Here is a 55268-nt window from a genome sequence, read left to right as displayed (position 1 = left end):
TGATCCGCTCCTCCTACGACGGCGGACGCACCTGGGACAGCGTGGACCGCGGCACGGTCGTCACCACGGACTGGTCCGGCTACTCCGACCTGGTGCGTGTCGACCACGACACGGTGGGCCTGATGTACGAGGGCGGTGCGGTCGACGCCCGCGACGAGATCCGGTTCGCCCGCTTCACCGAGGACTGGCTCACCCCGCGCCGCGGCCCCGACCCGACCACCGCCGACCTCGCCCCGCACGCCCCGCGCGCGGCCGTTCTGGGTGGCGCGGAGGAGACGGACGGCGTGTCGGGCGGTGCGCTGGAGTTCGACGGCGTCGACGACGCCGTACGACTGCCGTACCGGGCCCGGCTGCCACTGGGCACCAAGGACTTCACCGCGTCGCTGTGGTTCCGCTACACCGCCACGACCGGCGAGCAGCCGCTGCTGTGGATGGGCGGCATCGGGACCACCCAGCCCCAGGTCTGGCTGCGCGGCGAGCCGGACAGCGACCGCGTGCGCGGGCTGATCACCGTACGGGACGGCGCGACCGCGGTGCGCACGGCGACCGTGAGCACCACTGGCGCGCACAACGACGGCCGGTGGCACCATCTGGCGCTGCGCCGCGGCGGCGGCCGGTTGACGATCTTCGTAGACGGTATGCAATCATCCGTCGCCGATGTACCGGGTTCGGTCAGCCGCAACTCCCCGTTCGGCGTGCACGTCGGCCAGCGCATGGACAGCCGGGCCTTCTTCACCGGCGCCATCGACGACGTCCATGTCTGGGACCGTGCGCTCAGCGACGACGAACTGGCCGGTTCCCCGGAGCAGGAGCCCACCGAGGACACCGTGCTGTGGCTGCCCCTGAACCACATCGGCAAAGGCCACGGAACGAGCTGAACAATCGCGGAGGCCGACGGTCCCGGCAAGTGTCAGCGGGAACCGGGCCCGGTGCCGGCGGCGGTCCGTGACGCCGCGGCCGGCGCCGTCGGCGTCGCGGGCGTCTCCGGATCGTGCGCCCGGCGCCGGGCGATGACCGCGCACACCATGAGCTGCATCTGATGGAAGAGCATCAGGGGCAGGACCGCCAGCGAGGCGTGCGCGCCGAACAGCACGCTCGCCATCGGCAGCCCGGAGGCGAGGGACTTCTTCGACCCGGCGAACTGGATGGCGATCCGGTCCTCACGGCCGAAGCGCAGCGCGCGGGCGCCGTACCAGGTAAGGGCGAGCATCACGGCGAGCAGTACGGCCTCGACGGCCAGCAGCCCGGCCAGCCGGAGCGCGCTCACCTGGTGCCATATCCCCCGCACCATGCCCTCGCTGAACGCGGTGTAGACGACCAGCAGAATGGAGCCGCGGTCGACCAGCCCGAGGACCTTCTTGTGCCGGCCGATGAAGCCCCCCACCCAGGGCTTCAGCACCTGCCCGGCGAGGAACGGCACGAGCAGCTGCAACACGATCTTCACCAGCGAGTCGGCGGAGAACCCGCCGCCCGCACTGCCGAGCAGACCGGCTGCCAGCAGCGGGGTGAGCACGATCCCGACCAGCGAGGAGAAGGAACCCGCGCAGATCGCCGCGGGCACGTTTCCACGGGCGATCGAGGTGAACGCGATCGACGACTGGATCGTCGACGGAACGAGCGTGAGGAACAGCAGGCCCTGGTAGAGCGGCTGGGTCAACAGCACCGGCACCAGCCCCCGCGCTGCCAGGCCGAGCAGCGGGAAGACGACGAAGGTGCAGGCCAGGACGGTGACGTGGAGCCGCCAGTGCTTCAGTCCGTCCACTGCCTCACGCGTGGACAGCCGGGCGCCGTAGAGGAAGAAGAGGAAGGCGATCGCGGCCGTGGAAGCGCCGGAGGCGACATCCGCGGCCGTGCCCCGCGCCGGCAGCAGCGCGGCGAGACCCACCGTGCCGAGCAGCAGCAGAATGTACGGGTCGATCGGCATCCGACTAGGCCGAGGCAGGCGTTTCACAGTGCTCCATCTACGTTCGTGCGCCGCGCTTGAGAGGTGCCCCGGAGCCGGAGAACCCTCCTCCATGGTCCTCCTCGGCGGATCGATCGGGAATCCCGCACACCACTCTGACTGTCATCACGTTCCGCGATATACCCTCGGCTCGTGTACGACCCCGCGCAGCTGCGCACCTTCCTCGCGGTGGCCCAGACGCTCAGCTTCACGCGGGCCGCCCGGCGGCTCGGGCTGCGCCAGTCCACCGTCAGCCAGCACGTGCGCCGGCTCGAGGACGCCGTCGGGCGCCAGCTGTTCCTGCGGGACACGCATTCCGTGGAACTGACCGAGGGCGGCGAGGCCATGCTCGGCTTCGCCCGCCGGATCCTCGCGGCGCACGAGCAGGCGGCGGCGTTCTTCACCGGCACCCGGGTGCGCGGCCGGCTGCGGTTCGGCGCGTCGGAGGACTTCGTCCTCACCCGGCTGCCGGAGATCCTCGAGGGCTTCCGGTACGACCACCCCGAGGTCGATCTCGAGCTGACGGTGGAGCTGTCGGGCACCCTGCACGAACAGCTGGCCAACGGACAACTGGACCTCGTGCTGGCCAAGCGCCGCCCTCAGGATCCGCGCGGCGCGCTGGTCTGGCACGACGACCTGGTCTGGGTCGGCGCCGAACGGCTCCGCCTGGATCCCGACCGGCCGGTGCCGCTGATCGTGTATCCGCCGCCCGGGATCACCCGGGCGCTGGCGCTGGAGGCCTTGGAACGGCAGGGCCGGCCGTGGCGGATCGTGTGCACCAGCGGCAGCCTCAACGGGCTCATCGCGGCGGCGCGGGCCGGCCTCGGTGTGATGGCGCATTCCCGGGGCCTGGTCCCGCCCGGCCTGTTCCGGGTGCCGGAGCGGGCGGGACTCCCGGAGCTCGGAAGGGTGGACTTCGTCCTGGTGCACGGGCGTGTCCGCGCCTCGGCGCGGGATGCGGCGGACGCGCTCGCGGCGGCGATCCTGGCGGGTGGGGAGCGGCTGCACCGGCGGGGCGGCTGACCATTGCAGACACCATCTGCATACAAAACACAATCTCTGTATACAGAACACCGTGGGATCACCCGTCGCATCCCGCCTGTCAGCCCGGTACCGCGAGTGGCGCAAAATATTCGGTCCGGATGGGGCGTCCGGGTGCTGCGGACGCCGTAATCGCGGCGTACAGATTCGGTGGAGATTACGGCGCCGAAACTTACTGAACCGTAAGGATTCTGTCCGACCCTTCCCCATGTGCGGGCATTTTCCGGTCACCGGCCTGCGCGAACGTGAGCTTTGCTCGATTTCTTCCCCCCTCCCGCCGGGTGTGCGGGTGGGGTAGCTTTCACGGCGCTGGGGCGAGCGTCACGAGAAGCGGGGAGCGGGTTTGCGCGAGTACACCAACCCTCCGTCGGCGTCGGCGCCACCGGTAGGGGGTCTGGCCGACGTCGTCTTCGAGCATGCCCTCGCGGACCCACTGCACGTCGCGCTCGGCCGCAAGGACGAACTCGGCCGGTGGCACGACGTGACCGCCGCCGAGTTCCGTGACGAGGTCCTCGCCCTGGCCAAGGGTCTCCTGGCCCGTGGCGTCCGCTTCGGCGACCGGGTCGCGATCGTCTCCCGGACCCGCTACGAGTGGACCCTCTTCGACTTCGCACTGTGGACGATCGGCGCCCAGGTGGTGCCCGTCTACCCCACCTCCTCGGCCGAGCAGTGTTTCTGGATGCTGTACGACGCCGAGGTGTCCGCGGCGGTGGTGGAGCACGAGGACCACGCGATGACCATCGCCACCGTCATCGACCGGCTGCCGCACCTGCGCCAGCTGTGGCAGCTGGACGCGGGCGCGCTTCAGGAGCTGTACGACGCGGGAGCCCATCTCGACGACGAGACGGTGCACCGGCACCGGCAGGCGGTCACCCCTGATTCGATCGCCACCATCATCTACACCTCCGGCACCACCGGCCGGCCCAAGGGCTGCGTCATCTCGCACGGCAACTTCATGTTCGAGTCGGACACCGTCATCGGCCGCTGGGAGCCGGTGTTCCACTCCAAGAAGGGCGACGAGGCGGCGACACTGCTGTTCCTGCCGCTCGCGCACGTCTTCGGGCGGATGGTCGAGGTGGCCGCGATCCGCGGCAAGGTCCGGTTCGGCCACCAGCCCCAGCTCAACGCCGCCGCGCTGCTGCCCGACCTCCAGGCGTTCAAGCCGACGTTCATCCTCGCGGTGCCGTACATCTTCGAGAAGGTCTTCAATTCCGCCCGCCGCAAGGCGGAGAAGGAGGGCAAGGCCGGCCCGTTCGAGAAGGCCGTCGAGATCGCGGTGAAGTACGCGGACGCGGTCGAGGCGAAGGCCTGGGGCATCGGACCCGGCCCCTCGGCGGGTCTGCGCATGCAGCACCAGCTGTTCGACAAGCTCGTGTATACAAAGGTGCGCGCGGCGATGGGCGGTCGCATACGGAATGCGATGTCCGGCGGTTCGGCGATGGACCGCAGGCTCGGGCTGTTCTTCGCGGGCGCGGGTGTGCAGATCTACGAGGGGTACGGCCTGACGGAGTCGACCGCCGCCGCCACCGCCAACCCGCCCGAGCGCACCCGCTACGGCACGGTCGGTCAGGCCATCCCCGGCGTCACGGTGCACATCGCCGATGACGGCGAGGTCTGGCTGAACGGCGCCAACATCTTCCAGGGCTACCTCAACAACCAGAAGGCCACCGACGCGACCCTGCACGACGGCTGGCTCGCCACCGGCGACCTGGGCAGCCTCGACGAGGACGGCTATCTCACCATCACCGGCCGCAAGAAGGAGATCCTGGTGACCTCCGGCGGCAAGAGTGTGTCGCCCGGTGTGCTGGAGGAGCGCGTCCGCGACCATCCGCTGGTCAACCAGTGCATCGTGGTGGGCAACGACCGGCCGTATGTCGCGGCCCTCGTCACCCTCGACCAGGAGGCCGTCGAGCACTGGTTGCAGATGCGGGTCAAACCGATGATGTCGCCCGCCGAACTGGTACGGGACGCCGACCTGGAGACGGAGGTGCGGCGAGCGGTGGTCGCCGCCAACACCCTCGTCTCGCAGGCCGAGTCGATCCGTACGTTCCGAATTCTCGCCCAGCCCTTCACCGAGGAGCACGGGCTGTTGACGCCTTCGCTGAAGCTCAAACGGAAGGCGATCGAGAACGCCTACGCCAATGAGGTGGACGCGCTCTACCGGGCCTGACGACCTGACGGGCCGTCAATTGATGGTCAGGCGGAATATCTTGTCGGACCCGTCAGCCGCCCCTCCGTTGTTGTCGCAGTTGGTCGTCGACAGCCACAACTGGTCGGCCCCCGGCACTTTGGTGACGGTACGCAGTCGACCGTAGGTGCCGACGTAGTACGCGGTCGGCGTGCCGACGCTCTCGTTGTCGCCGTTGATCGGGATGCGCCACAGCCGTTCGCCGCGCAGGGACGCCATGTAGACGACGTTGCGGACGATGGCGATGCCGCTCGGGGAGGCCTCCGAGACGTTCCAGGTGGCCTTGGGGTTGGTCATTCCGGCGACACTGCAACTGCCTTCGCAGGTCGGCCAGCCGTAGTTGGCGCCGGGCTTGATCAGGTTGAGTTCGTCCTTGGAACTGTTGCCGAACTCCGCCTCCCACAGACGTCCGTTGCGGTCGAAGGCGAGCCCCTGCGGATTGCGGTGACCGTAGGAGTAGACGTAGTTGCCGAACGGGTTGCCGGGGGCCGGCTTGCCGTCGGTCGTCATGCGCAGGATCTTGCCGTTCAGGGAGTTCTTGTCCTGCGCGAGGTCGGGTGTCTGGGCCTCGCCGGTGGAGACGTACAGGTAGCCGTCGGGGCCGAAGGCGAGGCGGCCGCCGTTGTGGTAGCGGTTCTTCTTGATGCCCTGCAACAGGACCGTGTAGCCGCTGAGTTTGGTGCCGTCGTAGGTCATGCGGACGACCCGGTTGCCCTCGGCGGCCGTGTGCATGAAGTAGACGTAGTGGTTGCTGTCCCAGGCGGGGTCGACGGCGACGCCGAGCAGGCCGCCCTCACCGTTGGTGGTGACGGCGTTCGGGACGGTTCCGACCTGGGTCCTCGCCCCGTCCTTGGTCACCTTCCAGACCCGGAAGTCGTCCCGCTCGGTGACCAGCGCGGTCTTTCCGTCGGGCATCCAGTAGGTGCCCCAGGGGATCGTCCAGCCAGTGGAGAGGGTGCTGATGGAGGACGGGACGCCGCCGTCCGTCGCGCACGCCTTGGTGGTGAGGTTCACCGTGTTGCTCTGTGGCGACACGTTGCCGGCCGCGTCGCGGGCGACGACGTTCAGGGTGTACGGGCTGTCGCAGGCCAGGCCGGTGAGTGTGGTCGTCGTACCGCTCGTGACGGTCTTGTAGACGGTGGTGCCGCTGCGCACGTCGTACGCGACGACCGCGCGGTCGTCCGTGGCGGCGCCCCAGCTCAGGTCGGCGCTGTTCGCGGTGACAGCGGAGACGGAGAACGTGCCGGGGGCGGTGGGCGGGGTGGTGTCGGAACTGGGCTTGGTCGTGCAGTCGACGACGGGGCTGGCGGAGGAGGTGTTGCCGGCCGCGTCGCGGGCGATGACGGTCAGGTCGTAGGTGGTGTTCGGTGTGAGGCCGGTCAGGGCCTTGGAAGTGGAACTCCCGGGCGCCTCACCGATCTTGTTGCCGTGTTCGTAAAGGTCGTATGCCGTCACACCCACGTCGTCCGTCGAGGCGCCCCAGGCCAGGGTGAGGCCGTCCTCACCGATGTCCGGGCAACTGGGCCGGCCGGGACGGGTCGGGGCCTGGGTGTCGGCCGCCGCGCCGATGCCGACGCGGTCGAGGTTGGGGCCGCCGTCGGCCGTGGTGGCGGTGGCGCGGATCTTGTTGGAGCCGGCGTTCAGCGGGACGTTCACGGTCTTGGTCGCCCAGGTGTTCCAGTCGGCGGTGGCCGGGAAGGAGACGGCGGAGGCGACGACCGTGCCGTTGACGGAGATGTCCATCGGGCGGTCCGTGGACGTCCCGTTGGCGAACCGGAGCGTCGCCGACGCGTTGCCCGCAGTGGCGGCATCCACCGTGAACTCCACGTAGGAGCCCTTGACGTTGGTGTAGTCGACGAAGCCGGTGCCCGTGTAACCGGTGTGGTTGGTGGCCACGGTGCCCTGGGAGATGACCGCGTCCTCGGCCTGGTAGTCGGTGGCCGCGTGGGCGGGACCGGAGGTCAGGCCGACGAGCGGCACGGCGAGGGCCAGGCAGAGGCCCCACGGCAGTGCTCTGGTGAGATGCATGGTTGTCCTCTCAGCCCGTGTACTGGGTGAAGACCTTGAGGTAGTCGTACGGCTGCTGCGTCACGCCGCTGCAGGAGTCGCCGTCGGTGCCGGAACCGCACGCCCGGTCGCGGTTGACGGACCAGTAGGTGAGGCGCCCGATGTGGTGCTGTTGCGCGTAGGCGAGCATCGTCTTGAAGTCGGCGGTGCGGACGCGCTCACCGGAGTCGTCGGTGCGGCCGTTCATCGACGACAGGCCGATGTGGGAGTAGGCGATGGCGTCGTCGTAGCCGTAGGCGGACTTGACCCGGCTCTTGAGCCCTTCCATGGCCTGTGTGGTGAGGGTGCCCATGTTCGTGGTGCCGCCGCCGAAGTCGAACGGCATGATGCACCAGACGTCGTTCGCCAGACCGGAGTTGGCGGCCCGCTTGATCATGTCGACGCCGGTGGAGTCGGGGCCGCCGGTGGTCGTGCCGAAGGTGATGACGGTCTTCAGACCGGGGTTGCCGGCCTTCACCGTCTTCAGGGCGTCCACCACGCGTTGGCGCACGGTGGCGTTGGACCATTCGGTGTTCTCGATGTCGACGTCGATCGCCCGTAGTTTGTATGCAGTGATCACCTTTTGGTATGCGGCGGCCAACGCCGAGGCGCTGGAGCACTTCTCCCCGAGCTTGGCCCCGCTCCAGCCTCCGACGGAGACCATCACATCACCTCCGGCGGCCCGGATCGCGTTGATCTTCGACTGGTCGGTGCCGCCGGTCAGCGGACGGCTGCCGTCCCACTTGGGGTTGCAGGTGCCGTCGGAGAGGATGAACGCGAGCGTGAACCACTTGACCCCGGTCGCCGCCATCACGGAGGTGGGATCGGGCGGACTGCCCCAGCCGAGGTACTCGTACGGGGCGACGGCCATGCCCGGTGACGCGGCTGCCTGCTTCGCCCGGTCGGCGGGCTTCACCCGGATCAGCCGGGTCTCGCCGGGCCGCAGAGTCGCGCTGTAGGTGTCGGCGATCAGGCCCTTGTGCGAACCGGACCACAGATCGGTGACGTCACCGGAGCCGGTGAAGCCCACCTGGGACCACTTCACGCTCACCGTGGCACTGCCGGACGTATTGGTGTTGAACAGGGCCACGACGTACTGGCCGTCGCTCTCCTGCTTGCTCCAGACCTGCCGGCCCTCGCTGTTCACGATCCTCTTGGCGGCCACGCCGTCCTGGTCGACGCCGATGAGACGGTCGTTGGTGAGCATCGCCTTGTCGACGGGGTCGAGATGGGTGAGGTCGGTGCCGAGCAGCAGCGGCGAGGCCGCCATGGCCCAGAGCGTGAAGTGGGAGCGGCGCTGGTCGGCCGTGAGGCCCACCTGGTCCCCGTTGCCGATCTCGAGGGAGTCCAGGTCGTTCCAGCCGCCAGGTCCGGCGTAAGGCTGCCAGGACGCGGCCGTGTTGAAGCGGGCGGAGACGTGCGACCAGTCGGTCAGCGGATAGCCGCTGCCGTTGGGGTCCGGGCCGCAGTAGCACTCGACGTCACCTTGGGTGCGCCAACTGTTGGCGAGCTTGCGCCAGGTGGGGGCGTCGGAGAGGGAAAGGTTGTTGGAGAGCGCGAAGTTGATGGGGCGTCCGGTGGCGCGCAACGCCTTGTCCCAGGCCTGGACATCGGGGATGTCCTGGCTGCCCACCCCGTCGATCTTCAGGTAGTCCACGCCCCAGGAGGCGAACTGCCGTGCCCAGGAGTTCACGAACTCCTGGGCGCCGGGCTTGCCGTAGTCGATGGCGTACATGTTCTTGCAGTTGTAGTTCTTCTCCGTCTTCGAGGTGTCCGCGATGTCCTTCGCGTGGTACGAAGTGCCCTCGATCGGCGTGTTCTTGGTGACCGCGTTCTTGGCGATGCCGGGCGTGACGTAGAAGCCGAACTTCAGGCCCTTGGAGTGGACGTAGTCGGCCAGGGCCTTGATGCCGCCCGGGAACTTCGCCGTGTCGACGGACCAGCGGCCGTAGGAATCGACGGTGAAACCGTTGTCGTCGCACTTCTGCCAGAAGTCGTCGAGGTTGACGTGGACGAAGCCGTGGTCGTTCAGGCCGCTCGCCACCAGCGCGTCGGCCTGGGCCTTGATCTTGGCCTCGGTCGGCTGGCGCCGCACGAAGCTCCAGCTGCTCCAGCCCATGGCCGGGCGGACCGACTGGCCGTTGTCGGACGCGACCGCCGGGTGCGCCGCGGTGAGCAGCGGGACGGCCGGGGCGATCAGCAGGCCGGCGACGGCGGCCACCAGTGCTCTGATGCGGGTCATGACCGTCCCCCGTTCGCGGGTGTGGCGTATGCGGTGCCGATCCACGCCTCGTCGATCCGCAGCCGCTTGTAGCGGGTGGTGTCGGTCGACGCGGCCCAGGTGGTGTCGACCTCGAGGCGTACGTAGCGGGCGTTGGCGGCGGTCAGGTCGATGCCCTGGATGCCGCGGCGGCTGGGGAGCTGTCCTGTCTTCACGGCGCTGCCCCAGGTGGTGCCGTCGTTGCTGAGGAAGACCTTGTAGTCCTTGATGCGGGCGGACTGCTCGGTGTCGGAGCGGGCGTAGGCGACGGAGTCCTCGCGTTGGTTGAGACCGATGTACTGCACCTTCTTCGCGCTGCCGAGGTCGAAGGTGAGGGCGACGGGCAGGGTCTTGTTGTTGTCCCAGTAGGTGAGGTAGTCGCCGTCGCCGGCGGCCGGGCCCGCGTGACCGCTCGCGGAGGCACTGGCGCTGACGGTGACCCCGGAGAGGATGCCCTGCCGGCCGGCGGTCGTGACCTTGAAGACCGTGTCGTACGGGTCCCAGGCGCCCAGACCGTTCAGCGTCAGCACACCGCCCGACTGTGACCAGGAGACCGCGGCGCCGGTGCGGAGGTTGGTGACGGAGGCGATCCGGTAGCCGTTGTCGCGGATGCGCAGGGTGCTGGTGCTGGGCGGTGTCAGTACGTGGATGTACTGGCGGTCGGGGTCGGTCCTGCTGATGGTGGTGACACCGTGCGCGCCGTCGTTCCAGAAGCCGGGTTTGAGGCCGCCGTACATGTAGCCGCCGCCCTCGGTGCCGTGCAGGGATTCCCAGACGGGGTCGAGGTAGGTGTTCGCAAAGTTGTTGAAGGCGGCCTGGTTGCTGGGGAATGTGCCGTTGACCTGGGCGGTCTCCGCCATCAGTGCCTTGACGGAGGAGCCGGCGTTGGTGATCAGCCGGCCGAGGGTGAGCATCCGGTCCACGGTGGGGTTGGAGCCGTCGTACCACCAGGCGCCGGTCGAGGGGAGTTTGAAGTCGGCCTCGGTCAGGCGGGGTTGCGCGGTGTATACAGCCTGCGGGTAATCGTATGCAGGCGACATCCCCGTCTTCTGCTCATTGCTGATCATATCCATGATCGGCGTGTCTTCGTTGTTGTTGCTGAGCGTGTAGTTCGGGCGCTTCTGGTAGATCTGCTGGTAGAGGTCGTGGCTCTCCCAGTAGGCGTTGTCGTTGTCGATCCAGAAGCCGCCGAGGTCGGGGTAGCGGTCCATGACCTCGAAGAAGTTGTCGTAGCTGAACTGGCCGAAGCCGTCCCGGGTGGTGAGGTCGACGTCCTTGCCCTTGTAGGCGGAGTAGGCGGCCGAGTCGAGCCACTCGTGGCCGCCCTCGTCGTGCCACTGGGGGTCGTCGGTCATGTAGAGGATGACCTTCATGCCCTTGGCCTTCGCGGCGGTGATCAGTTCACCGAGGAAGTCCCGTTTGGTGGAGCAGGAGCCGGGGATCTTCGACGGCCAGGGGCGGGCGTAGCCGAGACGGCTGTGGAATGTCGCCAGTACGAGGTATTGCGTATGCAGTTTCCGGGCTTCGTTCACCCAGTAGTCCGGTGTCCATCCGCCGTTGGTGACGTCGTTCTCCCAGGCGGTGCAACTGGTGTGGGCGGGGGCGGTGCGCAGGCCCCAGTGCAGGAAGAGTCCGCCGACGGAGGCGCGCAGGAAGTCCTGGCGGGGGTTCTGCACGTCGAGGGGGCGTGCGGCGGCCGTGGATCCGCAGTTCTCCGTGGATCCGCTGCCGGAGACGTGGAGCGCCGATCCGGAGGTGGTGTGGCTGTCCGTCAGGCAGTAGCCGGTGACGTTCTGGAAGCCCATGTCGTAGGGTGCGTCGCTGCCGTGCTGGGCGGTGAAGCGGGTGAAGCGCAGGCCGCTCGCCGCGTTGGCGATGACGGCCGGGCGTCCGTCGCCGGCGGCGAACCGCACGGAGCTGTCGGTCCATTGCACATTGTCCACGTTGTGCAGGTACCAGCCGTACGCCGGCCGCGTCCCGATGCTCTTCGGGTTGTAGTCGCCCGCGTCATTGCTCGGCACGCCGGTGGACATGGTGCCGTTCCCGCCGGGCACGGTGATGTCGACGTTGGTGAAGGTGATGCCGCTGATGCGGTGGCCGTTCTCCCCCCACAGGGTGGGGCTGAAGGAGGGACTGTCGCCGGTCGCGGTGATGTTCTCGTAGGTGACGTCGCTGATGGATCCCACGCCCGGACTGTTGCCGCACCGTTTCCGCGTGCCGATCTTCTCCATGATCGGTGAGTGGACGTCGGTCATGGTGATGTCGCGGTAGTGGACGTCGGAGATCTTCGCGCCGTCCATGGAGACCATGCCCAGCCCGGACTTGTCGGCGCCCTCGATGCGGATCTTCTCGAACTGGTAGTCGGAGAAGTCCCCGCAGGTCTCGGAGCCGAACATCAGGGCGTTGCAGCACTTCGCCGACAGGTACGAATCGCTCACCCGGACATGGCCGTTGGGGAGCTTGGCGCCGAGGGCGTAGTCGCTCTTGAAGACCAGGGCGTCGTCGTTGGCCTTGATGTTCGCGTTGGTGACGGTGACGTTGGTCGTGGAGATGATGTTCCAGCCGTCGCGGTCGCTCGCTGTGTCGATGGTCAGCCGGTCGGAGGTGACGTTCGTGCAGCCGTTGATGAGGGCGGCGAAGTGGCCGCCGCGGCGCAGGGTGAGGCCGTCACCGATCCTCAGTCCGTCGCACCGGGTGAGCGAGATGATCTTGTCGGCCTCGCCGGAGCCGGGGTTGCCGGTGATGAGGTTGCCGAGGCCGTCGATGACGCCGTCGCCGACGAAGCCGATGTTGCTCAGCCTGTCGCCGTAGATCATCGCGTCGTGGAAGTGGCTGTGCCCGTAGTCCTGGTAGTCGTCGTACGGGTTGGTCTCGGCCTTGTCGTAGGTGTCCGCGCTCGAACCCTGGATCGTGGCGCCCTTGTCGACCTGGAGCGTCACGTTGCTCTTCATGTGGATGGTGTTCTTGGACTTGTAGGTGCCGGAGGGGAAGCGGACCGTGCCGCCGCCCGCCGAATTCGCGGCCGTGATGGCCTTGTCGATGGCCGGGGAGTCGTTGGCGGATCCGTCGCCCTTGGCGCCGTAGTCGCGCACGTTGAACACGGCGGCCTGCTGCGGGCCGGGCGGGCGGGCCGCGAGGGCCGACGGTTGGGTGAGGCCGAGGACGACGGCGAGCACGAAGAACACGATCGCCGCCGCCCCCTTCCGGTGAGCTGTGGGGGGTCGCATGTGACGGCCCTTCATACGAGTTGGTAGCCGCGGAGGTTGGTCAGGAGCAGGTAGGTGTTCTGCAGGGATCCGGAGGTGTCGCCGAGAGAGCGGTAGATGCCCCACTTGGGGCGCACGCGGTCGGCGAGGAAGGTGTCGACGCCGGTCTTCGACTTGTCGATGACCATTGAGGAGCCGGACTTGAGGATCCAGCGCACCGAGCCGGACGAGCCGTTGCCGACCTTGATCTGGAAGTCGACGTCCGTCCACGTGTCATGCAGCGGCTCGAGGTCCGTGCGGCCGATCAGGATGTCGTCGATCGCCAGCTTCAGTTCGATGGTCTGCACGCCGTTCACGCGGCGCAGCGACTGGACGACGATCGGCGAGGTGCCGCTTCCGGGCTGCTTCATCTGCATGATGTGGGTGAAGGTCGTCGTGGCCTTGAGCGAGCCGGGAATGTACATCGAGTACGTGATCCGCCAGGTCTGGCCCTCGGTCCATTTCAGGTAGCTGCTGCTGCCGGTTCGCAGGCCGGTGACTTCCTGTCGCTGGCGGTCGGTCGACATGTCGCGGTCGACCGTATGCATGTTGAAGCGCCAGTTGTCGCCGGTGGCGAAGATGTGCGGCTGCCCGGCCGGGTGCGAGTCGGCGCGGTCGTCCTCGACGGTCTCGAAGGCGCCGAGTCCGTCGCGGCTCGCCGCCGGTGCCCATTTCTGCTGCCAGGAGGCCGCGTGTGCGGTGCCCGCGGCGGGGAGGCCGACCGCCGCGCCGGCCGCGCCCCCGATGGCGGCGCCGAGCAGCGCCCTTCTGGATGTGCTCATGACATCAATCACCTCTCAGTTGCTCGTTCATGATCAGGAAGGCCCCGAGGCCATGGAAGTCGTTCGTGTCCCGGGTACGGGCGACGTAGTACGCGTAGTCGCCCACGTTCGTGCCGATGGAGATGTCGGCGAGTTCGGTCCGGCCGTCCGCTCCGACGGAGAGCTTCGCCAGCACACCCTCGTAGCCGCGGCGCGCCACGGCCGCGTAGTGCGGATCGATGTATCCGCGCTCGGCACCACGCGAGAGGGCGTAGGTGAACATGCTGGAGCACGACGTCTCGGTCCAGTTGTCCTCGCGGCCGCCCTTGTCGATCACCTGGAACCAGCGTCCGGTCGCCGGGTCCTGGTACTTCTCCAGACCTGCGGCCAAGCGCCGGAAGATGGAGAGGAGTTGAGCGCGACGCGGGTGGTTGGCGGGGATCGCGTCCAGCACGTCAGTGATCGCCATCGAGTACCAGCCGACCGCGCGGCACCAGTGCTCGGGAGCGAGCCCGGACTGCGGGTCCGCCCAGCTCGCGCTCTTCGACTCGTCGTAGGCGTGCTTGAGCAGCCCGTTCCCCACTTGCAGATGGCTGCCGTAGACGTACAGCTGCTCGGCGGCCTCGTCGTCCGTATACGCGCTGTCCCCGAACTCCTTGCCGTACTCGACGAGGAACGGGTTCACCATGTAGACGCCGTCCGCCCACAGCTGGTGCGCACGGGAGGAGTTGTCAGCGTGCCAGAAGCCGCCGTCGCTCGTGCGCGGGTAGGTGTTCAGGCGGTCGCGGATCTTGCGGGCGGCCTTGCGGTACCGGTCCTGGCCCGTCTCGTGGTGCAGGATCACCAGCAGGCGGCCGGCCTGCATGCTGTCCAGGCTGTTGAACGACTGGCTGATCGAGCCGTCGCTCTTCACGAACCGGTCGACGTAGTCCTTGATGTAGGTGAGGTAGCGGGCGTCGTGAGTCCTCAGGTAGGTGAGGTACTGGCCGTAGAGGTACAGGCCGACCGGGTACGACCAGCCGCCGATGGTGCTCGGCGTGTAGCGGGCCATGGTGGAGTCGACGACGGCCGTGGACCAGTCGCGCGCGGCGGCCGGGCGACTCGCGGCCGCCGCCGGGGTCGGGGTGGTCGCGGGCAGTGCGGCCAGGGTGGCGGTGGCGACCGCGACGGCGGTGATCGCCGCCCGCAGGCGTCGGCGTCTCATGTTCCTCCCTCTCGGTGTGTGCTCTTCCTGTATGCGATCTGCTTGTATGCGATCTGCGTATGCACGGTCTTCCGGTGGGCGTTCTCCCTGTACGCGTCCGCGGAGCCGTCCCGCGGCCCGCGCACGACGTCGCGTACGAGGTCGTGGTCGGGGGCGTGCCGGCAGGCCGGGTCGGTGCGGGTGGCGTCACCGGTGAGCGCGTAGGCCTGGCAGCGGCAGCCGCCGTGGTCGACGGCGCGCAGGGCACAGCCGCGGCAGGGCTCACCCATCCAGGACTGGCCCCGGAAGACGTTGAAGATCGTCGACTCCCGCCAGATCCAGTCCAGTCGATGGTCCTTCACGCTGGGCGGGTCGAGGCCGGGCAGCGTGGCCGCCGCCGGGCAGGGCAGGGCGGTGCCGTCGGGGGCGACGGTGAGCGAGACCCTGCCCCAGCCGCCCATGCAGGGTTTCGCCGTGGCGTCCAGCAGGTCCGGGGAGACCCATACCAACTCCGTTGCGTCTCCCAGGCGTTCGCGCCAGCGGGTCACGGTGGCGCGGGCCCGTTCGGCCTGGGCGGGGGTGGGCAGCAGGGCGGTGCGGTGGCGCAGGGCCCAGCCGTGGTACTGGGTGTGGGCGAGTTCGATCCGGTCGGCGCCCCAGGCCACGCCGAGGGCGATCAGGTCGTCGAGGGCGTCGAGGTTGCCGCGGTGCAGCACGATGTTCAGCCCGAAGGGCAGTCCTGCCGAGCGGATCAGCCGGGCGGCGCGCCGTTTGGCGGCGAAGGAGCGGGCCCCGGCGATGCGTTCGGCCGTCGCCGGCTCCGAGTGCTGCACGGAGAGCTGCACGCTGCGCAGTCCCGCGTCGACGAGTCCGGTCAGTCGCCGCTCGCTCAGCCCGACCCCGCTGGTGACGAGCTGGGTGTACAGCCCCGCGGTGTCGGCGGCGGCGACGAGGTCCGCCAGATCCCGTCTGAGCAGCGGCTCGCCGCCGGACAGGTGCGTCTGCACGACGCCCAGGGCGCCGGCCTGCCGGAACACCCCGGCCCACTGCCCGGACGTCAACTCCACTGACCGACCGACCAGTTCGACGGGATTGGAGCAGTACCCGCAGCCCAGCGGGCAGGCATGCGTGAGCTCGGCGAGCAGGGCCCACGGCGGGTCGAGAGTGTCGGGAGTCATCGCAGCCAGCCCTCGTCGCGCAACGCGGTGAGGAACGGCGGGACTTCGGCGGCGACCGGAGCACCGGGGAACCCTAGGCGCAGGTCGGCGACGATCTCGTCGACCGCGCGGTTGCCGTCGCACAGCCGCAGCACGCGGCCGGCGTGGCCGTGCAGGACGACGACGCGTTCGGGCAGCAGCAACAGGTCGGTGTCGCGCACCCGGTCGTGGCGCAGCACCACGCCCCGGGTCAGGAGGGGCCGCCAGGTCATGGCCCGCTCCCGGCCACGGCGTCGAGCAGGGCCCACAGCACCTCGCACTTGAAGGTCAGCGCGGCCACCGCCCTTTCCTGCTGCTCGCGGGTGCGGGCCCAGGCGTGGACCAGGTCGAGGGCCTGGGCGGCGTCGCGGGCTCCCTGGTCGACGCGGGTGCGGAAGTAGGCGAGGCCGTCGGGGTCGATCCACGGGTAGTGGCGTTCGAACGCGGCGATGCGGGTGCGCATCAGGCCCGGTGCGGACAGCTCCGTGAGGGAGGCGGCGACGGCGTCCAGCGGGGGGCGCAGGCGGCAGAAGGTGACGTACCCGTCGACGGCGAGCCGTACGCCGGGCAGTACCCGGGAGGCGTCCCACAGTTCCTCGCGGGTGAGGCCGGCCGCCTCGCCGAGCCTCAGCCAGCGTTCGATGCCGCCCTCGCCGTCGGCCGTACCGTCCTGGTCGCGGATGCGGCGCAGCCAGGCCCGGCGGAGTGCGGGCCGGTCCAGCTCGGCGAGGATCAGCGCGTCCTTGACGGGGATGTGGCGCTGGTAGTGGAAGCGGTTGGCGATCCAGCGGCGCAGTTCGGCGGGGCTCAGCTCGCCCTGGTGCATGCGCTGGTGGAAGGGATGGCGGTCGTGGTAGCGCTCCGCGGTGACGGCCCGCAGCCGCTCGGTGAACTCCGCGGGCGTCCAGGGGGCGGCGGTGGCGGCGGCGCGTACGGGTGTCGTGGTCACGGTGTGCGTCGTGCGGTGGTCCGGCGGTCGCCGAGTGCGTAGGCGGTCACTTCGAGAGCGGTCTCCACGATGTGGTAGCCAGGGCTTTGCCAGACCTTTTCATCCGATGTCTGTAGAACCGAGGGTTCCGTCTGGCGGGAGTCCGGCTGGGTTTCGTTCATGGCTGCGTACCTGCTTTCCCGAGGGCGGGGTTCAGGGTGAGGGATTCTTCGAGCGCAGGTGGGCCCAAGTACGGGGATGGGCGTTCACATGGGCGCACCGAGTTCATCAACGCGTTCGGCGGCGCGATCCAGATTCCCGGGATGACAGGGCGGGGTCAATGGTCCGGACCGATGAGGTCGGATGCATTTCCGGCCATTCTCCTCCCGCCGCGGTGACTCGCCGGTCAGTTCCGGCGGATTCGGCGGTGAGGAATGCATCGCGGCCCGTGATCGTTGACGATGGGAGTACCACCTGTCGACAACCGAAGGATCAAGAGCTCGTGAGCAGCAAGGTCCCCCCGATCATCCTCAACAATGGCGTCGAGATGCCCCAGCTGGGCTTCGGCGTCTGGCAGGTGCCGGACGACGAGGCCGAGCAGGCCGTCGCCACGGCTCTCGAGGCCGGGTACCGCAGCATCGACACAGCGGCGATCTACGGCAACGAAGAAGGCACCGGCAAGGCCATCGCGGCCTCCGGCCTCCCCCGCGAGGACGTCTTCGTCACCACCAAGCTCTGGAACAGCGACCAGGGGTACGACTCCACCCTCCGTGCGTTCGACACCTCCCTGGCCAAGCTCGGCCTGGAGTACCTCGACCTGTACCTGATCCACTGGCCGCTGCCGGCCCGCGGCACGTACGTGGACTCGTACAAGGCGTTCGAAAAGCTGCTCTCCGACGGGCGGGTCCGCGCCATCGGCGTGTCCAACTTCCTGCCGGAGCACCTCGAGCATCTGCTCGCCGAGACCTCGGTCGTGCCGGCCGTCAACCAGATCGAGCTCCACCCGCACCTCCAGCAGCACACGGCCCGTGAGTACCAAGCCGAGCAAGGCATCGCCGTCGAGGCCTGGTCGCCGCTGGGTTCGGGCAAGGGCCTGCTGGAGGTCCCGGCGATCGTGGCCATCGCCCAGAAGCACAACCGCACCCCGGCCCAGATCGTGCTGCGCTGGCACCTCCAGCTCGGCAACATCGTGATCCCCAAGTCGGTGACGCCGTCCCGGATCAGGGAGAACATCGAGGTGTTCGACTTCAGCCTGGACCCCGAGGACCTCGCGGCGATCAGCGCGCTGAACGAGGACCGGCGCCTGGGTCCCGACCCGGCCACCTTCGACATGGGCTGACAGCCGCCCCTCTACGACCGTCCGCTCCGCCGCACCGCGGGGCGGACGCGCGCCGGGTCCGGTGACGGGGCCTCAGTAGTCCTGCGCGTCCGCGTGGATGACCTCGAGCTCCTCCAGCCCGGTCACGGTCACGTGCGCCTTGGCCGCCCCTTCGTGCCAGGCCGCGGCCTGGATCGGGCGGGAGGCGGCGAGGGACTCGCGGTCGGTGAACAGGGCCCAGACCAGGCCTCGTCCGCGTTCCCGGTCGATGAACAGGGCGGCCCTGGCCAGCCCCGCCATGGCCTCCAGCCGGGGCACGACCGACGCCCGGAACGCGTCGGCCAGCAGATCGGCGTCGGCGGGCTCGAACTCCAGCCTGGTGATGCGCAGTCCGCCGCCCACCCGCGGCTGCCTGATCTCGTGCAGGACCGCCACCTCGGCGTTGTCGACCGCGAGTGTCCCGGCGAACGGACCCAGCAGCGCACCGCGCCGCTCCCGCATCACCTCGTCGCTGTTGCGCCGGGCCTCCTCGGACTCCCACCAGCTCACGGCCAGCAGCTTGCCCAGCACCCGGTCCACGAAGACACCCGCCCCGCGGTATCCCGGGCGCTCTTCCAGCAGGTCCCGGCCCTCCGAGTTCAGTGCCCTGATCGCCGCGTCGATCTTCGCGGGATCGCCGGTCGCGTAGATGCTGCGTACGAACATGGCTCGTCGCCTCCGGGATGCCGCACACGTGTCCGGAATTCCAGACACTGCCAGTCTTCCCCTCGACCCGGACGGCCGCCAATCAGGGCACAGCGTCCGACTTCACACCCCAGGGGTTGACGGGGACATGCGGGCGGGTCCACCTTGTACGGCACCCGAGTAAGGAAACTTTCCTAACAGAAGGGTCCCCCACAGTGCGCCTTCGAACACTGACCCTCGCCGCGGTCTCCGGGGCCGCCCTGCTCGCCGCCGGAGTGCTCCCCGCGAGCGCCTCCGGCAATCCCACCACCCCGACCTCGGCCCAGGAGGGCTCGGTCAGCGCGGCCGACCTGCTCGCCAAGGTGACGTCCTGTTCGCAGATCTCCAACGGCAAGTACAAGACCGACGACGAGACGTCGGCCACGATCCCCGTGTGCGGCAAGAACGGCGCGGTGTTCTGGAAGTCCGACATGGACATCGACTGCGACGGCCAGCGCACCACCAACTGCAACGAGGACCGCGACCCCTGGTACCAGGACGACACCGCCTTCCACCAGTCCGACGGCAAGCCGCTCAAGGCCGAGTCGTTGCCCTATGTCGTCGTCCCCAGTTCCAGCAGCATCTGGAACTACTCCGGCGCCGGCATCAAGGGCGGCGGCGTGGTCGCCGTCATCTACAACAACAAGGTCGAGTACGCGGTCGTCGGTGACACCGGCCCCACGAAGATCATCGGTGAGGCCTCCTACGCCACCGCCAAGGCCCTCGGTATCGACCCGGACCCGGCGACCGGCGGCGCCGACTCCGGCGTGACGTACATCCTGTTCAAGAACTCGAAGGTCTCCCCCATAGAGAGCCACAGCGCGGCGGTGTCTCTCGGGGACCAGCTGGCGAAGCAGTTCCTCGCGAACAACTGAGCCCGGGAGGGGAGACGGGCCCGGCGCCGCGGCCTGGGCGCGGCACCGGGCCTCGCCCGTACGTCAGTTGGGCTGCCCGATCGGCCGCACGACCACGGTGTTGACATCGACGCCGGCGGGCTGCCGCATCGCCCAGACCACGGAGTCGGCGATCTGGTCGGCGGTGAGGAGGTGACCCGGCGGCAGACTGCCGTTGCCGTCCCAGAACGGCGTCTCCACCCGGCCGGGGGCGATCAGCGTGACGCCGACGCCGAACTCCGTGACCTGGCGCCGGGTGTTCTCGGCGAGGCCGGTCACCGCCCACTTGGTCGCGCCGTAGATGTTGCCGGGCGTGTTCACGAACCCGGCGACACTGCCGACGAGGACGATCCGGCCACCGGTCTCCTTCAGGGCGTCGATGGAGGCGCGGATGAGGAGGGCGGGACCGAGAACGTTGGTGAGCACCATCTCCGTCCAGCCGGCCGGGTCGCCGTCGGCGATGGAGTCGTGGGTGGCGTGGCCGGCGTTGGCGACGACCGTGTCCAGTCGGCCATACGTTTTCAGTGTGCGGTCGACCGCCGACTGTATGTCTTCGTACACGCCCGCGTTGCCGGTGAACGTCAGCAGACCGTCCGGGTTGCCGAGACTCTCGGCGAACTCCCGCAGCCTCTTCTCACCGCGCCCGGTGACGGCGACCCGGTGTCCGGCATCCAGCAGTTGCCGGGCGACGGCGGCGCCGATACCGCTGCCGCCGCCGGTGATGAGCGCGACCGGAGAATCTGTCATGGCTACCCCCTGTGTTTCGGACGGACGCAGATGAGTTCATCACTTGGAGAGCGCTCGAAGTCAAGTTCCGGCGCTGGTAAGGGTGTTGGGCTTTGCGGATACGCGGTCGACCGCGGATCACGTACGCGGCGACATCCGCCGTACGTCGTATGCGATCACCGTATGCAATCGCTGTATGCGATCGGTGTATGCGATCGACTAGACGGGCCGTACCGCCGTGTGCACCGTGTGCGCCCCCAGCAGGAACACATCCGGACGCTGGTGCACGCTCGCCGGGTCGGCCGGGTCGAGCAGCCGGTCCAGCGTGGCGCGGTCCTCTGCGTCGAGGCCGTCGGTGACCGCGTCGCGAAGTCGGGATAGGTTCTCCGCGACGTAGGCGCGGGCCCGCTCGGACGCGGGTGCGGGCAGGTCGAGCAGGAAACTGCGGGTCCGGGTGTGCTTCAGACCCGCCGTGGTCAGCAGGGCCGGCCAGTCCTCGGTCTCGGCGACGGAGCCGGGCAGGTCGGCCCGCATACGCGTGAACCACTCCTCCTGCACGACGTCGAGGCGCGCCTGCAGTCCGGGCCGGCCGATGCCGATGTCCCGGGGCAGGAAGCGGGAGGACAGGCCGCCCTCGAGCAGGGCCAGGGTGCCGCCTGGGGCCAGCCGGTCCCCGAAGGCGGTGAGGGCGGCCCGCTGGTCGCCGAGGTGATGCAGGCTGCGGCCGGCCCACAGCAGGTCGGCGGGGTAGTCCAACTCATCAAGGACAGTGGGGAGTTCACCAGCGAGGGTGGCGAAGCGGTCGGCGACGCCCTGCCGGGCCGCCCGGGCGCGGGCCCGTTCCAGAAGGGGCTCGGCGGCATCCACGGCCATGACTCTCGCGCCCGGGAACGCCTCGGCGAACAGGCACGACACGACGCCGGGGCCGCTGCCCGCGTCGACGATCAGCCCCGGTTCGGTCACTTCCCGCGCCAGCCAGGCCATGGCCCGCTCGTAGAGGGGAGTGAACAGTTCCGCCTGGTTCTCCAGCTGCGGACCCATTTCGGCCCAGTCGATGTCCGTGTGCTCGTGGCCGTGGCCGTGCCCCTGGCCGTGCTGATGTCCGTGCTCGTGGTGGTGCGCCATGGTGGTCAGCCTCTCTTCCGGATGCCGCCAGACTGCGCCGACGCACCGCCGCCTGGCCAGCGATGTTGCCATGACGGCAAAATCGGGATGCGGCGCGCACCACGGATCACCCAGCATGGGCCCATGGACGACGAGTCGGTGGAGCGCTTCCTCGAAGACGGGTTCGTGAAGATCGAGGGCGCTTTCCCTGCGCGTGTCGCCGAGGACGGCGCACGGCTGCTGTGGAAGGAGACGGGGTACGACCCGGAGGATCCCAGCACCTGGAAGGACCCGGTGCACTGGGTGCTCGCCATGGCGCAGGGCCCCTTCGCGGCCGCGGCCAACTCGCCGGCGCTGCACGAGGCCTTCGACCTGCTGGTCGGTGAGGGCCGCTGGAATCCCCGCTACCACCTGGGGGCCTTCCCGTTGCGCTTCCCGCACGACGACGAGCCGGACGACGCGGGCTGGCACATCGACGGGGGCTACGTCCCGGAGGGCGAGAGCTGGCCCTATGCCAACCTGCGGTCCCGGGACCGGGCGCTGCTGATGCTGTTCCTGTTCTCCGAGGTGACCGAGGACAACGCGCCGACCCGCATCCGGGTCGGCTCGCACCTGGATGTGCCCCGGCTGCTGGAGCCCTACGGCGAGGAGGGGGTGTCGAGCCTGGAGATCGCGCCGCGTCTGGTCGAGGCCTCCGCGCACCGCCCTCTCGCGTACGCCACCGGTCGCCCCGGCGACGTCTATCTCTGCCATCCGTTCCTCGTCCACGCCGCCCAGCCCCATCACGGTACGAAGCCCCGCTTCATGGCCCAGCCGTCGCTGGACCCGGCGGTGCCGTACGAGCTGGAGCGGGCGGACGGGAACTACTCTGCCGTGGAGTTCGCGATCCGCCGGGGTCTGGCCCAAAAGGGCTGAACCCGGCGGATCACCTGGGTATCACCGTGTGACTACAGCGGCGGGTAGGCGTTCTGCATCAGCTGCTGGAACTCGGCGGAGAACCAGTGCCCGGACAGCGGGGCGTTCGGGAGAGCGCCCGACATGTTGTTGTTGTTGCGGGGGTTGCCCGTGTACGTCGGGTCGCACATGCGGTCGAAGCCCTTGCCCTCGTCGTTGGCGATGGCGCTGCTGGAGCCGTCGGACTCGCCCGGGGGCTTCATCCACACGTAGGCGTCGATCCCGGTGGCCGGGCTGGCCTGGGGGCGTTCGCCGAGGCCGGCGCCGGACTGGTTGCACCAGTTGCCGACGTGGATGCGGCGGTCGTAGCGGCCGCCGTTGACGTAGGTGTCGACGCTGGTCTGCGGGCCGGGGCCGGTCGGGCGGGCGGTGCCGCCCCAGCCGTTGCGGGAGGTGTCGATGAGCATGCCGATGTTGGAGTTGAAGCCGACGGACACCGCTTGGTTGCGGAAGGCCTGGGCGTAGGACAGCTCGTCGACGTAGCGGTTCCAGTCGACCCACTTGGACTGGCGTACGGAGGTGCCGTTCACCGTGTCGTTGATGGTGAAGTTGTTCTCCTTCAGGGCGCTGTAGTTGGCCGTGTTGGTGATGAAGCCCTGTACATCGTCCACAGTCGCCCCGTTGCTGGTCGCCACCTGCTTGAACAGGGTCGCGGTCGGGCCGAAGTTGTCGTCCCAGCCGAGCCAGCCGTGGTGGCCGGCGTCGAGGTAGTTGTAGACGTTGGGGATGGCGCCGAGCTTGGCCAGGGCGTAGCTGACGCCCTTCTGGTAGTTGCCGTTGGCGAGCATGGTGTCGCAGGCGGGGGTGGCGGTGGCCTTGCTGCCGGTGTTGGTGATGAGGTTGGGCAGCGAGTCGAGCTCGATGGTGTTGACGATCCTGAGTGAGGCGTACTTGGGGTCGGCGAGGATCGCGGCGATCGGGTCGATGAACTGTGTCTTGTACTTGTCGATGTCGGTCGGGCCGAGTTCGCCGTTGGAGGCGAGGGCGGAGCAGTCACGGCCGGGCAGGTCGTAGATGACGAGCTGGATGACCTCTTCGTTGCTGCCCTTCTGGGCGAGGGCGGCGTCCAGGTGGGCACGCAGACCCATGTGACCGTTCGCGCCGTTGATCGCAGCGATGCGGTCCAGCCAGACGCCGGTGGGCTGGTTGGAGACGCGGCTGCCGCCCGGTTCGGCGGCTGCGTTGGCCGACCACTCCGGGTTCACGTACACCTTGGCGCCGGCGTACGGGTTGTCGACACGGCTGCCGTTGCCGCCGCCGTTGTTGCCACCGCCCCCGTTGTCTCCCCCACCACCGCCGTCGTCGACGTTGCAGGTCACGCCGTCGAGGGTGAAGGCGGTCGGGACGGCGTTGCTGCCGCTGTAGGTGCCGTTGAAGCCGAAGCTGACCGAACCTCCGGTCGCCAGGGTGCCGTTGTACGTCTCGTTGTTCGCGGTGACGGCGGTGCCGCTCTGGGTGATCTTGGCGTTCCAGCCGCTGGTGACCTTCTGGTTGCCGGCGTAGGACCACTTGACGGACCAGGCGGACTTCGCGGCGCCGTTGTTGGTGACCGTCACGGCGGCGGTGAAGCCGGTGTCCCACTGGTTCTGTACCTTGTAGTCGACGGTGCAGGGGATGGCGGAGATGCCGGCGTCCGTGGACGGGACGGACGCGTACGCCGTCCCCGAGGCGCCGGCGAGCAGCGCCAGGACGGCGAGCATCGCTGATCTGGTACGACTCATGAGTGCGGGTTCCTTCTCCGTTGCGGGAGTTGCGAGTGTCGTGTTGCGGGTGTCGTTGCCATCTGCGGGCGGATCGGACTTACGGGTTGACGGCGCGCAGGTGGTCGCGCAGGCCGATGCCGTAGGTGGTGGGCGTGCCGTCGTAGCCGGAGATCAGGGACGGGCCGGAGGAGCAGTCCCAGGCGTTCCAAGTCCAGCCCAGGTAGGACAGGTTCCGGTCGTCGAACCACTTCATGACCTGGTCGACGAAGCCGTGCGAGCAGGTGCTCTCGCCGATCTCTCCTGCCACCAGCGGCACTTGGGCCGCCACCGGGGCCAGGGTCGAGTTCCAGCAGCTCTCACTGGCGCAGGTGTTGAAGTTGTAGACGTGGTAGGCGGCGGCGAGATTGCCGGTGGGGTCGGTGGGCTTGTACGTCAGCCACTGGCTGAGGTCGTTGGAGTAGGCGAGTCCGCCGGCCAGGATGACGTTCTTGGCGCCGGCAGATCGTATGGAGTCGACGAGGTCCTGCACACCGGCGACCTCGTACGAGATACCGGGACAGGTGCCGCCGTCCTTCCAGCACTGCCACGCCTGGGTGGTGGTGGACGTCGCCCGGTCCGGGTAGGGCTCGTTGAACAGGTCGAACGCCACCGCCAGGTCGTTCTTGAAGGTGCCGGCCACGGAGGACCAGAACGACGGGGTGTACTGCATGTCGGGCATCGGCTTCTGGCAGGTGGCGTGCACGTCGGAGCAGCCGGCCGAGTTGCCGGTGTACTGGCCGTAGGACCAGTGCAGTTCGACGATCGGTGTCATGCCGTGCGCCTCGACGCGTGCCACCAGGTCCTTGACCGCGTTGATGTAGTTGGCGCCCGCGTACTCCGGCTTGACGTTCGAAAGGCCGAGCCAGCACTCCTCGTTCAGCGGGATGCGGACCGCGTTGGCCTTCCAGTCGGCGATCGCCTTGATCGCCGTGTCGTCGACGGGACCGTCCCAGATGCCCCGGCCCTGCACGCACATGAACTCGCCGCCGGAGCGGTTCACGCCGAGCAGCCGGCGTGTCTTTCCGTCGGCGTCGACGAGCTTGTTGCCGGAGACGTGCAGGGCGGGTGCCTTGCCGGTCGCCGGGGGCGGGTCGGTGGGCGGCGGGTCCGTGTCGACGTTGCAGGTGGTCCCGTTGAGCTTGAACGTCGTCGGTACGGCGTTGCTGCCCGACCGGGAACCGAGGAACCCCGCGCTGATGGTGGCGCCGGTGCCGAGCGAACCGTTCCAGCTCTCGTTGGCCGCGGTCACGGTGGTGCCGGACTGGGACCACTTGGCGTTCCAGCCCTGGGTGACCTTCTGGCCGTTGGCGAAGTCGAAGGTGAGGCTCCAACTGCTCAGCGCGGCCTTGTTGTTGGTGATCTTCACGGCGCCCTGGAAGCCGGTGTCCCACTGGCTGGTGACGGAGTACTCCACCGTGCACGCGGGTGTGGCTCCCTGCGCCGTGACCACCGGGACGGTCACGCTCGCGAGGAGTGCGACCGCACCGGTGACGGCTAAAAGTACTGAACGCGGGGGATGTCGCATGAGCGACTCCTTGCAGCTCGGGCGCGTCGTGACGGACGCGTCGACTGAACGGAATCGCTCCCACTGGTGCGAAGGAAGGTAGCGCCAAGTACCGGCGATGGACAGAGGAGCCGCTTGACTTTTCCTCAACCGGATCCGTCGAATCTTTTCGACTCTTCAAGCACCTTGACCCTTCACACCCTCGTCCGCACTATGGGAGCGCTCCCACTGGTTCAAGCCTTGACTTCTTCCGAGCCGCAAGGAGGAACCAGCACATGCATCCCGGACGGAGGCACAGAGCCGCGCGACGGTTGTGGACGGCCGTCGTCGCGGCGCTCGCCCTTCCCCTGTCGATGCTCGCCACGGGAACGGCACCCGCGCACGCGGCGGCACTTCAGTGCAGCGTCGACTACAAGACCAATGACTGGGGCTCCGGCTTCACCGCCGACCTCACCCTCACCAACCGCGGCACGAACGCCATCAACGGCTGGACCCTGACGTACGGTTACGCGGGCAACCAGAAACTCGTCAACGGCTGGAACGGCACCTGGTCCCAGTCCGGCCAGTCGGTCACCGTGCAGAACGCCTCGTACAACGGGACGATCGCCGCCGGCGCCGCGGTGAGCACCGGCGCGCAGTTCACCTACAGCGGCACCAACACCGCTCCCACATCCTTCGCGGTCAACGGCACCACCTGCGCCGGCGCGCACCAGCCGCCCCTCGCCGTGCTGACCAGCCCCGCCGCGGGCGCGGTCTACACACAGGGCGACGCGGTGCCGCTGGCGGCGACCGCGGCGGCCGCCGACAACGCGACGGTCAGCAAGGTGGAGTTCTACGACGACACCACGCTGCTGGGCACGGACACCAGCGCGCCGTACTCGCTCTCGGTCTCAAGCTTGACCGTGGGCAGTCATTCGCTGGTGGCGAAGGCGTACGACAGCCTGGGCGCCTCCGCCGAGTCCACGCCGGTCGGCATCACGGTCGCCTCGGGTCCCGCCGTGGTGGCCTCGCCCACCCAACTGGGCGTCCAGCAGGGCAAGACGGGAACGTTCTCGGTGAAGCTGTCGACGCAGCCGAGCGCCAACGTCACGGTGAGCGTGGCCCGTACGGCCGGCAACACCGGTCTCGGCGTGACCGGCGGATCGTCCCTGACCTTCACGCCGTCCAACTGGAACACCGCGCAGACGGTGACCATCACCGCCGACTCCTCGGGCACGGGCGCGGCCACCTTCACCGCCTCGGCGACCGGCCACACCAAGGCGACGGTGACCGTGACGGAGCTGGCGGGGTCGAAGGCGTACGACGCCCGCTTCCTGGACCTGTACGGGAAGATCACCAACCCGGCGAACGGCTACTTCTCCCCCGAGGGCATCCCCTACCACTCGGTCGAGACGCTGATCGTCGAGGCCCCGGACCAGGGGCACGAGACCACGTCGGAGGCCTACAGCTACCTTCTCTGGCTACAGGCGACGTACGGCAAGGTCACCGGTGACTGGTCGAAGTTCAACGGCGCCTGGGATCTGATGGAGAAGTACATGATCCCGACCCACGCCGACCAGCCGACCAACTCCTTCTACAACGCCTCGAAGCCGGCGACGTACGCGCCCGAGCTGGACACGCCGAACGAGTATCCGGCGAAGCTGGACACGTCGGTGCCGGTCGGATCGGATCCGATCGCCGGTGAACTGAAGACCGCATACGGTACGGACGACATCTACGGTATGCACTGGCTCCAGGACGTCGACAACGTCTACGGCTACGGCGACGAGCCCGGCAAGTGCGAGGCCGGCCCGACGGCCACCGGACCGTCGTACATCAACACCTTCCAGCGCGGCCCACAGGAGTCGGTCTGGGAGACGGTCCCGCAGCCGACCTGCGACGCCTTCAAGTACGGCGGCACCAACGGGTACCTGGACCTGTTCACCGGCGACTCCTCCTACGCCAAGCAGTGGAAGTACACGGACGCCCCGGACGCCGACGCGCGTGCGGTGCAGGCCGCGTACTGGGCGGATGTCTGGGCGAAGGCGCAGGGCAAGGGCAGCGACGTGTCGGCCACCGTCACCAAGGCGGCGAAGATGGGCGACTACCTGCGGTATGCGATGTACGACAAGTACTTCAAGAAAATCGGCAACTGTGTCGGCCCGTCCTCCTGCCCCGCCGGCACCGGCAAGGACGCCTCGGACTACCTGCTGTCCTGGTACTACGCGTGGGGCGGCGCGACGGACACCAGCGCGGGCTGGGCCTGGCGCATCGGCTCCAGCCACGTGCACGGCGGCTACCAGAACCCCCTCGCGGCGTACGCGCTCAGCTCCTACGCCGACCTGAAGCCGAAGTCGGCGACGGGTGCGACGGACTGGAGCAAGTCGCTCCAGCGGCAACTGGAGTTCTACCAGTGGCTGCAGTCCTCCGAGGGCGCCATCGCGGGCGGCGCGACCAACAGCTGGCAGGGCCGGTACGCGACGCCGCCGTCGGGTACGTCGACCTTCTACGGCATGTACTACGACTGGGAGCCCGTCTACCACGACCCGCCGTCCAACCAGTGGTTCGGCTTCCAGGCGTGGTCGATGGAGCGGGTCGCCGAGTACTACCAGCAGACGGGGAACACCACCGCCAAGGCGATCCTCGACAAGTGGGTCAAGTGGGCGCTGTCCAAGACCACGATCAACCCGGACGGCACCTATCTGATCCCGTCGACGCTCCAGTGGTCGGGCCAGCCCGACACCTGGAACGCCTCCTCCCCCGGCTCCAACAGCGGGCTGCACGTCACCGTCGCCGACTACACCAACGACGTCGGCGTGGCGGCCGCGTACGCCAAGACGCTGACGTACTACGCCGCCAAGTCCGGTGACGCGACGGCGAAGTCGACGGCCAAGGCGCTGCTGGACGGCATGTGGAGCAACTACCAGGACAGCATGGGCATCGCCGTCCCGGAGACCCGTACCGACTACAACCGCTTCGACGACAGTGTGTACGTGCCGAGCGGCTGGAGCGGCAAGATGCCGAACGGTGACACGATCAGCTCGTCCTCGACGTTCATCTCGCTGAGGTCCTTCTACAAGAACGACCCGGCCTGGTCGAAGATCTCGAGCTACCTCGCGGGCGGTGCCGCGCCCGTCTTCACGTACCACCGGTTCTGGGCCCAGGCGGACATCGCCATGGCCATGGGTTCGTACGCGGAGCTCCTCGAATAAGTCCCCGCTAACGCTCCGTGTACGCCGGACCGGGCGGTCCCCACCCGCACGGGGGGCCGCCCGGTCGTCACGCCCTCCTCCCCGAAGGAAGGACCCCCACCGTGCGAAGAACGCGTATCCTCACGGCGGTTCTGGCGCTGGCCGCCGGCCTGCTGGCGGGCAGCCCGCCGGCGCTGGCCGCGAGCACACCGAAGGTGACGCTCGCGGCCGACACCTACACCTGGAAGAACGCCCGGATCGACGGCGGCGGCTTCGTCCCGGGCATCGTGTTCAACCGCTCCGAGAAGAACCTGGTCTACGCCCGCACCGACATCGGCGGCGCCTACCGCTGGCAGGAGTCGACGAAGACGTGGACCCCGCTGCTGGACTCGGTCGGCTGGAACGACTGGGGCCACACGGGTGTCGTCAGCCTGGCCTCCGACTCGGTGGACCCGAACAAGGTGTACGCGGCCGTGGGCACGTACACCAACAGCTGGGATCCCGGGAACGGCGCGGTGCTGCGCTCCGGCGACCGGGGCGCGAGCTGGCAGAAGGCCGACCTGCCGTTCAAACTGGGCGGCAACATGCCCGGCCGGGGCATGGGCGAGCGCCTGGCGGTCGACCCCAACAAGGACAGCGTCCTGTACCTGGGCGCGCCCAGCGGCAAGGGACTGTGGCGGTCGACGGACTCCGGGGTGACCTGGTCACAGGTGACGGCCTTCCCCAACCCCGGCAACTACCAGCAGGATCCGAGCGACACTACCGGGTACGCCAGTGACAACCAGGGGATCGTCTGGGTCACCTTCGACGAGTCCACGGGTACGTCGGGGAGCGCGACGAAGACGATCTACGTCGGGGTGGCGGACAAGGACAACGCGGTGTACCGGTCGACGGACGCCGGGGCGACGTGGTCGCGGCTGGCGGGGCAGCCGACGGGATATCTGGCGCACAAAGGCGTACTGGATACGAAGAACGGATACCTGTACATCGCATACAGCGACAAGGGTGGTCCGTACGACGGCGGCAAGGGCCAGCTGTGGCGGTATGCGACGGCGACCGGCACCTGGACCAACGTCAGCCCGGTCGCCGAGGCCGACACCTACTACGGCTTCAGCGGGCTGACGGTCGACCGGCAGCATCCGGGCACGGTGATGGCGACCGCATACAGTTCCTGGTGGCCGGACACCCAGATCTTCCGCTCCACGGACAGCGGCGGCACCTGGACGAAGGCCTGGGACTACACGTCGTACCCCAACCGCTCGAACCGCTACACCATCGATGTGTCGTCGTCCCCGTGGCTGACCTTCGGCGCGAATCCGTCGCCGCCCGAACAGACCCCGAAGCTGGGCTGGATGACGGAGTCGCTGGAGATCGACCCCTTCGACTCCGCGCGGATGATGTACGGAACGGGTGCGACGCTGTACGGGACCGAGAACCTCACGAACTGGGACAGCGGCGGCCAGTTCACCGTCAAGCCGATGGTGCAGGGCCTGGAGGAGACGGCCGTCAACGACCTCGCCGCACCCCCGTCCGGTGGCGCTCAGCTCTTCAGTGCCCTGGGTGACATCGGCGGCTTCCGGCACACGGATCTGACGAAGGTGCCGTCGATGATGTACACCTCGCCCACCTTCACCACGACCACCAGCCTGGACTTCGCGGAGACCAACCCGAACACCGTGGTGCGCGTCGGCAATCTGGACTCCGGTCCGCACGTGGCGTTCTCGACCGACAACGGCGCCAACTGGTTCGCGGGTACGGATCCTTCGGGTGTCAGCGGCGGCGGCACGGTGGCGGCGAGCGCCGACGGCAGCCGGTTCGTGTGGAGCCCGGCGGGTACGGGCGTGCAGTACACGACGGGCTTCGGTTCGTCCTGGGCGGCGTCGAGCGGAATCCCGTCCGGGGCGGTCGTCGAGTCCGACCGGGTGGATCCGAAGACGTTCTACGGCTTCAAGTCGGGCAAGTTCTACGTGAGTTCGGATGGCGGTGCGACCTTCACCGCTTCCTCGGCGACCGGGCTGCCCAGCGGTGACAGCGTGCGTTTCAAGGCGTTGCCCGGTGTCAAGGGCGATGTATGGCTGGCGGGCGGCGCGAGCGACGGTGCGTACGGGCTGTGGCACTCCACGGACGGCGGCGCGAGCTTCACCAAGCTCCCGGGCGTCGAGCAGGCCGACACGATCGGCTTCGGCAAGGCGGCGACGGGGGCCTCGTACCAGACGCTGTACACCAGCGCGAAGATCGGCGGGGTGCGCGGCGTCTTCCGGTCGACCGACAAGGGGGCGAGCTGGACCCGTATCAACGACGGTGCCCATCAGTGGGGTTGGACGGGTGCGGCGATCACCGGTGACCCGAGGGTGTACGGGCGGGTGTACGTGTCGACGAACGGGCGTGGGGTCGTCTACGGCGACACCTCCGACACGAGCGGAGGCGGTGGAGGAGGAGGCGGCGGTACGGATCCGACGCCGACCGGTGCCTGTGCGGTGACGTACAAGATCACGAACCAGTGGTCGGGCGGCTTCCAGGCGGATGTCCAGCTGACCAACACCGGTTCGTCCGCTTGGAGCGGCTGGTCGCTCGGCTGGTCCTTCGCCGACGGTCAGAAGGTCACGCAGCTGTGGAACGCCGACTACACGCAGTCGGGCGCGGCGGTGACCGCGAAGAACGTGAGCTGGAACGGCACGGTGGCGGCGGGTTCCTCGGTGGGCTTCGGCTTCACCGGGAGCTGGTCGGGCGCCAATACGAAACCGGCGTCGTTCAAGCTGGGCGACCAGAGCTGCACGGTCGGCTGACGGCCGGGGGCGCGTGTCACGGCGGGCACGCGCCCCGTACGTCACTTGACGGAACCGGTGAAGATCGACGCCTCGGAGTCGATGTCGGGGGCGACCTCGATCTGGATGAGTTTCTCGTTCTTGGGGAGTTCGCAGCCCCAGCGCACATTGATGGAGCGGCCGGCGAGGAGTTTGGTGTCCGGTCCGCCGTTCAGTCCCGCGTCGGAATCGTAGACTTCTTCGCTGCTGTGCCCGTCCTTGCCGTAGGAGCAGTTGACGGTGAGCATCGTGACGTCGAGGGTTTTGCTGCCGCCATTCTTGATTTTCACCGTGAATCCCACATACGACGTGTTCTCCGGATCGGCGTAGGCGCCGGACACGGTTCGCCTGAAGCCGGAAAGGCTGACGTCGATGTCGGATTCGTAGGTGACCGTGTCGGTCAGGGCGTAGACCCCGTCGCCGGTCTCCTCCGGCGTGGGGCTGGTTTCCTCGTCGGCCGCGGCGGCGGTGTCGTCTTCACCTGCGGTCTTGGTGACGGTCACGGTGGGCGCGGGCTCGGCCGTCTTGTCGCCTCCGGTGACACCGGCGGTGATCACGGCCGCGACCACGGCGCCGATGGCGGCTGCCGCGGTCGCGACGACGACCGTGTTCGTCTTCCTGGGCGGCGCCGGCGGCGGAACAGCCGGCCCGTATCCGGGCATGGGTGGTGGCGTGATGTTGGTGCTCATGGTCCCCCCAGGGATGATCGTTGAGTGATGAATCATCCCTCACCCGGACCTCGGTGTGAACTCCTTGTAATGAAAGTGTGCCCAAGATCGGTGTAGCCGTCATTTACCGGCTCAGGGGGTGTAGACGATAGGCCTCGGCGCCGTCGCCATCCCGTCGCCTATGAAGAAGCTCGGGTGGGGCGGTTGATTGTATGCGGTGTTCTGCCATGCGAGTGCCGTGCGGGCTGCCGCGATGCCTCGCCAGTCCCAGTCACCCGAGCCGACCTGGTGGTTTTCCGTGGTCTTGAATGGCGCCGGATGGTGTTGGGTGGCGAATCTCAGCCTCCCTGGACACTCCCCCACTATCCGCCCTCCCCAGATTCTCCCCGGATTCCGGCTCCCCAGCAGGCGCGCGACCTGCCAGAACCGCCTATCGCTGCGCCTCGTCGGCCGGGCCCGGCCGGTATTCGCTCCCCGCGCGCGCCGCTTCCTCACGCTTTATGTCTTCCATGGTGATGACGCAGTCGGCGCAGGCGCGGACCTCACGCTCGCCGTCCTCGCAGGGGTGGACGACGCCCACGACGGCAGTCAACACCTCTCCCTTTCTGGGATGCCGGAAGCAGGTGCCCGGCGCCCAGGTGTAGAGGTCGAGGATCTGCTGGCGGTCCATTCCGTCTCCCGTTGTCGCGGCCGGCTGGGCGTGGGGGGCGCGTGATCCTGGTTCCCGTGATGGTCGCCGGAATGTGCAGGCCAGCCGTGGTTCACCCCTTCGGGGGAACGTGTGTTCTATTCTCGGACACTACAGTCAGCCCTGCGGCAAACACCAGGCCGCCGGGCTCAGTGGGGCTGTGCGGTCGTTCAGTAAGGCTTCCGTCTCCTCTACGCGGGAAGACGGACTATCCGTCGGCCCGGCTTCCATGATCAGGAAGTGCCTCAAATCTGCTGCTGACTTATGATCATGGTCGCTAAAGCGTTGGTCGGGTGCCAGCCGACCAGCCCCAGTGGGTTCTCGACGCCCGCCGGGCCGCGGGTGACCGCATTCGCGTGCGACGACTCCACCAGAACATGACTCAGGAGTCCCTCGCCCACCAGAGCGGCGTCGACCGGTCGACGATCCAGCGCATGGAAGCGGGCAGCGAGATGAAGCTCAGCCACCTGCTGCTCGTCGCGCACGCGCTCCGGGTACACGTCACCGACCTCCTGCATGGGTAGAGAGCAGCAGCGCAGCCGAGGCCTGACCGAGCCACTGACTTAAAGTCAACAGCAAGTTGATCCGCTACGGAAGCCTGGGTGCTGCATATATCTGAACGGATTGTGTGCGTCCTGTGCGATTCCGTAACCGCTTGCTCATCCCCTGGCCAGGGCTTTCCCGACAGGCGTGAGTTAACGCCCGTTCATTGCCTCAGAGGCATCGGTCAGCGCCCGGCAGTGCCGGGCCAGCGCCGCGACCCGGGTGGCCGCCGACAGCAGCCCGTACCCGAGCGAGCCGGCGAGCACGTCCTCGGTGCGGTCGGTGAGAGTCACGCAGGCGTACCAGGCACGGGACCGCGGCGGCAGGCCAGCCGCCTTCTCCTCGACCCGGGCGTGCAGGTCGCGGATCGCGTCCCGCAGCTGGGTGTCGAGGTGGCGGCAGCGGTCGATGGTGGGCAGCACCTCGGTGGCGGCCTGCGCTTCGGCGACGAGGGCGTCGAGGGTCTGGTGTGGGGCGGCTCGGTCCGTAGGGTGGGTCACGTCGACGCTCCGTCCGTCGGCTGCCTCCGGGGTGGCGGGCCACGCTCCCCGGGGGCGTTTCTGTTGGTCAGAGGCTACCGCTACACACTGCTCTATACCGCTGTATGGAGCTACCTGCCGAAACGCACTGCGGTGGGCCGCCCTAGCTTCAAAGCATGGGTGATCAATCTCCGGTGGATCCGTCGAAGCCCGTCTACGTGTGGCAGCAGGTCGCCGACTGGATCGCCCGCCGCATCGAGACCGGCGAGCTACAGGCCGGCGCCCGACTGGAGGGCGAGCGGGAGCTTGCCGAGCAGGTCGGCGTCGCGGTGGGCACCGTGCGGCGCGCGGTCGAGGACCTCCGGGAGCGCGGTCTCGTCGTCACCCTGCCGGCGAAGGGGACGTACATCGCCGAGCCGCCGAATTCCTAGGCCGCTGTCAGACCCTCGCCCTACGATCGCTCCATGTCCTCCACTCCCCCGCCGTCGGGGCTGCGGTCTGCCGACGAGCTCAACGAGCAGATCCGTGCGCTGCTGGAGCGGACCAGGCGCCGGCTGGCGGATGCCGAGCGGGCGGAGTACGACCTGCTGGTCGCCGAGTGGGAGGCGGCCGTGCGCGGGGAGATGGCGGCGGCGGCGTAGGCTGGCCTGCGAGCGCCCCGCCTGCTTACCTCAGGCGGGGCGCCGTTACGTCTGGCCGGTGAGGCTGTGCGTCCCTTAGGCCAGGGTCTGCTGCTCGTCAGGCAGGATTCGGTGGAAGCCGGCGTCGGCCATGTCGGGCGCGGCCCACTCCTCCTGATGCCCGTCCTCGCGGGTGAGGAGGTAGTACATGTGGCTGCCGCCGGAGACCGCGAGGCCGTATGACCTGTCCTTGCCTTGAGCGCCGGCCTTGTTCGCTATCCAGGCTTCGGTCACGGTCCAGGTTCCATACGGACTGCGCAGTCGTTCCCTGACGTTCAGCCCGCCGCGCTGAGTCGGCGGGATTGGGTTGTCGGCCTCAGCGGGAGCGCGGCGGACCGCCGCCATCTGCTCCAAGTGCCGCAACCCACTTTGGGACGAGGAGGACTCCCGGCCGCTTGAGTCGCGGAGCGTGTAGAACCACGGGGTTGCTTTCGCGGACTCGTCGGAGAACAGGCGACGATCCCCCCAGGCCATGATCTGGTCGGTCCTGCGCTGAGCCACGACCGTGAGCGGCTCGTCGAACCGGTTGTACACGATATGGCCGATGGGGAACTCGGGCTCGGGGTAGGCCGTCACATCGCCTCCTGCTGCGGAATGTACTCGTAGAACCAGCCGCCGTCCGGTTCCTGCTGCTTGAGGTAGTCCAGGCGATCCTCCAGGTCTCGCCGGGGGGTCTGCGAGCAGACGATGCCGCCGTGCCGGCCGTCGGCGGAGAAGATCTCCCAGGTGCCGGGGACGTTCATGCGGATGCGGGGGTAGTTCAGCATCTTTCCTCCACTTCAGAGGTGGTCAACCACCCCTAAATAATGGCATGCTGCTGGACAGGTGGTCAACCACCCCGTCATGATTACCCCATGGCCAACCAGCACCGAAACAAGCTGCGCGGCGTGCGCGGAGTCGACGACCAGCTATGGGACGACTTCGGCGACGCAACCGCGCGCACAGACAGCGACCGGTCAGCTGAGATCCGCCGCTTCATGGAGTGGTACGTCCGACGCCCCGGAGCCGAGCATCCCCGACGGCCAGCCGCGCCAGAGACCGACGGCGCCGCTTAGGATCCTCGGGTGGCACACACCTTCGAAGATCTCGTGAAGCTGGAACAGGCGGCCGAGGAGGCGCACGCCCGACTGTCCGCCCCGGACGTCGACTACACCGCCCAGTGGCAGGCCTGGATCGAGGCCGCGGCAGCGTTCCAGGCCGCGGTCACCGAGCACGCCGCGGCCGAAGGCAAGGTGCGGGTCGAGGTGGAGATGGCGCTCAAGCGGGCGGTCCGGCACCCGGAGCTGGCGGCAGGCTAGAGGGCCACTACCTCATAGCCGGGCATCGACCGGTGACCCTGCGCCACAGGTGCCACGGAGTCAGGTACACGCGCCAGCAGTAGCGGCACCGGAACATGCCCACGGACTCTCCTCGATTGCTGCCGAGCCCGGGGTTCCACGCTCGGGCTCGGCGCCAGCAACTCACAGCAAACCCGCGCTTGGCTAGTGCCTGCACGGATACCTCAGGCTAACCGGCGCCACTGACAACGCTGCGGCGCTCGTCGGGCCAGCTGGCCAGCTGCTCGCCGGTCTCCTCGTCAACGAGGGTGACGCGCGCCTCGGGCAGGCTGCCGTACTCGCCGACCCAGCGCGTGAACTTCCGCCGGGCCGTCTCTTCGCTGCCCCACCAGCCGTGCTGTACCGGCCGGCCGCGGGAGGACAGGGTGAGGTGGTAGCGGCCGGGCCTGGTCACGCGAGCCGGATCCCCCGGCGTCGGCCGGGCTCGCGGACGATGGCGCCCTTCGTCGCCAGCTCGCCCAGCTGGTAGTGGACGGAGGCGCGGCTGCTCATGCCGACGGCGGCGCCGATCTGGGCGTAGGTGGGTGCCTCGCCCTCGTCGGCGATGTGCTGGCGGATGCAGCGGAGGATGCGCTCCTGGGTGTCGGTGAGGTGGTCTACACGGTGCATGACTCGACTAGAGCACGTGTTCGAATTCCGGGGCAAGTCGACGCGGGCAGCCGCAGAGCCTCCCGTGGGGAGCCGGGAGGAGCGGCGGGCCCTACCGCATCGGCAGCGCGCGGCAGGGCCCGAGAGGGAGGATCCACCCGGGGGAGGTGCGGATCACCCGCACACACCATGCATCAGAAACCAGCCAGCGGGATAGATCGCGGCTGGATTTAGTTCGGTCCGGTACGACCCCCTGACAGGACGGTCGGCTTCCGTCTACCGTGTGCAGGCGGCCACCGTGTTCGCAACCACCCTCGGGTGGGGCCCTTCGGGGCGCGCGGTGGCCGCACCCAGACACGAGGAGGGGCCATGAGCGACACCGCATGGGGCTGAACCCCGGACAGCACAACGCCCCCGCAGCCAGACAACGGCTGCGGGGGCGCTGCCGTGCTCAGGCGCGATTGTCGCGCGGGAGCAGCGGGTTGTTGCGGCGCCGGTCGGCCGGGCGGACATAGGTGAGCACCTGGGTGGAGTTCTTGCTCCAGCGCCCATGCTCCGCAATGAACGGGACGGGTACGCCGCGCTCGGCTGCGTCGGTTGGCGCCCCGGCCCGCAAGCCGTGGGCGGTCGTCCGCTCGGCGGCCGTCAGGTTCGCCTCCTTGGCCAGCCTCTTCACGATGTCATTCACCGAGGCGGCGGTCATGCTCGGGCCGACGTTCCCCCACACATCGACGCGCCGCAGGAGGGGTCCTGCGGTGACGCCATGCTCGGCCAGCCCCTCAAGGTACGAGCGCACGATGACTCCCGCATCCAAGTCAGGAGCAATGGCTCGGGGGATGTCGACGTCTTCGCCTCTGGCATTGGTGTCCGTCTTCGAGATGGGGATGAAGACGGTGACCCATTCGTCCGTCACGGTCACCTGCTCGATGGTCACTGCGGCGAGTTCGGAGCGGCGACCCATGAGCCCGTACCCCAGAACGAGGATGGCTGCGTTGCGTCGGCCGCTGAGGGAGTCCGTGTCGCACTGGGAGAGAAGGAGACGCAGGACATCGAGAGTGACGGGCTTGGCCCGTCGGGGGCGCCAGCCCTCCCGGGCGCGGTCCTGGCGGTGGACCTTGATGATGTCGCGCGCGGCTCGGGACTGTGGCTGCCCTTCGAAGCCGGCACGGAAGTGGGCAGTGCGAATCGCGGAGAGCGCCTGGTCGAGACTCGCGGGCGAGTACGGCTTGCCCGTCGTCGGGGAGATTGAACGCTTGAGGTGCCCGATGAACTCGGCGACAGTCTGCGCGGTCATGGGCAGCGGGGTACGCCCCTCTTGCTCGCACCAGGCGAGGGCCATGTTCCACCAGCGGGCGTAGGCGCGCTCGGTGTTAGCCGCCGTAGCTCGCCGGAGATCTGAGGCCGTCGCGTCGGAGACGTGCTGATCGCGGTCGCCGTCGGGTGCCTGCTCACTGACGAGTTCGGCTTCCAGCGGTACGAGTTCACCTATCAAGCGCGGCTCGTCCGCGTCCGATACGGTCATCGGTCACGCTCCCAGCGGACCGCGTGATGCCGTTCCTCGTCGTCCATGACGCAGGCGTGGATGCCTGTCGCGCGCTGCCGCTCGAACATGGCTGCTATCCAGACATGATCCGGGGCATGGATCGCGAGGTCGGCCCACGCCTCGTCGCTGAGTCGCATCGGGTCCTTCGGGTGGCCGCAGTCGCACGGGCAGTCGGGGATGGGGTCGAGCCAGACGTTGACGCCCCAGCACTTGTGGTGGAGGTGCGCGGCGCACGCGTCGCAGGCATTGCCCGGGATGACGAAGCGTGTCGCCCAAGCGGGAGGGCCGGGCGTCTTCACGTCGATCGGTTTCGGGAGGGAGGTCCGGCGGACCCCGGCGTGACGCCGCGCCGCGCGCCGCGCAAACAGCTCGTCAGGAGGGTTCGAAGGCATGTCTAATTGTACCGGTTTTTCGCCCGCGATATGTGTGGGTTATCGAGAGCGCAACAGGGCAGCCGGCATCCCACGGAGGGGCGATGACGTCACCTCAGAAGGAATCTTAGGTACCCCCTTGCTTTCTTCTTAGGTACCCCCTAACGTTATGGGTGTCGGGAGGGAACGCCCTCCCAGCCACCCAAGGGGGACCGCATGAACCGCACCCAGATCGCCCACGAGGTCAGCCTCACCCTCGGCGACTTCCCCGACTCCTTCGACATGGAGGGCATCCTCGACGACCTCTCCGAGGCCGGCGTCACCGACAGCGTGGACGACATCGACAGCGACACCTACTGGGAGATCGTCCGCCGCCACGACACCGGCGCACAGGCCGAGGAGAAGGCGGAGAAGGCGCACGCCGACTACCTCAAGGCCGAGGCCGCATACAAGACGGCCACCGTCAACCGGCAGGTCGCTTTCGCCCAGGCCATCGACGCTATGGGCCGCGGGGGGAACGCGATCCTCTCCCGGCAGATCGGGCTGGCCGCGCCCACGGTCAAGAGCATCGCCGATCGTGGCCGCGAGTTCCTGGCCGCCGAGTTCACGGCCTGGCTGACCACCCAGGGCAACCTCACCCTCAACGGCGAGCACTGCGAAATCAGCGTTGTCGAGGACACCACCGGGGGCACCGAGCCAGTGCCCGCCACCCCGCTCCCGACGGCCATCGGCAGCGATGACAGCGACGCCCAGGACGCCGCCGAGGTGGCCCTTCTCGCCGCAGGCTGGACGACGGCTGGGGAATGGCAGCAGACCGACCACGGCTACAGCATCAAGGTCAGCCGCACGGCGTGACCCTAGGCACGACGAAGCGCCCCCGCTCCCCTGCCGGTTGGCAGAGGAGCGGGGGCGCTGTCACGCGGGTTCGTCGGGCGCATAGCCGTTCGGCAGGCTCGGGTAGACGGGCTCCTGGAAGACGGGCGCCGGGATGGGTGGCGGCTCCTCCCGGCCGAGCGCGACGAGGGACGTCGTGTCGGCGGCGGTCGGGTCACGCCGCGGCGATGCGGCGGCAGGCGGCTCGGGCATGGGAACTCCAGTTCTCACACGTCGATGTGGTGGATGTACAGGCGCGCCCGCTCCGACATCGGCTCCGCGGGCGGCGGCTCCAGACCAGCCCGCTTGATGTGCGACACCAGCGAACGCACCCGGTACAGGAGCCAGCCGATCGCCTCATCCTGATCGCCGATGCGCTCCCGCTGCTTCTCCGCCTCGGTCTCCTGGCGTTCGATGCGCTTCTCCAGGCGCTGGATGGCCTTGCCCTGCTGCTCGGTCACCGCAACGAAGTCGTCGCGGCGCTCCTGCCGCTTCGTGCGCCGCGCCGACCGAGCCGAGACGACGCCGCCCGCCGCGGCGACGACCGCCATACCTGCCTGAACCCAGGTGTCAACGCCCATCGGATGCACTCAATCTCTTCACGCGGGGCGGCTCACGCCATCCCGCCACTACCAGCACGGGAACAGCGATTCCGGCCCAAACCGCGGCAGCGACCCACCCCCTCGGGAACGTCCCCTGCAGCCAGGCGGTCAGGTAGGACAGCCACCACGGCAGGACGATCAGCGGCAGGGCGAGGAAGCCTGGCCAGTCCAGTCCCTGCGGCGCGAACGCGGAGCCGATCGCGATGAGTCCGGCCGCCATCCATAGCCAGCCCCACGCGCGCAGCGGCAGCAGGTCGAGCGCCAGCTGCAGGCCCGGCTGCTGGGGTTGCGGGGTGACCAGCTGTGCGTATCCGATCAGCGACCAGACGGTGCCGTAGGACAGGAGGATAGCGCCGCGGCGACCCAGCATGCGCGCGAGCCGCCGGGCCGCCCGGCGCGGCACTCAGACCCCCGTCGGGCCGGTCGGAGCGGAGGGATTGGCCGGCGTCACCTGCACGCGGGTCAGCAGGGTGAGCCCGGCGAGGACGAGCGTGTTGATGGCGCCGATAGTGGACTGGCTGACGTCGTACCCGAACGCGGCGACGAGAACGGCGCCAGCCGCGACGACGGCGGTGAACGCCTGCGGGGCGATGGGCCGGGTCATGGCGGCGGCGATCGCGCCGAGGATCGCCGAGACCGCGGCGACGATCGCGCCCGCCTGCTCGGCGGTGAGCCCGGTGATACCGAGCGACACGATGAGGCCGAGGGCCGCGGACAGAGTGTTGAGGACGACGACCGGCTCGCGCCCGAACAGTCTCATGATGATCTCGTTTCTTCTCTGGTCACTTGGTGACGGTGAAGCCGTGCTTGGTGGCGAGCCGCTCGAGCGACGTCTGGCCGGGGATGCCGTCGGCGTCCGAGCCTGTGTAGCCGCACTTCCGCTGCCAGGCCGCGTATGCGCTGAGGGTCTTGGTGCCCCACGATCCGTCGACCCACTGGGTCGCCAGGAGCTTCTCCGCGGCGAGGGCCTTCTCGACGAGGAGGACTTCCGCCTTGTGGGAGGTGTGGCCCTGCGCTGCCGCCGGGTCGTGCTTGGCCGCGTACACGACGTGGGCGAGGCTGACCTTGGGCTTCGTCGACGGCTTCGACGGGGTGGGCGCGCTGGCGAAGAGATCCGGCATCGGGCCCGGGTCGACGTGACTGTTGCCGGGGATCTGGTTGTGCCCGTAGTGGCCGCCCAGCTTCGTCCATGCGTCGAGGCTGACCGTGTCGCGGGCGAACGCGGTGGGGGCGCCACCGGGCCAGGTGTCGGCGATGCCGAGGCTGCGGAGCCACGTCACGATCTTGTCGAGGTTCTTGCAGGGCGTGTCCTTGACCGTGGCGTACTTCTTGCCGTTGACGGTCTCGCCCTCGGTGAAGACGATCTCGATTTGCACGCAGTACTTGCCGGTCCGATTGGTCTTCACGCTCCCCGCGTTCTCCAGGGACAGCGACCGGGAGTCGGCGGGGAAGAACTGGGCGATCTCTCCGCTGAACGGGTCCCACAGCAGGTGAGGGGCAACGCCCTGCCCGCCGCCGGTGAACCAGCCCAGCTCGGCGGCGAACGTCCAGTCCTTGGCGTTGGACGTGATGTGCCAGACGGCCCGCGCGGGGCCGCCGTTCATCGCGCCGGTGTCGTTGATGGGGTGCCGGGCTGCACCGGGCATCCAAAGATCGACCATGGTCAGGATCCCTCCAGGGCATGAAAAAGGCCCCCGGAGGGGCTGGGTGTTGCGGCGGTGAGGGCCGTCAGGACAGCGTCATGTTCCGGGTGGTGTAGGCGGTGAAGCCCTTGGTGCCCGTGATGCTCGCGAAGCGGGTGCTGAGGACGTCGACGAGGGCCTGCAGACAGGCGTCGCCCTCGGCTTCGTCGGTGGGTCCTTCGACGGTTACGTGCACCTGGAAGGTGGTGGCCGACTGGGCGCTGTAGCGGCCGTTTACGACCCAGGTGGTGTCACCGGTCGACGTCTGGGGCGGGTCGAGGGGCATGCTGCTCCTATGCGGTGTAGGTGGTGACGATGACGACGCCGGGGCCGCCGGTCGAGCCTGCGACCGCGGCCTGCGTGGCACCGTTGGCCGGGCCGCTCGCGCCGCCGCCGTAGAGTCGGCCGTCGAAACCGGTGGTCGTGGTCGTGGCCACACCCGAAGCCCGGCGGATGCCGGCTAGGTACGCGTTGCCACCGTGGTTGTACTTGACCGGCACGGCGCTGATCACCTGCCCGTTTCCGCCGTCGCCGCCAGAGATACGGAGGTCCCCGCCGGTGCCGCCGCCTCCACCGTTGGCGCCGCCGATGGACGTGTTGGCGGAGGTGACGGTGCCGCCGCCGGAGCCGCCGCCGCCGAGACAGGTGATGAGTGCGCCGAAGGACGATCCGCCGCCGTCGCTGCCAGAGTTGGAGCCCGCGGCGCCGCCTGCTCCGCCCGCCCCCACGGTGACCGCGACGCTCGCGCTGGTCGTGGCCGGAGTGAACCATCCCTCGGCGTACTCTCCTGCACCTCCTCCAGGTGCGCAGGCTGCCTGCCCGGAGGTGGTGGCGGGTACTCCCCCGGATCCGCCGCCGGCCGCTTGGACTTGCACGAAGATCCGGATTGCGCCTGCGGGCCTGATCCAGGTGCCGGAGCTGGTGAAGGTCTGCCTGTCGATGTTGCCGATGATGAGCGCGTCGGCGGACTCGGCCAGGGTCTGCATCAGCTCCCAGATGCGGGTGTTCGACGTGTTGTCCGGGAAGACGATGCCCTTGGAGGTGGTGCCCATCAGTTGCGCCTCCAGGAGAGTGAGAGAGTCATGGCGGCGGACCAACTTCCGCGCCCGGCCAGGTGGATGTATGGGGTGTCGTTGCCGATGCTGATGGCGATGCCGCCGCGGGTGCCGTCGATCAGCATCTGGCCCCAGCTGGTTGGCAACGTGAACGTGGTCGAGTCGCCGATGCCCAACTTGGGCCCGCTAGTGGATTCGTTCAGGGTGGGCGATCCGCTCGGGCGGCTGGTCTGGGAGACGAGCCGCAGAGTCACCGCCCGGCCTGCGAAGTCGCCAGCAGAGAGGCGCTTCATCTTCAGCGTGGCCCGAGTGCAGGTCGCGCCGTGCAGCGTGTGTGGCTTGCTGCCGTAGAAGGCGCAGCCCGTGCTGCGGCCGAAAGAGGAGCCGCCGTATCGCCCCTGGTAGAGGTCGAAGCTGTTGACCGGGGCCCCGTCCGATCGCCAGGAGCTGCCACGGTAGGTGGCTGTCGCAGTTGGCACGCAGGTGAGCGTCCCGGTCGTCGTCTTGGGTTTGCTCGGCGGTGGTTTGTCGCCCGTGTTGACGGGCGGCGAGCTGTCCGTCGGGGCCGGAGGATCCGGGGTCACCGTCGGGGCCGGAGGCAGCACGGTGGTGACGTAGTAGGCGCTGCCGAGTCTGGACAGGATCAGCAGGTTGCCGGTGGTCACGGTGAGCGCCATGGCGACCCGGGCTGTAACCGTGGTTCCGGCGACGTCGACGAGGCAGGCGCCGCCGGCTGCCGAGGAGACGGCCATGCCGCGGATGGCGCCGGAGCTTGTCCGGGAGGCGCGGGTGTCGGCAAAGTCGGCCATCGCACCTCCTAGACGACGCGGACGGTCAGCGACTGCTCGCCCGGGGAGTACGGCAGCGTCATGGACTCGATGACGGCCAGCGTCTCGACGAGGCCCGCGCCAGTGATGGACACGAAGTCTCCGGGCACCAGCCCGGGGTGCGGCACCATCGTGACGATCAACTTCCTGAACGCTTGCCGCCGCAGCAGTTTCATCTGGGCGGCGGCGGCCGTTCGGCACTGGTCGACGGTGGTGAGCAGGCTGGACTGGTAGACATAAGGGACGGGGAATGGACTGAAAGGGCCGCCGAACCGGTACGGCGAGTCACCCAGGCCGTCATAGGTGACGCCCTGCAACTGGTTGCCGTTGGAGTCCTCGCCTTGTGCGATTACGCAGTTGAAGGCCCCGTCGCGGCTGGTGGCGCCCTGCCATTGGATGACGGTTCCAGTAGCCCGGTCGTCGGTTATGACCTGCACCGGCGCCCCGACGTCGACGACCGGGGCCACGTACAGGTAGCCGTCAGCGGTGACGGAGGCTTCAGCGCCCCAGGCGTCCAGTACCTCGGTTAGGGCGCCGAGGCGGTCGGTGTCCCAGGTCAAGCCGAGCGGCACCGAGCGGTCGGTGAGCGAGCCGTCGATGTTGACGGTCAGCGCAGGCTCGACCAGGCCACGAATGATGGTGCCCAGTGTGTCCGTGCTGTCCGGCTGAAAGGGCGAGATCAGCTTGGCCTCGTCGATCAGCGTGAGCAGGCCCTGACAGGAGATTGAGACGGTGTCCCCGTCGGTCTCGGACGAGGTGATGAGGAACCATCCCCTGTTGATCCACTCCATCTGGCCGCCGACATCGACGCCGTAGTCGATGCGGAGCTGCTGCCCGTAGGCGGCGAGCGGGTGGGCTGGGTCGGTGCCGGGGTCCCAGTTGTAGCCGTGCTCGCGTCGGGGGATGGTGAGACTGATCTGCTCGGGTACGGCGAGAGACCGGTCTCGGGACTCGCTGCCGTCACTGACGGGGATGTCATCGGCGATGAGCTGGCCGTCGAGCCAGGACTCGGCGCGCATGGTCATGGTGTAGCTGCCCTGGATGACGGACAGGGCTGTTGTCGACATATCGAGCATGTCAGGTTCCGAAGTCGTGCAGGGCGATGTCCAAGAGAGTGCCGGGAAACGCGTCGGCGATGTCCTGGAGGACGCTGAAGTTGTTCGCGATGTCCTGCAGCGTGTATCCGGCGGCCTCCATCGTGTCGGGCCAGTCGTCGGACTGGACGACGTTCAGCTGGAACCAACGGAATTCGTCGTACCAGTTGGGGTCTTCCTGGTCATCGAGGAGCGCATAGGTGCCGTCGAGCCGTGACAGGGACTCCTGCTTGCGGATCAGGATCGTGCCCTCGGTGGCGTTGTCGAGCAGTTCGTTGAGGGCGTCGCCAGCCTCGTCTGTTTCCGTGCGGACCGTGATGGTCGCGGACCGGGCCGACCGCGGCCGGCCGACGACGATGATCCGCCCGTTCACATTGAAGGACGTCGCGTCGCGGTCGCGTTTCCAGCCTAGGGGCGATTCGACCTGCACGGCGGCGCCCACACCTCGGATGGCGTCGCTGACGACGTCGCTGGTCACAGCGCAGGTAACGGGGCTTGAGGTGAGCTCGGCTCGGCTGCCCACGGCGTCGGTGAGTGCGGCGACGTAGGTGAGCGGGACCCCGAAGGGCTGTTCGCCGTCGATGCGGAGCAGCGCGTTCTGCCCCGTGACGGGCACCTCGGTGGCGGCGCGGACGGCTGTTCGATCGGTGCCGATCTGCCGGTACAGCGTCACGGTGGCGATGTCGCTGCTGGTCATGCCGGTGACAGATACGAGTACGCGCGGCGGGAACACGGACTGGACGGTCGCGGTGATCGTGATCCCGGAGGTGTCCACCGCGGGGGTGATGGACTCCTGGTCGCCCTCGACCAGGACTACGCCGGACGTCGCATCGAGCTGCTGGATGCGGTAGACGTTCGCGACGTCTCCGACGGGGGCTGAATCGTCCTGGGTGATGGATGCGGGCCGCGGCGACAGACCCCCGTTGATCGTGGTCCAGGTGACGCTATCAGTGGACCGCTGAAGGCTGGTGCCGCCGATGGTCTGGAAGTCGTCGACGCTGTAGGTGACCGGCAGGGTGTTGGTGTTGCTGGACGACAGGATGCTGCGGGCGCCGACCCGGTAGCCGCTGGTGATGCTGCTGTCGGTGACCGTGTCCGTCCACGATCCCGGTTCGGAGCCGGACGTCAGCCAGGCTTTTGCCATCAGGCTGGTGCCGGAACCGCGGAACCGCACGCTGAACCTGGTGTTCGCGGCGTGGGTGAGGCCGGTGTTGATGGTGGACCCGATCAGGGTCTCGGTGCCGGCGACCCGCTTACGGATCGTCAAGTTCACGACCTGTGTGGCCGTGAACTCCAGCCGGGCCAGGTAGGTGTTGTCGGTATCGGTATGACGTCCGGCCAGCGAACAGAAGTGGCTGCCGCCGGTGGCGAGCGCATCGGTGGCGAACGAGGCTGTGACGTCGAAGTCGGCCTGCCCGGTGGGCAGCGTGCCCCACCGAGACACGTTGACGCTGGTCACGGTAGCCAGGGCTTGGGTACCAGATACCGAGAAGTCGGAGGTGTTGCCGCCGGTGTTCGTCCACGTCTGGCCGCTGTCCGCGGTCCCCCAGCCACCGGAGACGGTGCGGGTGAAGGTGTCGTAGAGGCCGACCGGATTGCCGCTGATGTGGACGGTGGAGATGGGCGGGTCGTAATCGAGCAACAGGAACTGCAGGTTCTTCAGTGCGTCGCCGAACGCGTAGAAGGTGGGCGTGCGCGCCCCGGACTCGCGCATCGTCCTGGACGTGTCGCCGCCAGGGAAGAACGAGGCGCGCAGGCTGGTGGACATCTCCAGCTGCACGCCTGCCCGCGTGAGACCCCTCGAGCAGATGTTGTTCGGGTCGGTGCCGGCGATCTCTGACGGCGGGGCCGCGCAGGAGAAGCCGGCCGCGGTCAGGGCGCTGATGACGGCGGCGGCCAGTTGCCCGTCCAGGCCGCCGATCGCCACTTCAGCTTGGCCCGCCACCCGGTCCGCCATCCCATGGAAGGACAGCCAGCGGCGGGCGCCCGGCGCCATGGCAAGCAGGTCCGGATAGTCGATCAGCGTGCTGGTGATGTGCAGGTCGGAGTTCCCGGAGGACATGATGCCCTCGAATGCGTAGTACGCCATGCGGCTGCCAGCCACGTACTGGGCGATCTCGGAGGTTCCTGCCTCGATGGCACCGCCGTGCACAGCCGAGGAAAGCCACGACCAGCCAGTCGGCGTGGCCTGCACGCGCCGGTAGTCGACTCCCTCGGCGTGCTCGGCCGCAAGCGCGGCATAGCTCGTGTACGGCGGCGGCATCGATACCTCCCCTCCTGCTTGCTGCGGTCACCCGCTGCGGCGGCCCACCCGTGCCCTGAACGCCTGCCGGTCCTCGGATGCCTTGATCTTCGGTTTGACCTGGACGTCGATGAGGTCCCGCAGCCGGTCGTCATTGAAGTGGACGTGGACCTCTGACCCGGAGCCTGCGGCCTCAAGGGCGGCTGCAAGTCGATCCCAGGCCGCCTCTTGCCTGGCTGACGCCTGACCGCTGGCTGCGGTCGGGACGTAGCGGCGGCGCAGGGATACGCCAGTGGCGGTGTCGGCAAGCCGCTGGGCGGCGCCTCCGACGAGGTGGCTGTGCAGGTCGATGCCGTGGGCCATACCGAGGACGACGTTCTTGCCGATCTCGTCGCGCATGACCACCGACGGCGACTTGATCTTGAGGGCGTGCTTAATCTGGGCGATCAGGTCCTTGGCCAGCTTGGCCATCTGCTTGCCGAGGGCCTTCTCCTGCGCCTTCAGGCCGGCCAAGAACCCCTTTCCGGCATCCTTGCCGCTGTCGTACATCAAATCGGCCATGTCCTTGCCGAAGCTGCTGGCCAACTTCCCGCCGCTCGCCATCAGCTTGTTGAGCTTGCTGATGTCCGTCGTGGTGACGGACTTCTGCCCGAGGATGGTCGCGAGCTGGCTGCCCGGACCAGCGTCGCTGAGCTGCTGCAACAGTTCCTTCGACGCCCCACGTGCCTTCAGGGACTTTGTCAGGGCGACGAAGTTGCTGGCCGTCTTCTGCTGCGCACCCGCCTGCGAGATGAGGTCACCGATGCCGGTCGCGGACGTCCCCGAGATGCTGAGGAAGTCCTTGATGTTCCCGGCCTGGTCGGCGGCGTACTGGTTCGCCTCCGCGATCGTCTTCGTGATGCTGGCCCGCTTGCTGGCGAGCTTCTCCAGCTGGCCGCCCTTCTTCTGCACGCTGGCCGCGGTCCGGTTGAACCCGGCGTTCAGGAGCTTCGTCGCCAGGGACTTGATCGCCGATGCGATCGCCGACGACGTGCCGGTCTCCAGCTTCTTCAGCAGACCCGTGGCGATCGTGTTGCTGATCGAGGTCTTGGCGCTGCGCTGGGCGTTGCGGAGGGCGATGTTCGCGGCCTGGAGTTCCTTCCTTGCGGCCTCCAGCCGCTTCTCCGCCGCGGCCACACCCTTGTGCCGGCGCTTGGCCGCCGCGACAGCGTCCTTAGCGTCCTCGACCTTCTGCTTGTCCCGGCGCACCCTGTCCGCGGCATTGAGGATGGTGCCGGACGCGTAGCCGGGCAGACGGATCCCGCGGGCCTTGGCGAACGCCATCGACTGCTGGTGCGACAGGACATCCTCGCCGCCCTTGAAATTCACCAACTCCGGGCCCTTTTCGCCCACCCACGCGAGACCGCGCGCGGCGCCGCTGGTGCCCTTGGCGTAGCCGCCGGGCCGGGTCATTACGTTGATCCAGTTGCTGCCGTAGGCGTGCATGGCGTAGTTGACGCCCGCATAGATCGACGCGAGCGGGTCAGTGATGCCCCGGGATCGGAATGGGCCAGCGTAGGCGGCGAAAGTGCTGGGGATCGTCTGCATCAGGCCCTGCGACGGGTGCCCGGCCCGCGCGTTGCTGTCCGTGAGGTTGATGGCGTTCGGATTGCCGCCAGACTCGATCTGGATGCGCTTGAGCACCGCCGGCAGCGCGGTCGCCGGAGCGCCGAGCATCTGCAGCACCGAGGCAACATCCCCCGCCCAGCGGCTTACGTTGCCCCCGACTCCTCCCCCGCCGCCTCCGCCGAACAGCCCCTTGAAGAAGCCACCGAGCTTGCCGAGCGCGCTCAGGGCCTTGCCGGGCAGGGAAGCGATGGAGACGAGGCCCTTCTTAACGATCGAGCCGAGGGCCGCCGGCAGGCTGCCGAACACCTTCTTAGCGATGGCCGTGCCGCTGGTCTTGGCCATGCCCTTCATGAGGCCGGAGACCAAGTGGCCGCCGATGGACATGAAGACCCTCGATGGCGAGCGGATCCCAAAGAAATGCTTCACCGCCGACACCACCGGGTCGATGATGTTGGACTTGATCCACTTGCCGATGCCCTTGATGCCTCCGACGATGCCGTTCTTCAGGCCGGAGATCAGCTGGCCGCCCTTTGACACCAGCCAGGAGCCTGCCCTGGAGAATGTCCCGGTCACTGGGTCGATGACATGGCTCTTCGTCCAGCCGCCGATCTTCGTAGCGCCATTGACGACGCCACCCTTGAAGCCGCCGACGAGGGCCTTGCCCTTGCCCCAGACCCATTTGCCAGCGTTCGCGAACACATCCACGGACGGCCGGATGATCGTCCGGTAGGACCAAGACCCGATCTTCGCGGCACCGGAGATGATGCCGTTCTTGAAGCCGGACACGAGCGCCTTGCCCTTGCTCCACACCCAGGAGCCGGCGTTCCGGAAAGCGTTCGTGACAGGGCGCCCGACGTTGCGCCACATCCACGAGCCGATGCCCTTGGCGGCGTTGACGACGCCGTCCTTCAGGCCCCGGACGACAGCTTTACCCCGCTCCAGGAGCCAGCCGCCAGCGCGCGCGAACGGCTTGACAATCCAGCCGATGATCTTACCGATCCACTCGCCGATCTTGCCGCCGAATTTGAGAATGCCGCGGCCGAGGCCGCCGATCAGCCGCTCACCGGCGCCGATGAAGCGCCCGGTGTACGCGACGATCCCAACGGCAACCTTCCCGACCAGCTCGCTGACCTTGCCTGCGGCGCCGGGCAACACCTTCGTGAAACCCTTGACGATGCCGTCCCAGATAGCCTTTCCGAGTCGACCGAGCGGCCTCAGGACGGACTTGCCGATCGCCTTCTCAAGCCAGCCGCCAAGCCTGCCCACACCGCGCAGCAACGGCTCGAAGACCTTCAGGAAGGGGATGTGCTCGAAGACCTTGCCGAGAGCGCCCGCAATCCGCCCGATCGGGATGACCGACAGCACCGCGATGATGGTGTCGAGCCAGTGCTTCTTCCAGAAATCCAGGGAGAAAAGAGGCGCGAACAGATTCGTGATGAACCCGATCGCCAGCGGGATCGCGGCAGAGCCGAAGCCCTTGCCGATCTCGACGAAGTCGAGGCCGCCAAGGATTTTGCCGATCTTCTTGGTGAAGTCGGCAGTGTGCTTGCCGACCCAGCCGATCGCGTCCCCCAAGCCCTTACCGAGGACCGATCCGAGCTTGCTCCAGTCGACGGTCTCGATGCCCCCGCTGACAGCCTTACGGAGGGTCTCGCCCAGCTTCTCCGCAGCCGACTTCGGAGCTGCCTTCGGCGCCTTGACCAGCGGAGCAACCATGCCAGAGCCCAGGTGTGGCCCCGCGAACTGCCGCGCTGTGGCAATGCGCCCGTTGGCCGGAGCCACCTGGCCGACGCCATAGTGCGGCAGCTGCTGCAACGCCTTGCCCGACCCCCTCGTCGACGACGCCTGCCCCGACCCCAGGTGCGGCGCGCCCGTGCCGATGCCCAGCACCGTGGTGGGGAACTTGTCGATCGGATTCTTCGCCGCCTTGGGGCTGCCGCCGGTGAGGCCTTTGAAGAGTCCCCCGAAACCGCTTCCGCCAGTCAGTCCGTCCAGGAAGCCGCCCACGGTCGACCTGACCTCGTCGAGGGCTCCCTTGATCTGGGCGACGGGAATCATGGACGCCATCGCCTGGCCGAAGCGAGCGGCTGCGGGCATGGCTGTGCCGGCGAGGAATTTCACGAATGCCGTGATCGGCGGCAGCACCTTCGCGCCGACCCGGATGCCCATGACCTCCAGGTTGCTGGTGAGCAGGTGCCATTGGGCTTCGGCCGTCTTCCGCTGCATCTTGACCGCGTCGTCGAACTTGCCCGTCGACCGGTTGATCTGCTCCTGCTTCTTTTCGAGGACATCCAAATTGTTGAGCATGAGCAGGATGCCGCTCGAGGACCGGCCGCCACCAAACGCCCGGGACAGCAGCTGCGACTGCTTCGAGGCAGACATCCCCGACTTGTCGAGGTGCTCCTTCAGCAGGCTGATGGCGCCGATCAGTCCCTTGGGACCGCGCATGGCGTCAGCCAGGTTGAGCCCAGTGAGACCGATCTTCTTCAGCTGCTTCTCGGCCGCCCCGCTGGGTGCGCCGAGCAGGGAGAAGGACATGCGCAGCCGGGTCGCCGCGGACGCCGAGTCGATGCCCTCGTCCGTCATCAACGCGAGAGCGGCGCCGACCTGCTTCATGGACAAGCCGAAGGTCTTCGCGGACGGCAGGATGCCGGTGCCGATGGCCGCATTGAACTGATCCATCGACATGTTGCCTGCGCCGATGATCGCGTTGACCGTGGAGACCGCCTCATGGAAGCTCGTGGCGCCCTTGATGCCCGTCCGCCAGGCGCCGGCCAGGGCGTTGGTGGTCTCCTCCAGGTTGGCGTGGCCGACCGCGGCGAGGTCGCTGGCCTCCTTCAGCGCCTTCATCGCCGACACGTTGTCCATGCCAACCGACTTGAGGTGATAGAGGGACTCGGCGAGGTGCTGCGGGCCCTGCTGGGTGGTCGTCCCCAGCTTCAGCACCTGGTCGGACAGTGTCTTGACGTCCTTCGCGGTGCCGCCGGCCTGTGTCGAGATGCGGGTCATCTCGGCCTGGAAGCGGGCGGCATCCTGGGTGCCCTTGGCAAGACCTGCCGCGAGGCCCACCGCCACAGCCTCACCGGCGAGCTTCGCCGTCCGCCCCATACGCGCCAGCATCGTGTCGGTCCTGCCCGCCGCACGACCAACCCGATCGAACGTCCGCGAAGCCGAGTCGTGGGCGACGAGACGGTAGATGATGCCCGTGGACGCCATGACGCCTCCCCCGTGTCAGCAGGTCGTCAAGGTCAGTTGCGGCTTTGCCGTTCCAGCTCGGCCTCTTCGGCTTCGCGCTCTTCAGCTTCGAGCTGGTAGTAGATCTCCCACTCGGCGAGCTCCCGGGCAGAGACTCGGTGGAGCATCTCCGCTACTGAGCAGTGGAAGACTCGTTGGGCGAGGAAGAACCAGAACCGCCGTTGTCCGTCGGCGGCTCGGAGTTTCCCTCCAGCGCCTCCTTCTCCTCCTCGGACAGGCCGGACAGGCGGGCCGCTACGTCGTACAGGCGGTCGATGACGGTGCCGCTCTTCGCGCCGAGCGCGGACGCGTCCTGGTCGGTGAACAGCCGATCGCCGGCCTCGTCGACAAGGCACTTCACCAAGAGCTTGGCCCGCATGCCCTCCTGGACGAGCACGGCTTCCATTCCCTTGCCGTCGAAGGTGGGCCGGAACTGCCTGACCGAGCCCTGGAAGGCGTCGAGTTCGTCGCCGGTCAGGCCGCGGATGATGACGTCGCCGCCCCACTCCGGAACGTCGACCTTCTCGGTCTGGACGTCGACGGCGCCGAGGATGGCGTCGCGGTTGAGTGCCATGGTGCTCCTAGGAAAGGTCTCTGGTGATGCCGTCCAGCACGCGACTGACAGCCCGACGCGAAGCCGGGCCGGCCGTGCGGAGAGCGTCGTAGAAGTAGGGGTGCGAGGTCTGGGTGACCCACACGTCGTGGCCGAACACGGGGTGCCGCCAACGCTTCTTGCCCTCGACCATGGACGGCAGGGAGCGCATGTGGCTGGGCATCTTCCGCCCGTCCACCCGGATGGCGACGCCCGCCTGACGTCCAGCGGTCTTCACCTCGAGCCGCGTCGCCTTCGACAGGGCGCCGCGCAGGCCGTCGGGACTGTAGCCGCGGTTGGAGGGGACCTGCCGGATCGCCTGCCGAACCTTCGGCACGAGAGGCCGGGCCGCGGCGCGCAGCTCTTTCCGGAAGCGTCGCTTGATCTCCGGGTTGTCCATGCGCCGCAGTTCGCGGCTGATCCGCCGCAGATCCTCCCCGCCTTGCAGGCGGATGCTCACAGCACGCCCTCCTCCGTGTACGGGATGAAGATGCGGTGCCGTGCGACGTCGCCCCCATCGGCGAGCTTTCGCCCCTCGCTGTTGGTGGCATGGAACGTGACGTACAGGCCATAGCTGCGGAACTCCAGCGCTTCGACCAGCCGCGCATCGAGCTCCAGTTCCTCGCACAAGACCTTGACCCTGTACCGCGACACCGACTCCGGCACGTGCGGCAAGCTCACGGGATGGTGACGTTCTCAGCCGGGATCTTCGTGACGGAAAACTGGATCGTGATCGTCGACGGGTTCTCGACGTCACGGGACTTGGGCTGGCCGGTGACCTTGACGGGGAAGACGTCCATCTTCTGGCCGGTGACGTCGCCCTCCGGGAAGATGACGACGAAGCCTGCGGTGTCGCGCGGTAGCAGGGTCCGCACGTCCGACGACGTCGACGACAGGTACATCGTGATCGACGAGTCGTCCGCGGTGATCCGGCCCGGGATCTTCGACACGAAGCGGGATCCGAGGTCGGGGGTGTCCTGCTGATCCGAGTTCGTGGCGAAGCCCGACACGGCGGAGATCTCCGCCGTGAGGTCCGAGCCGGCGTTCAGCTCGGACCGGGTCGGCGAGTTGTAGTTCGAGATCGTCGGGACCCAGTAGTAGCGGGTCGTGCCCGGCGGGATGTACCGGCTGGTGGCGGCGATCGGCGTGGCGACCATGGATCAGCTCTCCTCTGCGTCCTTCTTGGTGGCCGCCTTGGTGCGCGACCGCGCCGGCCTGGTGGTGGATTCCGCCGGCTCGGATCCCGGCTCGTCTGTGGCGGCGACTTCGGCCGCCGCGGTCTCCGGCTCGGCTCCCTCTTCGGCGGCTCGCGCCTCGGCTTCCGCCTGCGCCTTCAGCTCGGCCCGGTGCTCCAGCTCCTCGGCGGGGACCTGCTGCCAGCCCGCCGCGCTGTAGTGCGGCAAAGCGTCCCGAAGGACCGCGATCTCCTGGTCGGGGGGCAGCGTCGGGTGCCGCAGAATGACGGTGCTCACGATCAGCTCCCTGTTCGGACGATCGAAATGTGCGTGCAGATGTGAACGCCGGGCGGTGCGGCGAAGAAGAAGCCGAAGTAGACGAGGCCGTCTGCGACTTCTGCCCTGCTCCCGATCAGCGGGAGAGTGGTCACGGCAGCGTCAGGAGACGTGGTGTCTCCGTCGCTGACGGAAGTGCAGGCATCGCACGGACCAGTCGGTGCGATCGTTGCCCAGGCATAGGCGCTGACCGCGTCCGCGTATCCGTCGCTGCCGACGTATGCGACGCCGCTGGCGTTGGCGACACCTCCACCACTCCGCTGGTGGACGACCACGCTCACGGGACCCTCACCACTCCGACAAGCACGGTCGCTCCGGGAGCCGAAACGGCGATCGTCGCGAGACCGGTGGTCGGGTCGGCATACAACGCTGTGGGCAGCGGGATGATGCCCACACCGTCTGTCGCGACGACGTTCGGCGAGACACTGTCCGCGATAGCAAGACGGCCGTCGACCTGACCGGGCGTCGTGACCGTGACGGTGACCGCCGCCCCACTTTTGTTCCTGACGACGAGGAACGTCCCGGCGCCGGTCGCCGCAGTGTCACTGGCTGTCGATGCGACAAGTCCAGCGAAGATATCCGCGCCCACATTGGGCACGACTTGGGTTACGAGCGCGGTCATCGCGTCTCCTGTTCGTGTTGACCCGACGGTCGGGCAGTGGGACGATCCGGCACGCAATGCCCGGGAATATGGGGGGAATTGATCAATGGCAGTACGTGACGTCCAGACGCCGCGGTTCCGCGCCGAGGAGAAGTCCAAAAAGAGCGGCGTGACGTTCGCCGACCTGTGCGAGCTGGTCGACAAGGGTCGAGCAGCTGGTATCGACGGCGAATCGCAGGTCCTCGGTGACTACTGGGTATGGGGCACGCCGCAGGGGCGTGAGGGCTACATCGCCAAGTGGCTCGAGGTCTAGCGGGTGTAGGCGTCGCACTCGACGGTGAAGACGATGACGGCCTGGGCGCCCTGGTCCATCTGGTCCTGCGTCAGCGAGTGGGATCCGACCATGGCCCGCATCACCGTTCCGCGAAGCGTCCTGTCTGCGGCGATCGCCTGAGCGGCTGCCTGGAACAGTTCGTAGACGCGCTGCCGCGCTTGCGACAGGTCTGCTTTCCCGATGAGGACGGCGGCCGCGCAGCGGATCGTGATCTGTTCCCGGTCCGGGCTTCCGCCGAGGCCTTCGGTGAGGAGCGTGGCCTCCGCCGCGCTGTCGTCCTCGTTGCCGGTGTAGCCGACGGAGATGATCTCGTTGATGCGGGCCTGGGAGACGGATGCGCCGTCGCGGACGGTCACGCCCGCGAGGCCTTCGGCCGTCGTGAAGACGG

57 protein-coding genes and 1 pseudogene (2 of these 58 cut by a window edge) are annotated in these 55268 nt (G+C 68.3%); 14 read left to right on the top strand and 44 right to left on the bottom strand.

Features of this window, described 5'->3' with window-relative positions; all coding sequences use genetic code 11:
* Positions 1-878 carry the 3' end of an exo-alpha-sialidase gene (locus ABZ915_RS18055; protein ID WP_361803316.1) on the top strand. It extends 1018 nt beyond the left edge of the window, so only the last 878 of its 1896 coding nucleotides appear in the window; its start codon lies beyond the left edge, outside the window; it ends in the stop codon at positions 876-878.
* Positions 879-910: 32 nt separating this feature from the next.
* Here the strand turns inward: ABZ915_RS18055 and ABZ915_RS18050 are convergent, their stop codons facing one another.
* Positions 911-1924, bottom strand: a complete 1014-nt coding sequence (locus tag ABZ915_RS18050; RefSeq protein ID WP_361803313.1) for a bile acid:sodium symporter family protein — start codon at positions 1922-1924, stop codon at positions 911-913.
* 171 nt (positions 1925-2095) lie between these two features.
* On the opposite strand from ABZ915_RS18050, the gene ABZ915_RS18045 reads away from it, so the two are divergent.
* Complete coding sequence (locus ABZ915_RS18045) at positions 2096-2965, top strand: LysR substrate-binding domain-containing protein (RefSeq protein ID WP_361803311.1); 870 nt, start codon at positions 2096-2098, stop codon at positions 2963-2965.
* Between the two features lie 361 nt (positions 2966-3326).
* Positions 3327-5153, top strand: coding sequence for an AMP-binding protein (locus ABZ915_RS18040; RefSeq protein ID WP_361803308.1), 1827 nt, complete (start codon positions 3327-3329; stop codon positions 5151-5153).
* A 15-nt stretch (positions 5154-5168) separates the two neighbouring features.
* Here ABZ915_RS18040 and ABZ915_RS18035 read toward each other — a convergent pair whose 3' ends face one another.
* Genes ABZ915_RS18035 through pqqA form a run of 9 tightly spaced genes read right to left on the bottom strand, consistent with a single transcriptional unit; the run spans position 5169 to position 16972 of the window.
* The gene (locus ABZ915_RS18035; protein ID WP_361803305.1) at positions 5169-7199 is read right to left on the bottom strand and encodes a PQQ-dependent sugar dehydrogenase; all 2031 of its coding nucleotides are present in this window, start codon (positions 7197-7199) and stop codon (positions 5169-5171) included.
* A gap of 10 nt (positions 7200-7209) precedes the next feature.
* Positions 7210-9459 carry an alpha-galactosidase gene (locus ABZ915_RS18030; RefSeq protein ID WP_361803302.1) on the bottom strand — a complete coding sequence of 750 codons (2250 nt, stop codon included), beginning with the start codon at positions 9457-9459 and terminating at the stop codon, positions 7210-7212.
* A complete protein-coding gene (locus tag ABZ915_RS18025; protein WP_361803299.1) occupies positions 9456-12704 on the bottom strand; it encodes a glycosyl hydrolase family 28 protein in 3249 nt (1082 codons plus the stop codon). Before ABZ915_RS18025 ends, ABZ915_RS18030 begins: the two co-directional genes overlap by 4 nt.
* An 11-nt stretch (positions 12705-12715) precedes the next feature.
* Positions 12716-13504 carry a Tat pathway signal sequence domain protein gene (locus tag ABZ915_RS18020; RefSeq protein ID WP_361803296.1) on the bottom strand — a complete coding sequence of 263 codons (789 nt, stop codon included), beginning with the start codon at positions 13502-13504 and terminating at the stop codon, positions 12716-12718.
* A 4-nt stretch (positions 13505-13508) separates the two neighbouring features.
* Positions 13509-14687, bottom strand: a complete 1179-nt coding sequence (locus ABZ915_RS18015) for a glycoside hydrolase family 88 protein (RefSeq protein ID WP_361803293.1) — start codon at positions 14685-14687, stop codon at positions 13509-13511.
* A complete protein-coding gene (pqqE, locus tag ABZ915_RS18010; protein WP_361803290.1) occupies positions 14684-15844 on the bottom strand; it encodes a pyrroloquinoline quinone biosynthesis protein PqqE in 1161 nt (386 codons plus the stop codon). Before pqqE ends, ABZ915_RS18015 begins: the two co-directional genes overlap by 4 nt.
* Entirely contained in the window at positions 15841-16095 is a 255-nt protein-coding gene (pqqD, locus tag ABZ915_RS18005; protein WP_361803288.1) for a pyrroloquinoline quinone biosynthesis peptide chaperone PqqD, read from the bottom strand. The genes pqqE and pqqD overlap by 4 nt, the downstream gene beginning before the upstream one ends.
* A complete protein-coding gene (gene pqqC / locus ABZ915_RS18000; protein WP_361803285.1) occupies positions 16092-16811 on the bottom strand; it encodes a pyrroloquinoline-quinone synthase PqqC in 720 nt (239 codons plus the stop codon). Before pqqC ends, pqqD begins: the two co-directional genes overlap by 4 nt.
* Positions 16808-16972, bottom strand: a complete 165-nt coding sequence (pqqA, locus tag ABZ915_RS17995) for a pyrroloquinoline quinone precursor peptide PqqA (protein WP_361803282.1) — start codon at positions 16970-16972, stop codon at positions 16808-16810. The genes pqqC and pqqA overlap by 4 nt, the downstream gene beginning before the upstream one ends.
* Positions 16973-17292: 320 nt before the next feature.
* Between pqqA and ABZ915_RS17990 the strand changes: the two genes are divergently transcribed.
* The gene (locus ABZ915_RS17990; RefSeq protein ID WP_361803279.1) at positions 17293-18129 is read left to right on the top strand and encodes an aldo/keto reductase; all 837 of its coding nucleotides are present in this window, start codon (positions 17293-17295) and stop codon (positions 18127-18129) included.
* A gap of 72 nt (positions 18130-18201) precedes the next feature.
* Here the strand turns inward: ABZ915_RS17990 and ABZ915_RS17985 are convergent, their stop codons facing one another.
* Positions 18202-18813, bottom strand: coding sequence for a hypothetical protein (locus ABZ915_RS17985; protein WP_361803276.1), 612 nt, complete (start codon positions 18811-18813; stop codon positions 18202-18204).
* A 194-nt stretch (positions 18814-19007) separates the two neighbouring features.
* Here ABZ915_RS17985 and ABZ915_RS17980 point away from each other — a divergent pair, with 194 nt between their 5' ends.
* Positions 19008-19706 carry a glycoside hydrolase family 75 protein gene (locus tag ABZ915_RS17980; RefSeq protein WP_361803274.1) on the top strand — a complete coding sequence of 233 codons (699 nt, stop codon included), beginning with the start codon at positions 19008-19010 and terminating at the stop codon, positions 19704-19706.
* Between the two features lie 63 nt (positions 19707-19769).
* On the opposite strand, the gene ABZ915_RS17975 is transcribed toward ABZ915_RS17980, so the two are convergent.
* The gene (locus ABZ915_RS17975; protein ID WP_361803271.1) at positions 19770-20471 is read right to left on the bottom strand and encodes an SDR family oxidoreductase; all 702 of its coding nucleotides are present in this window, start codon (positions 20469-20471) and stop codon (positions 19770-19772) included.
* 198 nt (positions 20472-20669) lie between these two features.
* Positions 20670-21575, bottom strand: a complete 906-nt coding sequence (locus ABZ915_RS17970; protein WP_361803268.1) for a class I SAM-dependent methyltransferase — start codon at positions 21573-21575, stop codon at positions 20670-20672.
* A gap of 123 nt (positions 21576-21698) precedes the next feature.
* On the opposite strand from ABZ915_RS17970, the gene ABZ915_RS17965 reads away from it, so the two are divergent.
* Positions 21699-22469, top strand: a complete 771-nt coding sequence (locus ABZ915_RS17965) for a phytanoyl-CoA dioxygenase family protein (protein ID WP_361803265.1) — start codon at positions 21699-21701, stop codon at positions 22467-22469.
* A gap of 32 nt (positions 22470-22501) precedes the next feature.
* Here the strand turns inward: ABZ915_RS17965 and ABZ915_RS17960 are convergent, their stop codons facing one another.
* Both ABZ915_RS17960 and ABZ915_RS17955 read right to left on the bottom strand, forming a co-directional pair.
* Positions 22502-24229 (bottom strand): glycoside hydrolase family 6 protein, encoded by a 1728-nt coding sequence (locus ABZ915_RS17960; RefSeq protein WP_361803262.1) that lies wholly within the window; start codon positions 24227-24229, stop codon positions 22502-22504.
* A 79-nt stretch (positions 24230-24308) separates the two neighbouring features.
* Complete coding sequence (locus ABZ915_RS17955) at positions 24309-25775, bottom strand: cellulase family glycosylhydrolase (RefSeq protein ID WP_361803259.1); 1467 nt, start codon at positions 25773-25775, stop codon at positions 24309-24311.
* Positions 25776-26029: 254 nt separating this feature from the next.
* On the opposite strand from ABZ915_RS17955, the gene ABZ915_RS17950 reads away from it, so the two are divergent.
* Entirely contained in the window at positions 26030-28945 is a 2916-nt protein-coding gene (locus tag ABZ915_RS17950; RefSeq protein ID WP_361803256.1) for a glycoside hydrolase family 48 protein, read from the top strand.
* A 101-nt stretch (positions 28946-29046) separates the two neighbouring features.
* Entirely contained in the window at positions 29047-31710 is a 2664-nt protein-coding gene (locus tag ABZ915_RS17945) for a cellulose binding domain-containing protein (protein ID WP_361803253.1), read from the top strand.
* Positions 31711-31751: 41 nt separating this feature from the next.
* On the opposite strand, the gene ABZ915_RS17940 is transcribed toward ABZ915_RS17945, so the two are convergent.
* The 3 genes and pseudogenes from ABZ915_RS17940 to ABZ915_RS17930 form a co-directional block, all read right to left on the bottom strand.
* A complete protein-coding gene (locus ABZ915_RS17940; protein WP_361803250.1) occupies positions 31752-32297 on the bottom strand; it encodes a hypothetical protein in 546 nt (181 codons plus the stop codon).
* A gap of 231 nt (positions 32298-32528) precedes the next feature.
* Positions 32529-32639, bottom strand: a pseudogene (locus ABZ915_RS17935) (hypothetical protein); the annotation flags it as partial.
* Between the two features lie 187 nt (positions 32640-32826).
* On the bottom strand, positions 32827-33066 hold the full coding sequence (locus ABZ915_RS17930; RefSeq protein ID WP_361803247.1) for a hypothetical protein: 240 nt from the start codon (positions 33064-33066) through the stop codon (positions 32827-32829).
* A 395-nt stretch (positions 33067-33461) separates the two neighbouring features.
* Between ABZ915_RS17930 and ABZ915_RS17925 the strand changes: the two genes are divergently transcribed.
* The gene (locus tag ABZ915_RS17925) at positions 33462-33608 is read left to right on the top strand and encodes a helix-turn-helix transcriptional regulator (protein ID WP_361803862.1); all 147 of its coding nucleotides are present in this window, start codon (positions 33462-33464) and stop codon (positions 33606-33608) included.
* Between the two features lie 171 nt (positions 33609-33779).
* On the opposite strand, the gene ABZ915_RS17920 is transcribed toward ABZ915_RS17925, so the two are convergent.
* Positions 33780-34127 (bottom strand): DUF6415 family natural product biosynthesis protein, encoded by a 348-nt coding sequence (locus ABZ915_RS17920; RefSeq protein ID WP_361803244.1) that lies wholly within the window; start codon positions 34125-34127, stop codon positions 33780-33782.
* A 155-nt stretch (positions 34128-34282) separates the two neighbouring features.
* Here ABZ915_RS17920 and ABZ915_RS17915 point away from each other — a divergent pair, with 155 nt between their 5' ends.
* Positions 34283-34537 (top strand): winged helix-turn-helix domain-containing protein, encoded by a 255-nt coding sequence (locus ABZ915_RS17915; protein ID WP_361803241.1) that lies wholly within the window; start codon positions 34283-34285, stop codon positions 34535-34537.
* A gap of 33 nt (positions 34538-34570) precedes the next feature.
* Positions 34571-34747, top strand: a complete 177-nt coding sequence (locus ABZ915_RS17910) for a hypothetical protein (RefSeq protein ID WP_361803238.1) — start codon at positions 34571-34573, stop codon at positions 34745-34747.
* Between the two features lie 75 nt (positions 34748-34822).
* Here the strand turns inward: ABZ915_RS17910 and ABZ915_RS17905 are convergent, their stop codons facing one another.
* Both ABZ915_RS17905 and ABZ915_RS17900 read right to left on the bottom strand, forming a co-directional pair.
* Positions 34823-35362 (bottom strand): hypothetical protein, encoded by a 540-nt coding sequence (locus tag ABZ915_RS17905; RefSeq protein WP_361803235.1) that lies wholly within the window; start codon positions 35360-35362, stop codon positions 34823-34825.
* On the bottom strand, positions 35359-35553 hold the full coding sequence (locus ABZ915_RS17900; protein WP_361803232.1) for a hypothetical protein: 195 nt from the start codon (positions 35551-35553) through the stop codon (positions 35359-35361). Before ABZ915_RS17900 ends, ABZ915_RS17905 begins: the two co-directional genes overlap by 4 nt.
* Before the next feature lie 297 nt (positions 35554-35850).
* On the opposite strand from ABZ915_RS17900, the gene ABZ915_RS17895 reads away from it, so the two are divergent.
* A complete protein-coding gene (locus tag ABZ915_RS17895; RefSeq protein WP_361803229.1) occupies positions 35851-36084 on the top strand; it encodes a hypothetical protein in 234 nt (77 codons plus the stop codon).
* 208 nt (positions 36085-36292) lie between these two features.
* Here the strand turns inward: ABZ915_RS17895 and ABZ915_RS17890 are convergent, their stop codons facing one another.
* From ABZ915_RS17890 to ABZ915_RS17875, 4 genes are all read right to left on the bottom strand, one after another.
* On the bottom strand, positions 36293-36517 hold the full coding sequence (locus ABZ915_RS17890) for a hypothetical protein (protein ID WP_361803226.1): 225 nt from the start codon (positions 36515-36517) through the stop codon (positions 36293-36295).
* Positions 36514-36732, bottom strand: a complete 219-nt coding sequence (locus ABZ915_RS17885) for a hypothetical protein (RefSeq protein WP_361803223.1) — start codon at positions 36730-36732, stop codon at positions 36514-36516. The genes ABZ915_RS17890 and ABZ915_RS17885 overlap by 4 nt, the downstream gene beginning before the upstream one ends.
* Positions 36733-37162: 430 nt before the next feature.
* A complete protein-coding gene (locus ABZ915_RS17880) occupies positions 37163-38233 on the bottom strand; it encodes a tyrosine-type recombinase/integrase (RefSeq protein WP_361803220.1) in 1071 nt (356 codons plus the stop codon).
* A complete protein-coding gene (locus tag ABZ915_RS17875; protein ID WP_361803218.1) occupies positions 38230-38646 on the bottom strand; it encodes a hypothetical protein in 417 nt (138 codons plus the stop codon). Before ABZ915_RS17875 ends, ABZ915_RS17880 begins: the two co-directional genes overlap by 4 nt.
* Positions 38647-38841: 195 nt before the next feature.
* Here ABZ915_RS17875 and ABZ915_RS17870 point away from each other — a divergent pair, with 195 nt between their 5' ends.
* Entirely contained in the window at positions 38842-39480 is a 639-nt protein-coding gene (locus tag ABZ915_RS17870; RefSeq protein WP_361803216.1) for a hypothetical protein, read from the top strand.
* A gap of 60 nt (positions 39481-39540) precedes the next feature.
* On the opposite strand, the gene ABZ915_RS17865 is transcribed toward ABZ915_RS17870, so the two are convergent.
* From ABZ915_RS17865 to ABZ915_RS17780, 18 genes are all read right to left on the bottom strand, one after another.
* Positions 39541-39711 carry a hypothetical protein gene (locus ABZ915_RS17865; protein ID WP_361803214.1) on the bottom strand — a complete coding sequence of 57 codons (171 nt, stop codon included), beginning with the start codon at positions 39709-39711 and terminating at the stop codon, positions 39541-39543.
* 14 nt (positions 39712-39725) lie between these two features.
* On the bottom strand, positions 39726-40079 hold the full coding sequence (locus tag ABZ915_RS17860; RefSeq protein ID WP_361803211.1) for a hypothetical protein: 354 nt from the start codon (positions 40077-40079) through the stop codon (positions 39726-39728).
* A complete protein-coding gene (locus ABZ915_RS17855) occupies positions 40069-40470 on the bottom strand; it encodes a hypothetical protein (RefSeq protein ID WP_361803208.1) in 402 nt (133 codons plus the stop codon). Before ABZ915_RS17855 ends, ABZ915_RS17860 begins: the two co-directional genes overlap by 11 nt.
* 33 nt (positions 40471-40503) lie before the next feature.
* Positions 40504-40860 (bottom strand): hypothetical protein, encoded by a 357-nt coding sequence (locus tag ABZ915_RS17850; RefSeq protein ID WP_361803205.1) that lies wholly within the window; start codon positions 40858-40860, stop codon positions 40504-40506.
* A 22-nt stretch (positions 40861-40882) separates the two neighbouring features.
* Positions 40883-41746 carry an endolysin gene (locus ABZ915_RS17845; protein ID WP_361803202.1) on the bottom strand — a complete coding sequence of 288 codons (864 nt, stop codon included), beginning with the start codon at positions 41744-41746 and terminating at the stop codon, positions 40883-40885.
* An 82-nt stretch (positions 41747-41828) separates the two neighbouring features.
* Positions 41829-42068, bottom strand: a complete 240-nt coding sequence (locus tag ABZ915_RS17840) for a hypothetical protein (protein WP_361803199.1) — start codon at positions 42066-42068, stop codon at positions 41829-41831.
* Between the two features lie 7 nt (positions 42069-42075).
* A complete protein-coding gene (locus ABZ915_RS17835; protein WP_361803196.1) occupies positions 42076-42834 on the bottom strand; it encodes a hypothetical protein in 759 nt (252 codons plus the stop codon).
* Entirely contained in the window at positions 42834-43646 is an 813-nt protein-coding gene (locus tag ABZ915_RS17830) for a hypothetical protein (protein WP_361803193.1), read from the bottom strand. The genes ABZ915_RS17835 and ABZ915_RS17830 overlap by 1 nt, the downstream gene beginning before the upstream one ends.
* A gap of 8 nt (positions 43647-43654) precedes the next feature.
* Positions 43655-44731: a DUF5047 domain-containing protein gene (locus ABZ915_RS17825; protein WP_361803190.1), complete on the bottom strand. Its 1077-nt coding sequence runs from the start codon at positions 44729-44731 to the stop codon at positions 43655-43657.
* A 10-nt stretch (positions 44732-44741) separates the two neighbouring features.
* Positions 44742-47021 (bottom strand): poly-gamma-glutamate hydrolase family protein, encoded by a 2280-nt coding sequence (locus ABZ915_RS17820; protein WP_361803187.1) that lies wholly within the window; start codon positions 47019-47021, stop codon positions 44742-44744.
* Between the two features lie 27 nt (positions 47022-47048).
* The gene (locus tag ABZ915_RS17815) at positions 47049-51824 is read right to left on the bottom strand and encodes a phage tail tape measure protein (RefSeq protein WP_361803184.1); all 4776 of its coding nucleotides are present in this window, start codon (positions 51822-51824) and stop codon (positions 47049-47051) included.
* A 151-nt stretch (positions 51825-51975) separates the two neighbouring features.
* On the bottom strand, positions 51976-52416 hold the full coding sequence (locus tag ABZ915_RS17810; RefSeq protein WP_361803181.1) for a phage tail assembly chaperone: 441 nt from the start codon (positions 52414-52416) through the stop codon (positions 51976-51978).
* A gap of 7 nt (positions 52417-52423) precedes the next feature.
* Positions 52424-52894, bottom strand: coding sequence for a hypothetical protein (locus ABZ915_RS17805; protein WP_361803178.1), 471 nt, complete (start codon positions 52892-52894; stop codon positions 52424-52426).
* Complete coding sequence (locus ABZ915_RS17800) at positions 52891-53115, bottom strand: hypothetical protein (protein WP_361803175.1); 225 nt, start codon at positions 53113-53115, stop codon at positions 52891-52893. The genes ABZ915_RS17805 and ABZ915_RS17800 overlap by 4 nt, the downstream gene beginning before the upstream one ends.
* A complete protein-coding gene (locus ABZ915_RS17795; RefSeq protein WP_361803172.1) occupies positions 53112-53591 on the bottom strand; it encodes a hypothetical protein in 480 nt (159 codons plus the stop codon). The genes ABZ915_RS17800 and ABZ915_RS17795 overlap by 4 nt, the downstream gene beginning before the upstream one ends.
* A gap of 3 nt (positions 53592-53594) precedes the next feature.
* Positions 53595-53906, bottom strand: coding sequence for a hypothetical protein (locus tag ABZ915_RS17790; RefSeq protein ID WP_361803169.1), 312 nt, complete (start codon positions 53904-53906; stop codon positions 53595-53597).
* A gap of 2 nt (positions 53907-53908) precedes the next feature.
* On the bottom strand, positions 53909-54226 hold the full coding sequence (locus tag ABZ915_RS17785; RefSeq protein WP_361803166.1) for a hypothetical protein: 318 nt from the start codon (positions 54224-54226) through the stop codon (positions 53909-53911).
* A complete protein-coding gene (locus ABZ915_RS17780; protein ID WP_361803163.1) occupies positions 54223-54567 on the bottom strand; it encodes a hypothetical protein in 345 nt (114 codons plus the stop codon). The genes ABZ915_RS17785 and ABZ915_RS17780 overlap by 4 nt, the downstream gene beginning before the upstream one ends.
* A gap of 85 nt (positions 54568-54652) precedes the next feature.
* On the opposite strand from ABZ915_RS17780, the gene ABZ915_RS17775 reads away from it, so the two are divergent.
* A complete protein-coding gene (locus tag ABZ915_RS17775) occupies positions 54653-54859 on the top strand; it encodes a hypothetical protein (RefSeq protein ID WP_361803160.1) in 207 nt (68 codons plus the stop codon).
* Here ABZ915_RS17775 and ABZ915_RS17770 read toward each other — a convergent pair.
* On the bottom strand, positions 54856-55268 hold the 3' portion of the coding sequence (locus ABZ915_RS17770; protein ID WP_361803157.1) for a hypothetical protein. 46 nt of this gene lie beyond the right edge of the window; 413 of the gene's 459 nt are visible here — the last part of the coding sequence; its start codon lies off the right edge, out of view; it ends in the stop codon at positions 54856-54858. The two genes, ABZ915_RS17775 and ABZ915_RS17770, sit on opposite strands and share 4 nt — an antisense overlap.

The organism is Streptomyces sp. NPDC046915, assembly GCF_040644935.1.
Taxonomy (GTDB): Bacteria; Actinomycetota; Actinomycetes; order Streptomycetales; family Streptomycetaceae; genus Streptomyces.
Note: the sequence above shows the minus strand (reverse complement) of the source record. Positions and strands in the feature narration are given on the sequence as shown.

What these genes read in the sequence shown, in the direction of transcription:
- ABZ915_RS18050 (WP_361803313.1), bottom strand. Translation starts at nt 1,924, where the DNA reads ATGCCGATCGACCCGTACATTCTGCTGCTGCTCGGCACGGTGGGTCTC.
- ABZ915_RS18035 (WP_361803305.1), bottom strand. Translation starts at nt 7,199, where the DNA reads ATGCATCTCACCAGAGCACTGCCGTGGGGCCTCTGCCTGGCCCTCGCC.
- ABZ915_RS18030 (WP_361803302.1), bottom strand. Translation starts at nt 9,459, where the DNA reads ATGACCCGCATCAGAGCACTGGTGGCCGCCGTCGCCGGCCTGCTGATC.
- ABZ915_RS18025 (WP_361803299.1), bottom strand. Translation starts at nt 12,704, where the DNA reads ATGCGACCCCCCACAGCTCACCGGAAGGGGGCGGCGGCGATCGTGTTC.
- ABZ915_RS18020 (WP_361803296.1), bottom strand. Translation starts at nt 13,504, where the DNA reads ATGAGCACATCCAGAAGGGCGCTGCTCGGCGCCGCCATCGGGGGCGCG.
- ABZ915_RS18015 (WP_361803293.1), bottom strand. Translation starts at nt 14,687, where the DNA reads ATGAGACGCCGACGCCTGCGGGCGGCGATCACCGCCGTCGCGGTCGCC.
- pqqE (WP_361803290.1), bottom strand. Translation starts at nt 15,844, where the DNA reads ATGACTCCCGACACTCTCGACCCGCCGTGGGCCCTGCTCGCCGAGCTC.
- pqqD (WP_361803288.1), bottom strand. Translation starts at nt 16,095, where the DNA reads ATGACCTGGCGGCCCCTCCTGACCCGGGGCGTGGTGCTGCGCCACGAC.
- pqqA (WP_361803282.1), bottom strand. Translation starts at nt 16,972, where the DNA reads ATGAACGAAACCCAGCCGGACTCCCGCCAGACGGAACCCTCGGTTCTA.
- ABZ915_RS17985 (WP_361803276.1), bottom strand. Translation starts at nt 18,813, where the DNA reads ATGTTCGTACGCAGCATCTACGCGACCGGCGATCCCGCGAAGATCGAC.
- ABZ915_RS17975 (WP_361803271.1), bottom strand. Translation starts at nt 20,471, where the DNA reads ATGACAGATTCTCCGGTCGCGCTCATCACCGGCGGCGGCAGCGGTATC.
- ABZ915_RS17970 (WP_361803268.1), bottom strand. Translation starts at nt 21,575, where the DNA reads ATGGCGCACCACCACGAGCACGGACATCAGCACGGCCAGGGGCACGGC.
- ABZ915_RS17965 (WP_361803265.1), top strand. Translation starts at nt 21,699, where the DNA reads ATGGACGACGAGTCGGTGGAGCGCTTCCTCGAAGACGGGTTCGTGAAG.
- ABZ915_RS17960 (WP_361803262.1), bottom strand. Translation starts at nt 24,229, where the DNA reads ATGAGTCGTACCAGATCAGCGATGCTCGCCGTCCTGGCGCTGCTCGCC.
- ABZ915_RS17955 (WP_361803259.1), bottom strand. Translation starts at nt 25,775, where the DNA reads ATGCGACATCCCCCGCGTTCAGTACTTTTAGCCGTCACCGGTGCGGTC.
- ABZ915_RS17950 (WP_361803256.1), top strand. Translation starts at nt 26,030, where the DNA reads ATGCATCCCGGACGGAGGCACAGAGCCGCGCGACGGTTGTGGACGGCC.
- ABZ915_RS17930 (WP_361803247.1), bottom strand. Translation starts at nt 33,066, where the DNA reads ATGGACCGCCAGCAGATCCTCGACCTCTACACCTGGGCGCCGGGCACC.
- ABZ915_RS17925 (WP_361803862.1), top strand. Translation starts at nt 33,462, where the DNA reads ATGACTCAGGAGTCCCTCGCCCACCAGAGCGGCGTCGACCGGTCGACG.
- ABZ915_RS17915 (WP_361803241.1), top strand. Translation starts at nt 34,283, where the DNA reads ATGGGTGATCAATCTCCGGTGGATCCGTCGAAGCCCGTCTACGTGTGG.
- ABZ915_RS17910 (WP_361803238.1), top strand. Translation starts at nt 34,571, where the DNA reads ATGTCCTCCACTCCCCCGCCGTCGGGGCTGCGGTCTGCCGACGAGCTC.
- ABZ915_RS17900 (WP_361803232.1), bottom strand. Translation starts at nt 35,553, where the DNA reads ATGCTGAACTACCCCCGCATCCGCATGAACGTCCCCGGCACCTGGGAG.
- ABZ915_RS17885 (WP_361803223.1), bottom strand. Translation starts at nt 36,732, where the DNA reads ATGCACCGTGTAGACCACCTCACCGACACCCAGGAGCGCATCCTCCGC.
- ABZ915_RS17880 (WP_361803220.1), bottom strand. Translation starts at nt 38,233, where the DNA reads ATGACCGTATCGGACGCGGACGAGCCGCGCTTGATAGGTGAACTCGTA.
- ABZ915_RS17875 (WP_361803218.1), bottom strand. Translation starts at nt 38,646, where the DNA reads ATGCCTTCGAACCCTCCTGACGAGCTGTTTGCGCGGCGCGCGGCGCGG.
- ABZ915_RS17870 (WP_361803216.1), top strand. Translation starts at nt 38,842, where the DNA reads ATGAACCGCACCCAGATCGCCCACGAGGTCAGCCTCACCCTCGGCGAC.
- ABZ915_RS17865 (WP_361803214.1), bottom strand. Translation starts at nt 39,711, where the DNA reads ATGCCCGAGCCGCCTGCCGCCGCATCGCCGCGGCGTGACCCGACCGCC.
- ABZ915_RS17860 (WP_361803211.1), bottom strand. Translation starts at nt 40,079, where the DNA reads ATGGGCGTTGACACCTGGGTTCAGGCAGGTATGGCGGTCGTCGCCGCG.
- ABZ915_RS17855 (WP_361803208.1), bottom strand. Translation starts at nt 40,470, where the DNA reads ATGCTGGGTCGCCGCGGCGCTATCCTCCTGTCCTACGGCACCGTCTGG.
- ABZ915_RS17850 (WP_361803205.1), bottom strand. Translation starts at nt 40,860, where the DNA reads ATGAGACTGTTCGGGCGCGAGCCGGTCGTCGTCCTCAACACTCTGTCC.
- ABZ915_RS17845 (WP_361803202.1), bottom strand. Translation starts at nt 41,746, where the DNA reads ATGCCCGGTGCAGCCCGGCACCCCATCAACGACACCGGCGCGATGAAC.
- ABZ915_RS17840 (WP_361803199.1), bottom strand. Translation starts at nt 42,068, where the DNA reads ATGCCCCTCGACCCGCCCCAGACGTCGACCGGTGACACCACCTGGGTC.
- ABZ915_RS17835 (WP_361803196.1), bottom strand. Translation starts at nt 42,834, where the DNA reads ATGGGCACCACCTCCAAGGGCATCGTCTTCCCGGACAACACGTCGAAC.
- ABZ915_RS17830 (WP_361803193.1), bottom strand. Translation starts at nt 43,646, where the DNA reads ATGGCCGACTTTGCCGACACCCGCGCCTCCCGGACAAGCTCCGGCGCC.
- ABZ915_RS17825 (WP_361803190.1), bottom strand. Translation starts at nt 44,731, where the DNA reads ATGTCGACAACAGCCCTGTCCGTCATCCAGGGCAGCTACACCATGACC.
- ABZ915_RS17820 (WP_361803187.1), bottom strand. Translation starts at nt 47,021, where the DNA reads ATGCCGCCGCCGTACACGAGCTATGCCGCGCTTGCGGCCGAGCACGCC.
- ABZ915_RS17815 (WP_361803184.1), bottom strand. Translation starts at nt 51,824, where the DNA reads ATGGCGTCCACGGGCATCATCTACCGTCTCGTCGCCCACGACTCGGCT.
- ABZ915_RS17810 (WP_361803181.1), bottom strand. Translation starts at nt 52,416, where the DNA reads ATGGCACTCAACCGCGACGCCATCCTCGGCGCCGTCGACGTCCAGACC.
- ABZ915_RS17795 (WP_361803172.1), bottom strand. Translation starts at nt 53,591, where the DNA reads ATGGTCGCCACGCCGATCGCCGCCACCAGCCGGTACATCCCGCCGGGC.
- ABZ915_RS17780 (WP_361803163.1), bottom strand. Translation starts at nt 54,567, where the DNA reads ATGACCGCGCTCGTAACCCAAGTCGTGCCCAATGTGGGCGCGGATATC.
- ABZ915_RS17775 (WP_361803160.1), top strand. Translation starts at nt 54,653, where the DNA reads ATGGCAGTACGTGACGTCCAGACGCCGCGGTTCCGCGCCGAGGAGAAG.